Raw genomic sequence first — 57,671 nt, forward strand, 5'->3', positions numbered from 1 at the left:
GGTGCGGCGCGGCGGGGGTGCGGCGCGCGCGGGGGTGCGGCGCGCGCGGCGGGTGGGTGCAGGGCGCGCGGCGGGGGGTGCGCGGGTGCAGGGCGCGGCAGGGTGCGGGGGGCGGGGTGCGCGGCAGGGGCGTGGGGCCAGCGGCAGGTGGGCGCGGGGCACGGCGTGCGCGGCGGAGAGTGGGGGAGCCGGCTGCAGGGCGCGGGGGCGCGGCCGGGGAGTGCGGGGGCGCGGCCGGGGCGCGGGGTGCTGGGTGCAGGGCGCGGTGCGCGGGCGGAGGCGCGAACGGAGGGCGCGGGCTGCGCCGCGCCCTCCGTTCGCGTGGTCAGCAGGGGCCGTTGTCGGCCCAGACGTCCCATTGGCCGCTGTGGGTGGCTGGGGACTCGTTTTGCGTCCACCACTTCGCGGTGTATTTGTGCCCGTTTTGACTTACCTGGTTGCCCCCGGTGTACACGGCTGTCGCGCTCCACGCGGGCACCGTGCAGGCGCCGCTCGTGGGGGGCGTCGTGGGCGTGGTGGTCGGGGTTGTGGTGGGCGGGGTCGCGCCGGCGAAGCGGGCCGTGAACTTCGTGAACTCCCAGGGGGTTTGGGGCACGCTGCTGCACGTACCGGATGTGGTGCTTTGGTTGGGGTCTGAACATTGGCGGTCGCGATTGACTGACCAATACGTGTAGCGCGCCAGTTTGTGACTGGTCGCGTAGTCGAGCGTGGTCTGGAAGTCGGCCTGCCGGAAGTACTCGCCGGCGTCGCTGCGGCCGTTCATCTGCGAGACGCCCTCGTGCGCGTACGCGGTGGCGCTGTCCCAGCCGAAGGTGTTCATCAGGAGCGTGTGGAACTGCTCGAGCGCGGCCACCTGCGAGCTCGCGCCGTTGAAGCCGCCGTCGAACGGCATGATCGAGTAGTTGGCGGGCGTGAAGCCCTGCGACTTCGCCTCCAGCAGCATCTGCGTGCCGAACCAGCCGGTGCCGGCCGCCGTGCCCGCCGTCGTGATCGACACGTACAGGCCGGGGTTGTTCCGCTGGAGGATCCGGGCGGCGCCGACCTCGTTGTGCACGGCCGCGGTGTTCTCGTACTCGGGCTCCTCCAGGTCGAAGTCGATCGCCTTGAGCCCGTACTTCGTGACGACCTGCTGGTACTCGGCCGCGGTCGCCTCCGGGGAGCCGCAGGTCTGGCCGAGCTTCGTGCCGCCGTACCCGCCGATCGAGACGCTGACGTCGCCGCCGTTGGCCCGGATCCGGCTGATCATCGCGGCCGCGTCGGTGTCGCCGGAGACCGCCCGGGTGCCGTCCCAGGTCGGGCTGCACCCGCCGCCGTTCGGCGCCAGGATGAACGCCAGCTGGAACGCCTTCTGCCCGGTCGCGTTCATGACCTCGACGGGGTCGGGCGGGCTGTTGTCGAACGGCATCAGGTACGGGGCGGACGCGTACCAGTTGCTGGTGAGGGTCGCGGCGTCGGCCTGAGTGGCCACGGCGACACCGGCGGCGGCGAGCGCGAGCGCGCCGGCCCCGGCGATGAGCAGCCTCTTCATGAGACCTCCAGGGGGATGGGGGAGACCGGAGGAAAACCTTTAACAAAGTTTCATAATCTTCTCGCCCCGGCACCCATGACAAATGTCATGGGTGAGAGATCCCCGTCGATCGATCGGGCGGCGGATGTATCCACCGGGCTCGACGCGGCCCTTGAGGGAGTGTCATCGAAAGGAACTGCCATGCGAACCCGTCACTCGCTCACCGCCGCCGTCATCGCCCTCATTGCCATCGTCGTGGGCATCGTCATCACCCTGCTGATGGGGAGCGGGCCCAACGCGCATGCGGACGAGCCCGGAGCGGCGCCCAGCATCGTCGAGCCCTCGCCGCCGACCGCCCGGGAACCGGCGCCCGGGACGAGCGGCCGAAAGGCAAGCGCCGGCCCGGCGCGCACGCATCAGAAAGCGAGCACGAAAGCCAGCACGAAAGCCAGCACGAAAGCCAGCACCAAAGCCAGCACGAAAGCCAGCACGAAAGCCAGCACCAAAGCCAGCACGAAAGCCGGCACGAAAGCCGGCACGGGGCCGTCGAAGGCCGTCGTCACGACGGTTCCGGTTGCGGCACCGCCCCAAGCGCCGAGGCTCGGGCCGGCCACGGTGCCGGCCGGTGCCGAGTATGCCCTCTCCGCCGACGGGCAGGCGTTCACCATGACGCAGAGCTCGCTCGAGTCCGGCACCGACGTCGGCTGGCTCAGCCGCAGCCGGACGACCACGATTCCGGTCTCCGGCGACGCCAGTCTCGTGCTCGCTGTCCAGGGCTACGCGTTCGCCGACACCGGCGCCACGGCCGTGCTCACGGTCACCGTGAACGACCACTCCTGGACCCGGAGTTTCCGCGCCGGCACCGACCGGACGTACACCGAAGGCATCGACGTGCCCCTCCGCAATGTGCACTCGTGCCGCATCACGCTGAAGGTCGAGGTGTTGGGCGGCGATGGATATCTGAACGTCAGCGTGATCGATGGTCAGCTCAGTTGATCTGAGGGATGGTGCTGGACACAAAATCGGTGCAGACTCCCATGCCAAGATCGGCCCCCGGCGATGTCTCGCTGCGGGCCGGTCTTTCCTGAGGGGAGGCAGCCCGAGTGGGCGGAGAAAGGTTCAACAGACGGTTCACGGCGATTGCCGGGATCGGTGTCCTTCTTGGTGCGATGGGCGTGGTGAGCGCCTCATCCGGAGCGGTGGCCGCCCCGAGCGCGCGGCAGGACTTCGCGCCGGTGCCGGCCGGTTCGAAGATCACGCAGGTGCCGCTGGGCATGCGGAACAAGCCGGTGACCGTGATGGTGCAGCTCGCCGACCAGCCGGTCGCCGCGGCCGACGCGGCGGCCGCGCAGCCGCTCACGGCCACGCAGAAGAACCAGCGGCGCGACAAGCTGCGGCAGGAGCAGGCGCCGGTCGAGCAGAGGGCGCGCCAGCTCGGCGGCACCGTGCTCGGCACGTACCAGCACGCGTACAACGGCATCAAGGTGCGGGTCAACGCCGGCCAGCTGGACGCGCTCGCCGCGGCCCCGGGCGTGGTCAGCGTGCACGCGCTGCAGACCGTCAAACCGGACAACACCAAGGGCGTGCCGATGATCGGCGCCCCGACCGTGTGGAACACGCCGGACAAGTACCGCGGTGAGGGCATCAAGGTCGCCGTCATCGACACCGGCATCGACTACACGCACGCCGACTTCGGCGGGCCGGGCACCACCGCCGCCTACGAGACCGCGCACGCCGCCGAGACCGCCCCGGCCGACAAGTCCCTGTTCGGGCCGAAGGCGCCCAAGGTCAAGGGCGGCATCGACCTGGTCGGCGACAGCTACAACTCCGACCCGAACAGCGCGGACTACCAGCCGGTGCCGCACCCCGACTCGAACCCGCTGGACTGCAACGGTCACGGCTCGCACGTCGGCGGCACGATCGCCGGCTACGGCGTGCTGGCCAACGGTAAGACCTACACCGGCTCGTACGGTAAGACCACGGTCAGCGGCAACTCCTGGCTCGTCGGCCCGGGCGTCGCGCCGAAGGCCGACCTGTACGCGGTGCGCGTCTTCGGCTGCGAGGGCTCGACCGACATGACGGTGGACGCCATCGAGTGGGCCGTCGCCAACGACATGGACGTCATCAACATGTCGCTGGGCTCGCCGTTCGGCACCGCCGACGCGCCCGAGTCGGTCGCCGCGGACAACGCCGCCAAGGACGGTGTCATCGTGGTCGCCTCGGCCGGCAACTCCGGCGCCGCCCCGTACATCGTCGGCAGCCCCTCCACGGCGACCAGCACGATCAGCGTCGCCGCCAACGACCCGACCCCGTCCTTCCCGGGCGCCCACCTCTCGATCGGCGTCGACGCGGTCAACGCCAACGGCGCCACCTTCGCCGACGGCACCTCGCTGCCGCTCAAGGTGGTCGGCAACGGCGCCGGCGGCATCTCGCTCGGCTGCAGCACCGCCGACTTCACCGCGGCCGGCGTGCAGGGCGCGATCGCCGTCGTGGCCCGTGGCACCTGTGCCCGGGTGGCCAAGGCGATCTACGGCCAGGCGGCCGGCGCCGCCGCGGTCATCCAGGTCAACTCCGACGGCACCTACCCGCCGTTCGAGGGCGCGATCACCAGCAACCCGGACACCGGCGAGCCGGCGAACGTCACCATCCCGTTCCTCGGCGTGCCGAACACCTCGGCCGCGGCGCTGGTCGCGGCAAATGGCCAGACCATCACGCTGACCAACGCACCGCTCACCAACCCGAGCTACACCGCCACCGCCAGCTTCTCCTCCGGCGGCGCGCGGGTCGGGGACAGCTGGCTCAAGCCGGACGTCACCGCGCCCGGCGTGAGCATCTCCTCGGTCGGCGTGGGCTCCGGCACCGGCGCGGTGGTGGAGTCCGGCACGTCGATGGCCGCGCCGCACACCGCCGGTGAGGCCGCGCTGGTCAAGCAGGCACACCGGGACTGGCGGAAGGTCTCGTACTGGAAGGCCGCGATCGTCAACACCGCCAACCCGGGCGGGGTCGCCGGTTACAGCACGCGGCTCGACGGCTCCGGCCTCATCCAGGCGCCGGGCGCGGTCGACACCCAGGTCATCGCTCTCGGCGACGGCGGGACGGCGACGCTCAACTACGGCTTCGCCGAGCTCGACCGCGACTACACCAAGACCAAGGTCATCAAGGTCAAGAACTTCGCGCGTACGAGTCAGACCTTCAGCATTTCCGTTGGTCAGACCGCCGGCAGCCCGCACAAGGCCAAACTTTCCCGTACGCGGGTGACGGTGCCCGGCCGCGGCGAGGCTCAGGTGGCGGTCACCCTGTCGGTGCCGGCGGCGACGGCCGGCGACTCCGCACAGTTCCAGGACGTCTCCGGCCTGGTGACGTTCACGCCGGTCTCTCGTTCCGGCGTCGCTCTGCGCGTTCCGTACTACCTCGTGCCGCAGTCGGTTTCGAACATCGACGCGTACGTGGACACGAACGCGCTGCGCTGGAAGGGCTCGGCCACCGCGACGGTCACCAACCGGCACGGCATCGTCCCCGGCCTGGCCGACTGGTACGCGTGGGGCCTGTCCGACGGCCGGGACGCGGCAACCGGCGCGGCCGACCTGCGGGCCGTCGGCGTGCAGAGCCTCCCGGCCGACGGCGCGATCGCGTTCGCGGTCAGCACGCACAACCGTTTGTCCAATGCCGCCCGCAATGAGTTCGACATCTACGTCGACGTCAACGGGGACGGCACGGACGACTACGACGTCGTGGGCGTCGACTACGGCCTGCTCACCACCGGCGACCTCACCGGTCAGCTGGTCACGGCGGTGTTCGACCTGCGCACCGGCGACGGCACGCTGGAGTTCTTCGCCGACGCGCCGTACGACAGCAGCACGCTCGTGCTGCCGGTGCTGACCTCCCAGCTGTGCGCCGAGGGGTCGCCCTGCCTGTCGGCGGACAACCCGCGGCTGACCTACCACGCGGCCAGCTTCGGCGTCATCGACGGCAACAACGACGAGATCGCGGGCACGGCGTCCTTCAACGCCTTCACCCCGTCCCTCACCACCGGCTTCGCCGGCGAGGTGGCCCCCAACAAGGCGGTCTCCGAGAAGGTGTCGCTCGACAAGGCCGAGTTCGCGAAGACCCCGGCCAAGGGTTGGATGGTCGTCAGCCACGGCAACGCGAGCCGCGACGAGGCGCAGCTCATATCGGTCAGCTCACACTGACCCTTTGATGGGGAGAGAGCTACGGTTCGGATCATGCCTGTAGCTCTCTCCCTGCTCGATCTAGCGCCCATGCGGCGCGGCCAGTCCGCGCGGGACAGCTTCGCGGCCTCGGTCGAGCTGGCCCGCGCGGCCGAACGCGCCGGATTCCACCGCGTCTGGTACGCCGAGCACCACAACATGCCGACGATCGCCTCCTCGGCGACCAGCGTGCTCATCGGCCACATCGCCGACCGGACCGACTCGATCCGGCTCGGCGCCGGCGGCGTCATGCTGCCCAACCACTCGCCGCTGGTGATCGCCGAGCAGTTCGGCACGCTCGCGGCGCTGCACCCCGGCCGCATCGACCTCGGCCTCGGCCGCGCGCCCGGCAGCGACCAGAACACGATGCTCGCGCTACGCCGCAACCCCGCGTCCGCCGACACCTTCCCCGACGACGTGCTCGAGCTGCAGGGCTACCTGACCGGGCACACCCGGGTGCCGGGCGTGCAGGCGGTCCCGCGCGCCGACGAGGACGTCCCGCTCTACATCCTCGGCTCCTCGCTGTTCGGCGCCCAGCTCGCCGCCCGGCTCGGCCTGCCCTACGCCTTCGCCTCGCACTTCGCGCCCGACGCCCTGCATCAGGCGACGGAGATCTACCGCGAAACCTTCCGGCCATCCGGGCAGCTTTCCCAGCCGTACGTGATAGCGGGTGTGAATGTTTTTGCGGCCGACGACCACGACCGTGCCGCCGAGCAGATGAAGGTCGCCTACCGCTCCCGCACCCGCGCCTTCCTGACCCGCGGCCCGCTGGGCGGCAACTTCACCGACGCCGAGATCGACGAGTTCCTGGCCTCCCCGAACGGCTCCCAGCTGGCCTCGATGACCCGCTACACCGCGGCCGGCACCCCGGACGAGGTGCGCGACTACCTGACCGCCTTCGCCGCCGGCTGCCGGGCCGACGAGCTCATCACCACCCACCAGGCCCTCGACCCGGCCGACCGCATTCACTCGATCGAGCTCACCGGCAAGACGATGGCGGACGGCTAGCGGCCGGCTCGACCCACGAGCCGGGTCACGACGTTCACCAGAGCCTCCCCGGACGGCAGCGGACGACCGTCCGGACGGCCGGCCGCGTATTCGGCGAGCGCCTCGGCGATCAGGTCGCTCGCCGACTGCCGGTCGCCGTCGGCGGAGGCCAGCACCGCCGGCGTGACCGAACAGTTGGCCGCGCCCGGCAGATCGTCCGCGGCGCGGTAGGTCGCTCGCAACGCCCGCATGTCCGCGCGGACGGCCGCGGGCGCCGGACGGCCACCGAGCAGCGCGGCCAGGGCCCGCAGCAGTGCTCGATGTTGCCGGACGAGGGCGCGCCGATTCCCGTTGCGAACCAGTCGCTCGGCCCTGCCACCCGCCCCGGCGGCCGCGCGACAGAGCGGCACGATCGCCGGCCAGAGGGCGCGCGGTGAGACCGAGGCGAGCTGCTCGAGGATCCGGAGGGAGGTCTGCTGCAGAAGCCGGTAGGCGTCTCCGCCTTCCTCCGGCTGACGACGCCCGCCGCGGGTGGCGATCAACACCTGGAGCGAACGGGTGTACGCCTCGGAGAGATCACGCACGACGCGGCCGGTGCCGTTGCGCCGGACAGCACGTCCACGTGCCAGATCACCCAGCCGCAGCAAGCAATGCAGCCGGGTCGAGGCATCGTCCGCCGCGTTCCCCACCGCGCGGAAGATGCGGGCGGCCCGATCCCGGTCGTCGCCGCGGGCACGGCTGTAGAGCAGCTCCGCGAGCCGAAGCCGTGCATCCGGGAGCTTCTCCGTCATCGCGATGGCGGTGTCGAGGTCACCGAGGTCGGCCAGCAGCCACGCCCACGACTCGGCGAGGTGTGCGGGCGAATGCCGCGAACGCAGGCGCTTCTCCCATGCGGCGAAGCGTTCCCGGAAACCGTCGCCGCCGAGAGCGGCCGACGGCCAGGGCGGCGGACCGGGCGAACCCAGGAGCTGGCGCAGCGCCGGAACGGCGACGCCCTCCACCACGGCGATGTCGTGGTCGCGGACCTCGTCGGGAATCAGGGCCGGACAGCACCACGTCGCCGTGGTCCGGGCGGCCGCCGCCAGCAGCGGCCGGTAGACGTCGGGGTCGCCGTCCGAGTATCCGGTGATCAGCAGCTCGGTCGCGGCTCCCAGCCCTTCGACGGCGGCGGCACGCTCGGCGGTCAGCTGGCCGAGCTCCTCGATGTCGACCACGACTACGTCGGCAAGAGTCGCCTGCTCGCGGTCGAGCCCGCCGTGGACCTTGAGCAGGGCGGCCGGACGGCCCTCGCGGAGCCAGACCGTGAACTCCTCCTGGCTGGACACCGTGCGCAGCTCCGGCGCGCCGGCCGGGCAGAGCGCTCGCCAAGCCGGCAAGGCGTCGTGATACGCCTTCGGTGCGCCGGCCGGCACGTCCACGGTTCCGCGGATCAGGTCGTACGCGAGCTCGACACCGATATCGAAGTTGACCGTCACGTGGGTGCCCCCGCGCAGCAGGTGCAGGGCCGACAGGAGGTGGGCTTCGTTGGGCACCTCGATCCGCAGGGCGAAGACACAATCCAGGGCGTCCGGCCCGATCGTCCCCCAGAGGCGGCCGAGAACCACCTCGAGCTTGTACGCCTCGCCGCGCAGCCGATCGAGCTGGTCGTCCGTGACCAAGGGCCCCAGCGCGTCCCGCGCCGCCGAGTGCATGGTCTGCAGCACAGCGTCGCGGAGAGCGAAGCCGCGTGGCAGTGCCGCCGGTTCGTCACCGCTGATTCCCGCCCCGGTGAAGACCGCGGAGGCCGCGGCGGTCACACCGGTGGTTCGGAGGCGGCGCGCCAGATTTCCTCGAACTGGTCCAGCCAGTAGAAGTACCAGGCGCCATCCTCCTTCGTCAGGTGGATGTGCATGCGGGAGCGGATGGCGTCGTTGCGGAAGCCGTGGAACTCGACGTTCGCGTACCCGCCGGCGCTGTGTGGGTTGACCGCGACGATGCTGAAGCCGGGGTTGACGGCCAGGTCGTGCCAGGCGTAGGTGCCGTTGACCTGCCAGTTTTCCATGGCCTTGAGGCGGTTTCTCGTCTCGCGGAGCGAGTCGGCGGCGGCCTGGACGGGGTAGTCGAGCAGGGCGTCCAGCTGCTCGGAGATGGCGTCGCCGGGCTCGAACTGCTTGAGGACCACGATGCGGACGTTGCCGGTGGCCTTCGACAGCGGGCCGCTGCGCAGGACGCCGCAGCGCTCCTCGTTGAGGAAGTTCGATCCGACCGGGGCGAAGATCCAGACGTCCTTGGCGTTGCGCAGGTCCTCGGTGACCGGGTTGCGGTCGTAGTCGCTGCGGTCGAGGAAGCGGTCCTCACGGTGGTAGGCGAACGCGGCCCGCAACAGCAGGAACCCCAGGCCGGCGAAGAGCAGCGACCACCGTAGGCTCTGGGGCAGGTCGGCGCCCACGAGCAGCAGGATGGCAAAGACCAGCGCGACCGCGGTGGTCGCGTAAAGGTCGATGTAACGCCCGCGCTGGAGGTCCTGTTTTATTTGTCTGAGACGTCGCCGCACGCGCCCACTATGCCGTCCACAGCGGAGTTACGCTACGTACTCTTTCCGGGACGCCACCACCTGCTGACCCGCTTCCAGGCCGAACACCTGCGCCGGATTGCCGGGAACGCCACGATCGTGTGGGCGGTCACCTCGGCCAACCACGAGAACACCCGGCGCAACCCGGTCCCGTACCACCGCCGGGAGGCCGCGATCGAGCGGCTCAGCGCGACGACCGGCCTGCGCTCGCTGGTCGTGCCGGTCTTCGACACCGCGCCGACGGACGCCTTCGCCGAGGTCACCCTCAAGACGATCGCGGTCGCCACCGGCCTCGACCTCACCCCGGCCGACACGCTGCTCGCCTGCTCGACCCCGCAGGTCGCGAAACTCTACGAGCGGCTGGGCTTCGCCGTGGACGAGGTCGAGGCCGCGTACGAGCCGCCGCCCGAGCGGCCCTGGGACGTACTCCTGCGGCTGGCCGCGGGCGACGAGACGTGGCGCGAGCTTGCCCACCCGGCCACGATCGACGTGTTCGAGCGGTACGGCCTGGTCGAGTCGGTGCGTGCGGTCGTCAACGATCCGCTGATCGGCGACGAGGGCGGCCTCACCACCACCCGCGACTACCGCACGTACGTGGAGGCGTTCGCGGAAGCCGCCGAGCGTAAGTGGGCCGCGGTCCGGCGGTACGTCGAGCCGGGCCGGATCGTCGACATCGGCTGCGGCGCCGGCTCGCTGCTGGAGCTGGCCGACCGGGAACCGGGCCTGCACGAGAGCGACCTGATCGGCGTCGAGGCGGCGCGCCACCTCTACCAGGAGTGCCTGCACAAGAAGGACCAGGGCGTCTTCCGCAACGCCAACGTCTACTTCTACCGGCGCAACGTGCTGCTCGGCGCGATCTTCAAGGAGAGATCGGTCGACACCACGCTGACCTTCGCGCTGACCCACGAGATCTGGTCGTACGGCGACGGGCGCGCCGACGTGCTCAAGTTCGCCCGGCGCATCCACGATCACACCGTCCCCGGCGGCGTCTGGATCAACAGCGACGTCTGCGGCCCCGACGACCGCGAGCGCATGGTCCTGCTGAGCCTCACCGGCGACGACGGCGACAATCCGGCCGAGCCCCGGAGAGATCTCGCGGACAAAGAGCCGGCCGAGGTCAACGCGTACGTCGGAAGCCTGTCGACGAGGGCGCGGCTCGACCAGTTCGCGGCCGACTTTGCGTTCCCGTTCGCTCATCAGAGCGTCTCGAAAAACACGGTGCGCCTCTCGCTGGGCAACGCGATGGACTACCTGACCCGCAAGGACTACGTCGACAACTGGCTCTCCGAGACGAGGGAGCAGTTCTGCGGCCTGAGCTTCGCCGACTGGACCGCCCTGCTCACCGAGGGCGGGTTCGACCTCGACCCGGCCTCCACCCCGATCCGCAACGACTGGCTGATCGCCAATCGCATCGCCCCGGTCGCCACCCTCACCGACCTCGACGGCAACCCCCTCGACTGGCCGACCACCCACCTGCTCGCGGTCGCCCGACGTCCCAGGACCGTCAGAGTTTCCTTAGAGGAGTCTCAATTCAGCCGGGAACCATAGGGTTCGTCCCTACACTCCCTGCCTCGTGAATGTTGGTACCGCTCTCCTCGCGGCATCGGTCCTGATCGTCGCGTCTCCGGTGGCCGCGCACGCGCAGGACGCCGCCGCGAGCGCGACCGATCGCGACTTCGTGCGCCGCGTGCACCTGGCCGCTCTCGGGGTCACCCCGGCCAGCGCTCTCGCCCGCGACATGGGCGCGAGCGCCGCCGTCAAGACCCTCGCCGCCCAGGCCGGCGCTCAGGCCGCCGAGCTCGACAAGCTGGCCGGCACGACCGCGGCCGGGCTGAAGGTCGCGCTGTCCGGCCCGCTGCCCGCCGACGAGCAGTCCGCGCTGGCGACGCTGCAGAAGCACAGCGGCTCGGTGTTCGACGCGCAGTTCGTCGACTTTCTCTGGACGGTCGACAGCACGCTGCTGCCGATCGCGACGACCGTCCACGCGACCACCCGCAACACCGCCGTCCGCACGCTCGCCGAACGGGCCGACGCGGTGATCGCCGCCCAGCTGCCGCTGCTGGAGAAGTCGGGCCTGCTGCACATGCCGGTGATGCCGTCGGCGCCGGCCTCGGCCACCCCCCGCCTTCCCGGCGGGGTGCCCTTCAACCAGGGCCTGGTGGCTCAGACCCGCTACGGTGGTGGGTTCCTCTCCGCGAGTTTGCCCGTACGCCTCGGAGTGCTCGTGACCGCCGTCGGGGTGGCTACCGCGCTGACGTGGCGGCTACGAGCGCGGCCGGTGCGGTCGCGGCGGCGGCGCTCGGGCGCAGAGCGGGCACCCGCCGAAGCGCTGCCGCCAGCCCGCCGCTGAGCAGGACGAACACCGTGCCGAGCAGCACCACGGCCGGCCACGAACCCAGCGACCAGGCGGCGCCGGACAGGCTCCCGAAGATCGACGAGCCGGCGTAGTAGGCGAACAGGTAGAGCGACGCCGCCTGCCCGGCCGGGACCCCGCCCAGGTGGGCGCGCACCGGCACCCAGCCGCTGGCGAGGCCGTGCACGCAGAAGAATCCGGCGGTCAGCACGGCCATCCCGGCGATCACGAACGGCAGCCGGTCGGGGAGGGTGATGAGCAGGCCCGCCCCCATGAGCAGGCAGCCGAACGGCAGCACCCCGCGGCGGCCGTACCGGTCGGCGAGCCGCCCGGAGAGCGCGGAGCTGACCGTGCCGACCGGGTAGACCAGGAAGATCGCGCCGGCCGCCGCCGCTCCGAGCCCGAACGGCGCTCCGGTCAGCCGGAACCCGATGGCGTTCTGGACCGCGACGAACGCCCCCATCGCGCACGCTCCGATCCCGTACAGGATGAGAAGTGCGGGGTCGGTGAGCGCGCGGCGAGTCACCGCGGCCTGGGGCCGCGCCACGAAGTTGCGCGAGGTGGGCAGGAGGGCGGCCACGATGCCGGCGCAGGCCAGGCCGACCAGGGCGACCGCGGCCAGAGCCCACCGCCAACCGAACGCCTCGGCGACCGGGCCCGTGATCAGCCGACCGGCCATCCCGCCCAGCGCGGTGCCGCCGATGTAGAGCCCGGCGGCCCGGGCGTGCGTGCTCGCGTGAAGCTCCTCCCGCAGGTAGGCGGTGGCGACCGCCGGCAGCCCGGCGAGCGTGACGCCCTGCAGCAGGCGCAGGCCGAGCAGCGCGTGCCAGCCCGGCGCGACCGCGCAGGCGAGCCCGACCACCGCCGAGAGGGTGAGCGAGAGGTGGATCAGGCGGGTGCGGCCGGTGCGCTCGGAGAGCGGCCCGGTGATCAGCAGAGCCGCCCCGAGGCCGATCGTGGTCAGCGACAGCGACCAGGCGCTCTGCGCGGGCGTCACGCCGAACGCGGCGGAGAGCTCGGGCAGCAGCGCCTGGGTGCTGTAGAGCAGGGCGAACGTCGCGACACCCGCGGCGAACAGGGCGAGCACGACGCGGCGGTAGCCGGGCTCACCGGTGCGATATCCGGTCACCCCGGTGACGATCCGCGCGGGTCAGGCATGCGTCCAATGCATGCGGACCATGTTTCCGATACGCCGAGTGTATGATCGCAGGCGATGCAGATCGAGGATCTCCGGAGTTTGCTCGCGCTCGGTGAGCATCGCCACGTCACCGAGGCCGCGGCCGCGCTCGGCACGAGCCAGCCGACCCTGTCGCGGCTGCTGTCGCGGGTCGAGGCCGAGCTCGGCGCCCGGCTGTTCGAGCGCGACGCCAGGGGCGCTCATCCCAACCCCCTCGGCGAGGTGACGCTGGCCGCGGCCCGCGACATCGTCGACCGGTACGACCGGCTGCGGCGCGACCTGGCCGGTCTGCTCGATCCCGAGTCGGGCACGGTCCGGCTCGCCTTCCTCGACTCGATGGCCACCTCGCTGGTGCCGCGCATCCTGCACGACGTGCGGGCGCGGGCGCCGCACATGCGGATCGAGCTGCGCCAGGAGCCGACTCACGAGATGATGCGGGACCTGGCCTCCGGCGTGAGCGAGCTCGCGCTCATCCACGGGCCGCCGCCGGCCGGGGCGTACGGATGGATGGCCTTGCAAAGACAGGCGCTGGTGCTGATCGTCCCGCCCGGGCACCGGCTGGCTTCCCGGAGTCGCGCCCGGCTCGCCGACCTGGCGGGGGAGGACTTCGTGACGATCCCGCCGGGGTTCGGCTTCCGGGTGCTCGTCGACGACCTGTTCGCGGCGGCCGGGGTCGTGCCGCGCGTCGCCTTCGAGATCGGGGACCTCGCGACGGTCGAGGGCCTGGTCGGCGCCGGGCTGGGCGTGGCGCTGGTGCCCTCACAGTTCGCCGGCGCCTCCGGCACGATCGGGATACAGCTGACGGCGGCCGGGGCCGAGCGGGTGGTCGGCCTGACGTGGCGCACCGACCGCCCGCTCGGCCCGGCCGCTTCGCGCTTCCGAAGCTTCGTGGAGCTGGCGGGGCCTTACGACTAGCCCTTGATCCAGTTGATGATGTCCTCGTCGAGCTTGTCCTGGTAGTCGCCCTGGATGCCGTGCGGCGCGCCCTCGTACACCTTGAGGGTGCCGTCCTTGACCAGCTGGATCGACTTGTATGCGGAGTCGCCGATCGGCACGATCTGGTCGTCGTCGCCCTGCGCGATGAGGATCGGCACGGTCAGCGCCTTGAGGTCCTCGGTGAAGTCGGTCTCTGAGAACGCCTTCACGCAGTCGTACGCCGCGGCCAGGTTGACCAGCATGCCCTGGCGCCAGAAGTCGTCCTTGTCGCCCTGCGAGACGGCGCGGCCGTGGTTGGCGCCGAAGAAGCTCTCCGACAGGTCCTTCCAGAACTGCGAGCGGTCCTTGAGCACGCTCGCCCGGATGCCGTCGAACACCTCGATCGGCAGCCCGTCCGGGTTGGCGTCGGTCTTGAGCATGAGCGGCGGCACCGCGCCGGCCGTGACCACCCGGGACACCCGCTGCTGGTCCTGCCCGTACTGCGCCGCGTAGCGCACCACCTCGCCGCCGCCGGTCGAGTGTCCTACCAATACGACATCGCGCAGGTCCAACTCTTCGACCACCGCGGCCAGGTCCTTCGCGTACGTGTCCATGTCGTTGCCGTAGTACGTCTTCTCCGACCGCCCGTGCCCGCGCCGGTCGTGCGCGATGGCCCGGAACCCGGCGTCCGCGAACCTCTTGAGCTCGACCTGCCAGGCGTCCGAGCTGAGCGGCCACCCGTGGCTGAACACGACGGGCTGCCCCTGCCCCTGATCGGTGTAGTAGATCTGCACTCCGTCGGCTGTGGTGATGTACGGCATGGCTGTGTTCCCCCTTGCGCTGGTTTGCTGACAACAGCTGAGGTGCCCGGCCGCCGCCGCCCGCGAACCTGTTCGCGCCGCTCCTCACACTCTGCCCGGAACCCGTTTCGGCAGCTCACCCGTCGGGTCTTCCCCCACCCCTCCATGGACGCTACCCCCCATCCCCCGCCGCGCAGAACGTGACCGAGCCCACCACGCGCAACTTGCTGAAGAGGGTGCCGTTCCCTCCCACCGTCCGAGCGCGAGTAGCACGGCCACGAGGCGGTACAACGTTTGCGCGACGGCGCTGGTCTAACCTTCAAAGCCTCATATCGTACGATCCGACGAAGAGTCCCGTGGCGCCGCGAGCGACCTGATTGAATGGTCGCGCCTTTGCCGCCGGCGCCGGGCTGAGCTCGGCGGTCACCCACCCCCGAGGCACGCGCACCCGTGTTTTCGCCGCCGCCCCCGCGTGCCGCCGCCGCCCACCGCGCGCCCCGCGCGTCACCGCCCGCGTGCCGCCGGCTCCGCGTGCCGTCTCCGGGCCTCGCGCTAGGCGCTGCGTCGCGCGGGGAACACGTCACGCCTGGGGCTGCGGATGCCCACGGGTGACCTCGGCGAGGCGCTTTCCCGTGCCCGGGGGCCATCCCTCTGATTCATTCGGGTTTGCGGCGCAACCACCGATCTCAGCCCGGCGCGGGCGGCACAGGCGCGACCATGCACCAAGCTCGCTGACATGCCTCGTGGACTCGTCCCCGAGGCGTACGTTATAAGGCTTTTGTGATTGGCTCCTCCGCCGGGGTGGGCCGGCGGTCATCCCGAGCCGGACGCCTCAGCGGATTCGGATGGGCGCACTGACTCGGCCGAGCGTGCGGACTCGGCTGGGCGCACTGACTCGGCCCGACCGGGTGCCAGCACGATCAGGGCGACGCCTGCCGCGATCACCGCGGTGCCGGCGATCGTGCGGGCGTCCAGGCGTTCGCCGAGCAGCCACCAGCCGAGCAGGACGGCTACGACCGGGTTCACGAACGCGTAGGTGCCGGCGATCCGGGGCGCGACGTGGTCCAACAGCCAGGTGTATGCCGTGTAGGCCACTACGCTGCCGAAGACGATCAGGTAGCCGAGCGCGAGCAGCGAGCGTCCGGTCGCGTCGATCCGCCCGAGTTCGCCGGAGACGCCGGCCAGCAGACCGAGGATCGCGCCCGCGCTGACCATTTCGACGGCGCTCGCCAGCAGCGCGTGCGACGGGCGCGGTGCGTGCAGCGCGTAGACCGAGCCGAGACCCCAGCACATGGCGCCGCCGAGCGCGACGGCGATCGCCAGCGCGTCGCTCGCGCCTTCGGGCCGCACGAGGATCGCCACCCCGGCGATGCCGGCCACCAGCCCCGTCCCGATCGGCAGGGTGATTCGCTCGCGGTCGACCACCCGCCGGCCGATCACGATCCACAGCGGGATCGTGGCCAGGAACAGCGCCGTGGTTCCCGACGGCAGCGCCTGCTCGGCCCAGCAGGCGCCGCCCGTGCCCGCCGCCGGGAGCAGCAGCCCCTGGATCGCGCCGGCCCGCCATTCCCGGCCGTTCGGCATCCCCCAGCGGCGAGCGCGGCAGTAAGCGAACAGCAGTGCCCCGGCCACGAGGAACCGAACGGCGTTGAGCGTCAGCGGCGGCAGCCCCTCTAGTCCTACCTTCAGTCCTAAGTACGTCGAGCCCCAGACGACGTAGACGATCAGCAACGCTCCGATGGTCATACCAGTCTCTTTCCCCGCATCGCCCCTCCAATTCGTCGCGCCTGGTGACCGAGGCGACACGGCGGGGATGGGCGTTGAACGGGCGGGTGACTGTCCGCTGGGGAATGTTGTGGACCGGCCTCAGCTCATCCGTTGCCCCCACCGCAGATCGAAGGTGTCCCCGGCGCGGCGGGCCGCCATAGCATTTCGCAGCCGGGCCGCGAACTCCGGCGGAATGAACTCCCCGAGCGCGTCCTCGCTCTCGAAATGAACCGCCGATATCTCATCCCCATCGACGGTGATCTCGGCGATCCGCTCGGAGGTGAGCAAGCCCCCGTCAAAAATGAACGGCCACATCTCCATCCCGTCCGGATAAACGAGCCGATCCACGACAAGAAGCCGCCCCGCCTTGACGTCGAGCGAAATCTCCTCCCGAACCTCCCGCTCACAGGCCTCGCGCGGCGTCTCGCCCGCCTCCACCATCCCGCCCGGAATGTCGTGGCCGTCCTTATAGGTGGGCACGACGAGCAGAATGCGCTCCCGCTCATCGACAAAAAGCGCCCCCGCCGCCGCATAGGGACGAGCGACGTTCTCCAGCGACATCGTTTCCCCGCATTCGTCGTGCAAACCCACAAGATCAAAGGCCTTATAACGTACGCCTCGGGCACGAGTCCACGAGGCACGTCAGCGAGCTTGTTGCGTGGTCGCGCCCGTGCCGCCCGCGCCGGGCTGAGATCGGTGGTCGCGCTCCAAACCTGGATGAATCAGACCGATGTCCGATGAGGTAGCCCCCCGACTGCCGGTGCGCCCACGACGTAAGAGTGACGAGCTTCAGTGCGCCACGAACACTTTCCTCGCAAACTCGAGTAGGGCGCCGGCGACGAAGCGGAGTTTCTATGCGCCACGAACAGTTCCTCTTCAAGGTCCGCACGCGGCCGGATGCCGGCGGCACCGCATCGCCCGGGCACAGGGACCGGCGGTGTGCGGGGGCGGCGGTGTGCGGGGGCGGCGGTGCGCGAGGGCGGGGGTGCGCGAGGGCGGGGGTGCGCGAGGTGCGCGGGGGGCGGTGACGCGCGGAGGCGGTGACACGCGGACGGTGACGCGCGGGCACGGGCGGCGGCACGCGAGGGCTGGCGGTGAGGCCGGACGGTGACGCGCGGGCACGGGCGGCGGCACGCGAGGGCTGGCGGTGAGGCCGACGGTGACACGCGGGCACCGGCAGCGGCACGCGAGGGCTGGCGGTGAGGCCGGACGGTGACACGCGGGCAGCGACGCGCGGTGACACGCAGGGACGCGCGGTTGTTGGCGGCGGCAGGAGGGGCGGCGGCGAAACGCGGGTGCGGATGTTTCGGGGGTGGGTGACCACCGAGCTCAGCCCGGCGGGGGCGGCAAAGGCCGGACCGTGCACTCAGGTCGCTCGCGGCGCCACGGGACTCTTCGTCGAATCGTACGATATGAGGCTTTTGAGGGTGAAGCGCGAGTCAAGGAGACGACGGTGGGGGCGACGGGGGAAGGGGCGTGGATACGCTGGTCGCGGGGGTGGTTTTTGCGTATCCGGGTGCTTGGTGGGTTTGTTGTGGAGCGGGACGGGGTGCCTGTCCGCGACGGTGAGTGGCGGCTGCGTAAGGCTCGCACGGTGGTGAAGCTGCTGGCGTTGGCGGCTGATCAGCGGATGCACCGGGATGAAGTGCTGGAGTTGCTGTGGCCGGGGCGTGAGGTGACTTCGGCGGCCAACAACCTGCATCAGGTTTTGCATGTTGCTCGGCGGGTGCTGTCGGGGGACGGGGCGTCGGGTGAGTGGCTGAAGCTGCGGGACGACGTTGTGGTGTTGCACGCGGGCGGGCTCGTCGAGGTTGATGTGCTGGAGTTCGAGCGGCTGGCTCGGGAGGGGGACCTGGCGGGCGCCCTCGCGGTCTATGCCGGTGACCTGTTGCCCGAGGATCGGTTCGAGGAGTGGGCGGGGCGGCGACGGGAGGAGTTGCGGGCGACGTTCTGTGAGGTGCTTGTCGATCTCGCGGAGCGGGGCGAGCAGCCGGGTGATCTGCTGCAGCGGGCGTTGGCCATCGATTCGCGGCATGAGCGGGCCGTGCGGGGGCTGATGCGGCAGCTCGCGGCGGAGGGGCGGCGGACGGAGGCGCTGGCCCGTTATGAGCAGTTGCGCGATGACCTGCTCGGTGACTACGGGACCGATCCCGATCCGGAGACCCGGCGGCTCTATCGGGAGTTGCTCGCCGTGGAGAGGCCGGCCGAGAGCGCGCCGGCGCACAACCTCGGGGCGCCGCTGACCAGCTTTGTCGGGCGGGAGCGGGAGATCGCCGACGTGCATCGGCTGCTCGTGCGGGGTGGACTGCTGACGCTGACCGGCGTGGGCGGGGCGGGGAAGACGCGGCTGGCGGACGAGGCGGCGCGGCGGTTGATCGGGTCGGTGCTCGCCTATCCGGACGGGGTCTGGTTCGTCGATCTCGCGCGGGTGACCGATCCGCGGCTGGTCGCCGACACCGTGGCGGCGGCGCTCGGGCTCGAGCCGGCGGCCGGGTCCGATCCGGTGCGGACGCTGGTCGGACGGCTGGCCACCAGCACCGCGATGCTGATTCTCGACAACTGTGAGCACCTGCTGACGGCCTGCGCGGAGCTCGCGGTGGCGGTGCGGCGGGGGTGCCCGGGGGTGACGCTGCTGGCCACCAGCCGGGAGCCGCTGCACGTGCCGGGGGAGGTCACGTTCCGGGTGCCGTCGCTGGAGGTGCCGTTCGACACCGAGGGGCTGGCCCAGCTGTCGTCGGTGCGGCTGTTCGTGGACCGGGCGCGGGATGTGCGGCCCGACTTCGAGCTCGACGACGGCAACGCGGCCGCGGTCGCGGAGATCTGCCGGCGACTCGACGGGATTCCGCTCGCGCTGGAGCTGGCGGCGGCCCGGATGTCGCACCTGGAGCCGGCGGAGATCGCTTCGCGGCTCACCGAGGCGCTGTCGCTGCTGGGACGCCGGGGCGAGGTGACACGGCACGCGACGCTGCGGGCGGCGCTGGAGTGGAGTCACGAGCTGCTCTCCGACGACGAGCAGATTCTGCTGCGGCGGCTCTCCGTGTTCGCCGGGAGCTTCTCGCTGGCCGCAGCCGAGCAGGTCTGCGGGGAGCTGGACGTCCTCGACTGTCTCGGGCGGATCGTCGACAAGTCGCTCGTGCAGTTCGAGCGGGCCGGCGACAGCTCCCGCTACCGCCTGCTGGAGACGATCCGGCAGCTCGCGCGCGAGCGGCTGGTCGCGGCGGGGGAGGCCGACGAGTTCGAGGCCGAGCACTGCCGGCACTTCCTGCGGCTGGCCGTCGAGCAGGACCCGGACGGCACGCACGGCATCGTGGTGGAGCGGCCGCAGCTGCTCGACATCGACCACGACAACCTCCGCGCCGCCCTGACCTGGGCGGTGCGCCACGATCCGGAGCGGGCGCTGCTGCTCGGGGTGAGCCTGTGGCGGTACTGGCTCGCCCGCGGGCACTTCGTCGAGGGGACGGACTGGCTGGACCGGATCCTGGCGGTCGCGTCGCAGCCGTCGCCGGTGCGGGCGCGGGCGCTGTTCGCGCTGGCCGTGCTGCAGGGACGCCGGGGGACGGGGGAGCGGCTGCTCGCGCTGGGCGAGGCGGGGGTCGCGGACGCCGAGCGGTCGGGCACCCCGGCCGACCTGACCTGGGCGCGGCTCATGCAGGGGATGCTGCAGCTCGGCGTGGCGCCGGTCGACGAGATCGCGCTGTGGGGCCTGAAGGACGAGGACCCGCGCATCGCGGCCACCGCGCGCTGGCTGGCGGCGCTGGCCGCGTCGTTCCGCGAGGACGTGGGGCTGGCCCGGGAGTGGTTCGCCCGCTGCCTGGACTCGCTCCGCCTGGTCGATCCGAGCGCGGCGCCGTTCCTGCCCGCGGTGACGCTGTGCGTGCCGCTGGCGCCGGTCGCCGGGACGACGGTGCCGGTCTTCGAGGAGTCGTGGCTGCTGGGCCGGCGGGTGGGGGCGGTGCAGGGCCACGCGTACGCGTTGTCGGCCCTCGGCTACGTCCACCGGCTGGCGGGCGACCTCACCGACGCGCGCGAGACGGTGGAGAGCGCGGTCGAGGAGTTCGGGCGGATCGACGACGCCGCCGGGCTCGCCCACGCGCTCAACCACCTCGGCTGCGTCGAGCGGGACGCCGGCCTGTTCGAGGCGGCCGACAAGCACCTGCGGGAGGGCCTGCGCCTGCGCGAGCAGCTCGGCGACCGGCGCGCCGAGAACCTGAGCCTCGCCAACCTCGGCCTGCTCGCGGCCGCGGCCGGCGACGTCGCGGAGGGCCGCCGGTACGTGCGGACCGCCCTCGACCGCGGCCGGGCGGTCGACGACGGGCCGGGCGTCGGCGGCGCGCTGCTCAACCTCGCGGTGGTCGAGCTGTTCGCCGGCGACCGGCGCCGCGCGCAGGTCTTCGCGTCGCGGGCGGTCGAGGAGTTCGAGCCGCAGGGCTTCCTGCGGCTGGAGGCGTGGACGCGGCTGTTCGCGGTGTCGCTGGGCAGCCCGGGCGCCGAGGCCGCGCACGACCTGTTCCGCCGTCTTGGCTGCCGGATCGGGCTGGCCCGTGCTGAGGCGTTGCTAAGCGCTGCTAAGCCGGTGCGAAGGAGCCGTTCCTAGCGTCGGTGTCATGAATTCTTTTGGCGACGCCACACTCGGCGAACTGTCCCAGGCCCTGCGAGGCGAGCTGATCCGCCCGGACGACCCGCGTTACGACGAGGCACGGTCCATCTGGAACGCCGCCCACGACCGGAGGCCGGCCCTGATCGTCCGCTGTCGCGGGGTGGCCGACGTGCTCAAGACGGTCGAGTTCGCGCGCAGCGAGGGGCTGCCGCTGGCGGTCCGCGGCGGCGGGCACAGCATTCCGGGCTTCTCGACCGTGGACGGCGGCATCGTGCTCGACCTGTCCCCGATGAACGGCATCCGGGTCGACCCGGTCAACCGCACCGCGGTCTGCCAGGGCGGGAGCCTGTGGAGCGACGTCGACGCCGAGACTCAGGCGTTCGGCCTGGCGCTGACCGGCGGCCTGGTCTCCACGACCGGCATCGGCGGCTTCACGCTCGGCGGCGGCATCGGCTGGCTGGTCCGCCGGTGCGGCCTGACCTGCGACAACCTCATCGCCGCCGACATCGTGACCGCGGACGGCCAGTACCTGCACACCAGCGAGGACGAGCGGCCCGAGCTGCTGTGGGCGCTGCGCGGCGGCGGCGGCAACTTCGGCGTGGTCACCTCGATGGAGTTCCGCCTGCACGAGGTCGGCCCGACCATCTTCGGCGGGCTGGTCTTCTACCCCGGCGAGTACGCCGAGCAGGTGCTGCACGGGTACCGCAAGGCCACCTCCGGCATTCCCGACGAGCTGACCACGCTGGTCAACATGACCACGGCCCCGCCCGCGCCGTTCCTGCCCGAGGAGGTGCACGGCAAGCCGATCGTGGCGGTCGGCGGCATGTGGTCGGGCCGGCCCGAGGACGGTGACGCCGCGACCCGGCCGTTCCGCGAGCTGGCGCCGGTGATCACCGATCTGTTCGGGCCGATGCCGTACGCCGCGCAGCAGCAGTTGCTCGACCCGCTGTACCCGCGCGGGATCTTCAACTACTTCCGCTCGGCGTTCTTCTCCGACCTCGACGAGGCGGCCGCCGCGCTCGCGCGGGAGCACGCCCGGGTACCCAACGCCATGTCCGAGGTGCACGTTCACCACTTGGGCGGGGCCATGGGGCGGGTCCCCGCCGACGCGACCGCGTTCGGCACCCGCGACCGCGAGTTCATTCTCAACATCGTCGCCCGTACGCCCGATGCCAACGGATACCCGGAGGTCGTCGCCTGGGCGAAGGGCGCGACCGACGCCCTCGGCGCGGACGCCGCGACCTACGTGAACTTCACCGGGGAGGGTAGCGAGGACCGCGTGCGGGCCGCGTACCCGAGGGGCACGTACGAGCGGCTCGTGACGATCAAGGACAAGTACGACCCGACCAATTTGTTCCGTCTCAACCAGAACATTCCGCCGTCGGCGGGCTGACACTGAGGACGGGCCGGCCGCCCGGTCGGCCCGCCACCTCCGCGAGTTGGCGGCGTTTTTACGTATATGCCCGATTGCCACTCTCGCCCGTCGTTCGGATACAGCCGCGCTCTCGACGGTATCCGCGCCCTCGCCGTGACCGCGGTCGTCCTGTTCCACGCGGGCGTCGGCGGCCTGGCCGGGGGATTCCTCGGTGTCGACTCGTTCTTCGTCCTCTCCGGGTTCCTGATCACCTCGCTGCTGCTGGCCGAGCGGGCCCGCACCGGGCGGATCGATCTCGGCGCGTTCTGGCTGCGACGGGCCCGCCGGCTGCTGCCCGCGCTGCTGGCGATGCTGCTCGCCACCGTGCTGGCCGGCCGGTACCTGCTGGCGGGGGACACCGACGCGCTGGGGCTGCTGCGCACCGACGCGTTCGCCGCCCTCGCCTACGTAGCCAACTGGCGGATGATCTTCCGTGGCACCGGGTACGCGGCGGCGACCGCGACCGCCTCGCCACTGCAACACACCTGGTCGCTCGGCATCGAGGAGCAGTTCTATCTGCTCTGGCCGCTGCTCGTGGCGGGACTGCTCGCCTGGCTGGCGGCGCGGCGGGCCCGGGCGGCGCTGCTGGGCTTCTGCCTGGTGGGTGCGGTGATCTCGGAGGTCCTTTGTGTGGTTCTGTTCCGGCCGGACTCCATCGGGCGGGCCTACTACGGGACGGACACCCGGGCGCAGGCGCTGCTGATCGGAGCAGCGCTCGCGGTGGTGATCGGCGCGCGCCGCGCGCTTGGGATAGCGGCCTTCGCCGCGGCGGCGATCACTCTCTGGATGTGGCATGCCGCGTCCGACCAGGCGGGGTGGATGTATCACGGCGGGCTGACGCTGGCGGCGCTGGCCACCGCGGTGATCGTCGCGCACGTGGTCACCTCGCCGGGCGCCGTTCTGGCCCGGGCGCTGAGCGTGCCGCCGCTGGTCGGGCTGGGCCGGATCTCGTACGGGGTCTATCTGTGGCACTGGCCGCTGTTCACCTTCGTCACCGCGGACAGCACGGGTCTTTCCCGCTGGCCCCTGCTGGCCGTGCGGCTGGTTGGGACGCTCGGGGTCGCGGTGCTCAGCTACTACCTGATCGAGCAGCCGATCCGCCGCGGCGTGCTGGCCCGGCGGCTGCCCCGGCGGCTGCCCGCCGCGATCACCGCGGGCGTGCTCGCCGCCGTGATCGCCGTGGTCGCCGTCGGCACCGCCCCACCGCCCGCCCCTCGTCCTGCCGCCGCGCCGGTGATCGTCACGGTTCCGCGGGCCGCACCGTCCGGGAAGGCGTCGCGAACGAAGCCGGCGCACGAGCCGCGGGTGACCTTCTTCGGCGACTCGGTCGCCTGGGTGATCGGCACCTACCTGCCCGCGCACCCCGGCATGTGGACCAGCGTGCGCGCCATCCAGGGCTGCGGGATCGCCACGCTCCCCGACATTCTCGAACTGGGCACCCCACACACCAACTACCCCGGGTGTACGTCGTGGGAGCAGCGCTGGCAGCGCGGCGTCGACCGGGACAACCCGGACGTCTCGGTCATCGAGCTGAACCGCTGGGAGCTGATGGACCGCCGCTACCAGGGCACCTACCAGCACGTCGGCGATCCGGCCTATGACGAGTACCTCGGCGAGCAGCTGGACACCGCGATCGGCATCGCCGGCTCGCGCGGCGCGGCCGTGGTGCTGCTGACCGCCGCCTACACCCACCGCTCGGAGAAGCCGGACGGCAGCCTCTACTCCGAGGACGACCCGTCCCGGGTGGACGCCTGGAACAGCCTGCTGCGGGTGGTCGCGGCCCGGCACCCCGGCAAGGTCACCGTCCTCGACATCGACCCCCTGGTCTGCCCGGACGGCCGCTTCACCTGGTCGATCGACGGCATGCGGGTCCGCAGCGACGGCCTGCACTACACGCCGGCCGCGGTCCAGAAGATCATCGCGCCCTGGCTGCTGCCCCGGCTCGCCGACATCGCGGAAGGACAGTGACCCGTAACCCTCGCGGCCATCGGCTCGTTGAGTGTTGCGGTGTACTCGTTTTTGACCCCTCGCAGTAGGCGGGCGAACCCGATGCCGGGCAGATCGGTGTTGTTTGTCTCGTGTGCGCTGGTCGCGGTGACGGCGCTGTTCATCCTGCTCCCGCCGGCCGCGGCCGCGGGTGCTCTGGTCGCGTGCTCGGCCGCCTTCGCCGTCGCGATGATCCGGGCGGCCTGGGGCGGCCCGGGCTTCCGCGCGCCGGCCCTGGCCGCCGGCATCCTGATCACCGCGCTGGCGGGCGCGGCCAGCGCCGTTGCCGCCCTCGTGGCACCGGATGCGCTTCTGGCCGGCGTGCCGCTGCCGGCCGAGATCCCGCTGATCAGCCTGTTCTTCGTGGCCGGCGCGTACCTGCCGGCGATCCTCCGGCCGCACCAGCGCCGCGACCCGCTCGCGCGGGCACGGCTGGCGCTCGACGCGCTGGGGCTCGCCGCCTGCTTGATCTTCCTACCCTGGCTTCTGCTGTACGACCACCGCGGCGGCTCGACCACCGCGCTGCTGTTCGGCGGGGGCGTCGCCGCGACGCTGGCGGTCGCCGGCGTCCACGCGATCCGGCACCGGGCCGCGCTGCAGTGGTGTGCGCCGGGCGCGGCCCTTTCCGTGGTCGGTCTCTCCGCCCTGACGATCGGCATGGACCACCCGTCCGAGCCGAACGCCGTGATCGCCGCCGTCGCCGCGGCTCTCGCGATCAACGCGGCCGCCGCTCTGATGTGGCACGGCGCGGTGCGGGTGCGGCCCGACGCGCGGCCGCTACCGCCCGCCGGCAGCGAGCCGTCGGCCGGATTCCCGCTGCTCACGCTTCCGGTGCTCGGGTCGGCGCTGGTCACCGTCTACCACCTGCTCAACGGCGGCAGCCTGGACTCGATGGCGATCGTCCTCGGCGTCACCGCGATCGTCGCCGTCGGCATCCGCGAGTGGGTGTCGGCGATCACGCTGCGCCGGCACGCCGCCCATCTCACCGTGCAGGGCAATCGGCTGCGCAGCCTGGTCTTCGGCGCCGTCGACGTGGCGATGGTCCTCGACGCGGACCTGGCCGTGCGCTGGCAGTCACCGGCGGCCGCGCGCCAGTTCGGGCTGTCCGACCAGGACGTGCTCGGCCGGGCCGCGACCGACCTGGTGCACCCGGTGCAGGCGGACGTGGTGCACGCGTACCTGGCGTCGCGGATGGCCGGCCGGCCGGCGGGGGAGAGCATGCCGGTCCGGCTCCGCGACGGCTTCGGCGCGTGGCGGGAGACGGAGTGGACGACCAGCGGCCTCGACCCGGCCGAGCCCGGACACAGCCTGGTCGTGCACGTGCGGGACGTCAGCAACCTGCGCGGACTCGAGCGGGCGCTGCGCGAGGCGACCCACCGCGATCCGCAGACCAGCCTGGCCAACCGGGAGGGCCTGCGGCGGGCGAGCGAGCTGATCCCCGACGCCGGCGCGATGGTCGTCATCGAGCTGGGCGGCCTCACCGCGATCGGCGACGTGCACGGCCCCGACCTGGCCGAGCTGGTGGTGATCGAGGCCGCGAGCCGCCTGCGTACCCGGGTGGCCGGCGGGGACGTGCCGGCTCGGCTGGGCGACTTCCGCTTCGCGGTGCTGACCCGCTGCGGTGCCGTCCGCGCCCACCTGCTGGCCGGCCGGCTGGTCAACGCCCTGACCGCCCCCTACGACGCGGCCGGAACGGTGGCTCACCTCTCGGCCTGGGCGGGCCTGGCCGACGCGGTGCCCGGCGCCGACATCGACGAGGTCGTCCGCCGCGCCACGCTGGCGTTGCGCTCGGTCCGCTCCGAACCGCCCGGCGCCGTCGACTGGTACGACGAGCAGATGGAGTCCCGCCTCCTGCGCCGCTCCACGCTGGAGCAGGATCTGCCCGGCGCCGTCTCGCGGGGCGAGCTGGAGACGGCCTACCAGCCCATCGTCGACCTCGCCCGCGGCCGTCCGGCCGGGGTACAGGCCCTGCCCGTGTGGCGGCACCCCACGCTGGGCCCGGTGCCGCCGGCCGAACTGCTGGCCCTGGCCGAGGACCTGGGACTGCTCGCCGAGATCGCCCACGGCCTGCTGCATCGCTCCTGCCGTCTGCTGGCGGGGTGGCGCGGTCAGCAGGAGTCGCTGTGGCTGGCCCTGACCGTCCGCCCGCGTACCCTCTCGGATCCCGCCTTCCAGGCGAGCCTGCAGACGGCGCTGGAGCTGTGCCGGATCCCGCCCGCGGCCATCGTCCTCGAGGTGGCCGAGGAGGACCTGCACGAGGACCTGGCCGCCGAGCTGGGCCGCCTGCGCGCCGAGGGCATCCGCACCGCGATCGCCGATTTCGGGGCCGGCCCCACCTCCCTGAGCCGCCTGCGTACCCTGCCGATCGACGTCCTGAAGATCGACCAGGAGCTGTTCGCGCAGGCCGATGCGGTCATGGACGTCACGATGACCCTCGGCCGCCGGCTGGGCCTCGAGGTGATCGCCCACGGCCTGCGGACCCCGGCCGACCTCGAGACGGTCCGGGCCGCGGGCTGCCAGCTCGGCCAAGGCGATCTGCTGGGAACGCCACTCCCGGCCGAACACCTGGAGGCACTCCTGGAGCAGCACCGCGACGCCCACCGTCCCTAGGGCTGTCCCGGGCGGCGTCCCCATGCCGAGATCAGCGGGGCGAGGGTGAGGTCGAGCTCGCCGGCATCGATGGCGGCCAAGTGCGCGTCGATCTCGGTGTCGTCGGCCAGTCCCGCGGCGAGCAGCTCGGCGCGGACCATGCGTACCGTCGCGGCCTCCAGCCGGTCGCAGGCTGTCCCGCCGACCGGGAAGTAGCCGGACGCCGTGACATCGACCAGGCCGGCCGCGCGCAAGGCCCGCGGCAGCGTACGGCCGAAGCGCATGTCAGCGCCGCGGCGGGTCATCAACTCCCGGACGGCACGCCGCAGCCGGTTGGCGCGCTCCTGTGCCGGGCCGACCTCATCGAGGCAGGCCAGTGGCTGCAGCTCGGTGTCGGCGTCCTCGATCACCAGCCGGCCGCCGGGCCGCAGCGCCGCCACCATCGTCGCCAGCGCCCGCGCGCGATCGGGCACGTGGACGAGCACGAGCCGGGCGTGCACCAGGTCGAACGTGCCCGGCTGCGGCGGCGGATCCCCGACGATGTCGTGCCGGCGCACCTCGTAGCCGCCGTGCGGGTCCAACCAGGACGGATCGATGTCCGTGGCCAGCACGTACCCGGTTGGCCCGACGGCCGTGGCCAGTGCCGCGGGAATGCTGGGACCTCCGGCGCCGACTTCCCAGCAGCGCCCGCCCGCCGTCACGCCGAGCCGGTCGAAGTGCCCTCGCGTGACACCGTCGAACAGCTCGGCCAGCCAGGTGAACCGCTCGCCCGCCTCCACCCGGGCGTTGTCGAGCAGGTAGCGGTGATCCGGGGCAGAAGACCCCTCGGACCCGGGGCCGGCGACAGACTGCGATGAACTCATGGCTACATCCTCACGACTGACCGCGTCCTGTGTCAGCGCGACACGGGACCGGGGACGTTTGCGGAGCAGCGGGGTGCGGGAATCGTGGGCGGGACGAACGGAGGTCGCGGTGAGTGCCCAGGATTATGTGGCGGCGGTGGTGTTCGGGGCGGTTGTCGGGGTGGTGGCCCGGATTCTGTTGCCCGGCCGGCAACGGATCGGGGTGATCCTGACCGTCCTGATCGGGATGGGGGCGGCGGTCGCGGGGACGTGGGCGGCCGATCGGTGGGATCTGCGCAGCGGGAAGCTGTTCACGGTGTGGCACCACCACTACGACTGGGAGGTGGTGGCCGCCCAGGTGGTGATCGCCATCGCGGGTGTGGCCATCGCCGCGCTGCTGGCCAGGGCGTTCTCGACCGAGCGCGCGGATCGTCGGTGACCGAGGGCTCGGCTTCTCGTCACGCCGGGGGCCGGCCGTCGGCCTCGGCTGCGACTTCCTCGTTGGTGCGGCCGCTGACGACCGATCGCGGGTGCTCCTCCGGGTCCCAGCCGTCCACGGCGTACTCGTCGCGCTTGTGCAGCAGGAGCCACTCGGGCTTGCCGTCCCGCCCGGTGCGGGTGCGTAACAGGACGAAGCGGCCGCGGAGCTTTCTCCCGTACACGTCGAAATGAAGCTCGCCGGCCTCGAGAGCCGCGGCCGGATCGCCTGGCTCGGCCGGCACCCAGGTCCCGTTGTCCCAGATGATCACGTCGCCGCGACCGAGCGCGCCCTCGAAGTCGCCGTGCTCGAGCGTGTGGTCCTCGACCTGGAAGGCCGCCCGGCGCACCGCCGGATCGAGGGTCGGACCCTTCGGCACCGCCCAGCTCGCCAGTACGCCGCCGACCTCCAGGCGCAGGTCGTAGTGCAACCGGCGGGCCCGGTGACGCTGCACGACAAAGATCGCCATAAGGCCGGTATACCCGGTCAGCCGGCCAGCGGCACCGGGACCCGCGCGCGTAGTTCGTCGAGGGTGATGCCGAACGTCTCCCGCACCTCGATCCCGGACGGGGTGATGAGGAAGGTGGCGAGGTCGGTGTAGACGCGGTCGACGCAGCCGACGCCGGTGAGCGGGTAGGTGCACTCGGGCACGAGCTTCGACGAGCCGTCCTTGGCGAACAGGGTCATCATCACGTAGACGCTCTTGGCGCCGATCGCGAGGTCCATGGCGCCGCCGACGGCCGGGATCGCGTCGGGCTCGCCGGTGTGCCAGTTGGCGAGGTCGCCGCCGGCCGAGACCTGGAACGCGCCGAGCACGCAGACGTCCAGGTGGCCGCCGCGCATCATCGCGAACGAGTCGGCGTGGTGGAAGTAGGAGGTACCGGGCAGCTCGGTCACCGGGATCTTGCCGGCGTTGATGAGATCGGGGTCGACGTCGTCGCCCTTGGCGGCCGGGCCCATGTTGAGCATGCCGTTCTCGGTGTGCAGCACCACGCCCGAGTCGGCCGGCAGGTGGTCGGCGACGAGCGTGGGCCGGCCGATTCCGAGATTCACGTACGCGCCGTGCGGGATGTCCCGGGCGATGAGCGCGGCCATCTGGTGTTTGTCGAGACTCATGCCGTCACCACCCGGTCCACGTAGATGCTCGGCGTGACGACCGCTTCGGGGTCGAGGTCACCGGTCTCGACGATCTCGCTGACCTGGACGATCACCAGCCGGGCCGCGGTCGCCATGACCGGGCCGAAGTTGCGGGCGGTCTTGCGGTAGACGAGGTTGCCCATCCGGTCCGCGCGGTGCGCCCCGATCAGCGCCACGTCTCCCTTGATCGGATATTCGAGGACGTACGTGCGGCCGTCGATCATGCGGGTCTCCTTGCCCTCGGCCAGCGGGGTGCCGACGCCCGTGGGGCAGTAGAAGGCTCCGATTCCGGCGCCCGCCGCGCGCATCCGCTCGGCGAGGTTGCCCTGCGGCACGACCTCGAGCTCGATCTTCCCGGCCCGGTACAGCCCGTCGAAGACCCACGAGTCGACCTGCCGGGGAAATGAACAAACCACTTTGCGTACGCGTCCCTTGGCGAGCAATGCGGCGAGGCCGGTGTCACCGTTGCCGGCGTTGTTCGACACCACCGTGAGATCGGCGGCGCCCTGGTCGATGAGCGCGTCGACGAGCTGGACGGGCATGCCGGCCATCCCGAATCCGCCGATGAGAACGGTGGAGCCGTCCTCGATGCCGGCGACCGCGTCGGCCGCCGTCTCATAGATCTTGGCGCTCATCCTGTGCCTTCTCCCGGTCGGCCCCCGCCCGCGGTTCTTCCGGCGTTCCCCGGCCGGCCCTCGCCCACGGTGCCGGCGGTCATGCCACGTTCTCCAATACGACCGCCAGGGCCTGGCCGACGCCGATGCAGATGGCGGCGACGCCCCAGCGCTCGCCCGAGGTGCGCAGGCGGGCGGCGAGCGTGCCGAGGACGCGGCCGCCGGACGCGCCCAACGGGTGGCCGATGGCGATCGCGCCGCCCTTGGCGTTGACGATCGCGGGATCGATGCCCCAGGCGTCGACGCAGGCGATCGACTGGACGGCGAACGCCTCGTTGAGCTCGACCGCGGCCACCTCGGCCCAGGTGATGCCGGCCCGGCGCAGGGCGCGATCGGCCGCCTCGACCGGGGCGTAGCCGAACATCGGCGGCTCGACGGCGGAGACCCCACGGCCGGCGACCCGGGCGATCGGCGCGCTGCCGATCCGCTCGGCGGCGGCCTCGGAGCCGAGCAGCACGGCCGAGGCGCCGTCGTTGAGCGGGGACGCGTTGCCGGCGGTGATCGTGCCGTCCTTGCGGAACGACGGCTTGAGCGCGGCCAGCTTCTCGGGCGTCGACCCGGGGCGGATTCCCTCGTCGCGGGCCAACTCGACCCCGGGAACCGGGACCACCAGCTCGTCGTAGAAGCCGGCCGTCCACGCGGCGTCCGCCAGGTTGTGCGACCGCGCCGCGAACTCGTCCTGGCGTACGCGGGAAATGCCGAACTTGTCACCCAGCAGCTCGTTGGCCTCGCCGAGCGAGACCGTCCATTCCTTGGGCATGTTGTCGTTGACCAGGCGCCAGCCCAGCGTCGTCGACACCGCGGTCACGTTCCCGGCGGGGAAGGCCCGGGACGGTTTCGGCAGCACCCACGGCGCCCGGGTCATCGACTCGACGCCGCCGGCCACCACGACGTCGGCGTCACCGGTCTCGATCGTGCGTGAGGCCATCATCGCGGCGTCGAGCGACGAGCCGCAGAGCCGGTTCACGGTCGTCGCCGGCACCTCGACGGGCAGCCCCGCGAGCAGTACGGCCATCCGGCCGACGTTGCGGTTGTCCTCGCCGGCCTGGTTGGCGCACCCCCACACGACGTCACCGATCGCCGCCGGATCGAGGCCGGGCGTCTTGCCCAGCACTCCGGTCAGAGCGATCGCGGCGAGATCGTCCGGGCGCATCTCGGCGAGGGCACCTCCGAACCGGCCGAACGGCGTGCGGGCGGCGGCGTACAGGAAGGCGGAGTTCACGCTTCTCACCCTACTTTTCTTGTACTGATTGGCACCAATACTGAATATCTCCCGATTGATAAGGTGCGATTATGGATCTGCGCCACCTGCGCTCGTTCGCCACCCTGGCCGAGGAGCGACATTTCGGCCGCGCCGCCGAGCGGCTGCACATCGCCCAGCCGGCCCTGTCCCAGCAGGTCAAGCAGTTGGAACGCGAGTTCGGCGTCGAGCTGGTCACCCGTACGACCCGCCGCGTCGAGCTGACCGAGGCCGGCCACCGCTTCGCCGACCACTGCCGCACGGTGCTCGGCTCGGTCGACCGCGCCGCGACGGACATGGCGCTGGTCGCCGCGGGCCGGGCCGGGCGGGTCTCGCTGGGTTTCATCGGCACCGCCACGTACGACCTGCTGCCGCTCGCGGCCCGCGAGATCCGCGACGCCCTCCCCGGCATGCGCCTCGACCTGCACGGCGAGCTGCTGAGCCCCGCCCTGCTCGACGGCCTGCTGGACGGCGCGTACGACCTGGTGGTCCTCCGCCCCGACGGCGTGCCGCGCCCCGAGCTGGACGTCCGAATCCTGCGCACCGAACGCCTCGTGGCGGTCCTGCCCGACCGTCATCCGCTGGCCGGCCGCCGCTCGATCGACCTGGCCCTGCTGGCCGGCGAGCCGTTCGTCATGCACTTCTCCGGCCACCGCTCGTCGATGCACGAGCGGGTGCTTGCCGCGTGCGCGTCGGCCGGCTTCCGCCCGCCGTCCACGATCGAGGTGGGCGAAACCGCGACGCTGGTCGTCTTCGTGGCGGCTGGGCTGGGGGTGGCGCTGGTCCCCGAGCCGGTTCGCAGCCTGGCCCTCGACGGGGTCGCCTACGTGTCGCTGAACGCTCCCGCCACTGTCGAACTGGCCCTCGCCACCCGGTCCGCCGAGACGTCCCCCGCAATCCGCCGCGTCGCCGAGATAGTCGCCGGACTCGCCGCGGGGTAGCCGGGCTTAGCCCGGTCAGGTTCGGTGCAGATCAGGCGCTGCTGGTCGGCTGGCTTGGGATGCCTGGGGTGATGCGGCCCGACTCGTAGGCCCACATGGCCAGCTCGACGCGGTTGCGGGCGCCGAGCTTGGCCATCAGGCTCGCGAGGTGGGTCTTCACCGTGCTGAGGCTGACCCGCAGGGTGTCTGCGACCTCGGCGTTGGTGAGCCCTCGTGCGACGGTGAGCAGCACATCCTCCTCTCGTGGGGTGAGCGGGTCGATCGGCGGTTTCGCCGGCCGCCCGGTCGGCACGGTCGCGAAGGCCCGCAACAACCGCACGGTCACGCTCGGCGCGATGAGCGCTTCCCCGTCGGCGGCGGCCCGCATGGCCTGCGCGAGCAGATCGGGCCCAGCGTCCTTGAGCAGAAACCCGCGAGCACCGACCCGCAACGCCCCGTAGACGTACTCGTCGAGGTCAAAGGTCGTAATCACGACGACCGCCATCGGATCGTCCACGCCCGGCCCGGCGAGCTGCCGGGTCGCCTCCAGACCGTCCAGCTCCGGCATGCGAATGTCGAACAGGCACACATCCGGCCGCAACTCCCGCGCCAGCCGCACCGCCTCCCGCCCGTCGCCCGCCTCGCCGACCACCTCGATGTCCGGCTGCGCATTCAGCATGATTCGCAGGCCGGTGCGGATGATCGCCTGGTCGTCGGCGACGAGCACGCGGATGGTCATCCCGTCCCCGTCCCCGTCCCCGTCGGCGCGGCCGTTCGTGTCGCCGTCGCCGTCGGCGCGGCCGTCCGTGTCGCCGTTTCCGTCCGCGTCGCCGTTCGCATCGCGGTAGCCCGTTGTCTCATGGCGGCGGCGCCTGGATGGGCTGGTGTGGGGGCGATGCGTCGTCTCGGTGTGGCGGCAGCTTGATGGGCCGCCGTGGCGGTAGCACGTCGCCGGGCTGTCGCGGCAGTTCCGCCTCTACGCGCCAGCCGTCGGCGCATGGGCCGGCCACCAGGTTTCCGCCCAGGATGCTGGCCCGCTCGCGGAGGCCGGTGAGGCCATACCCGGTGCCGCTGGGGCCGGGGGTCTTGCCGTCGTCCAGAACGATGATGTGGATGCGGTCGGGCTCGGCGACAACCCGGACCTGGATGGCGGTCGCGCCGACCGCGTGCCGGGTCGCGTTGGTCACCGACTCTTGCACTATGCGGAAGACGCCGGTGTCCACGAGGGGCGGCAGGCGGCAGATGGCGTCGTCGATCCGCAGGTCGACGGGGACCCCTCCGCGCCGGGTGGCGACCAGGCGGGGGAGGTCGGCGATGCCGGGCAGCGGGCTCAACTCGGCGCCGGCGTCCTCCTCGCGGAGAGCCATGACCATGGCGCGCATCGCCTCCAGGGTGCGTGCGCCCTCCTCCTCGACGCCCGCGAGGGTCTCGGCGGCAGTCTCCGGATCGATGTCGGCCAGCACGCGGCCGGCCTGGGCCTGGACGACGATGGCGGAAACGTGGTGGGCCACGGTGTCGTGTAGTTCCCGGGCGATGTTCTCCCTCTCGCGGGCCCGCATGCGTTCCAGCTCGCGGCGGCGGGCGGTCGACCAGAGGCGCACGGAGGCCCCGAGCGCGACGGGGAAGGCCAGGAACACGAAACCGCCGAGGATGTCGCCCGCCGGCCCGCCGTCGATGAACGACGACACCACGAAGGCGGCGAGCATGACGGCCGAGCCGAGCACGATGTCGCGACCGGAACCCCACCGCGTGAGCGCATACGCCAGCACGACGATGATCGCGCCTGTGTAGAGCCCGATCGAGCTCTCGTGGCCCGCGGCCAGGTCGACGAGGGTGAGCGCGATCGCGGTGCCGAAGGCGAACACCACCATCGCCAGCGGATGGGTGCGGCGCCACAGCGTGGTGAGCGCCAGCCCGGCGGTGGCGAGGATGGAGACCGGCCACCAGACGACGTCGGTGCGCAACACTGCCTCGAGCACGATGCCGATCAATGCGGCGGCGAGCAGCAGCCAGTCTCGCCCGACCCGCACCGGCGGGTCGGGGACGCGGGGCTCGGCCCACAGCGCTCGCAGCTCGTCTCGCATCACGAACTCAGCCTATGCAGCGGCCGCCTGAGCACATCGGTCAAAAGAACTAGGACTTTCCCGGCCGCGGGAACGAGGAACAAGGTCGCTGCGCGGCCGATGCCACGGCGGTCCCGCGCGACGAGGCTCATGGGCATGCCATCCACGACAGTCACACGCCTGGTGGGCGTTCTGTTCATCCTCGCGTCGGCCACCGCCATCGCCGGTGGCTCGTTACTCCTGCCTCTTCGGGAGGCCTATCCGCCCGCGTCGACGGCGCCACTTGTCACCGGCGCCCTGCTCGAGCTCACCCTCGCTGTCTTCGTCGTCGCCATCGCCGCTCTGCTGGCGCCCGTGCTGCGTCAGGCGAGCGAAGGTTTGGCCTTTCTCTATGTGGCGATGCGTTCGCTGGAGGCGGCGCTCATTCTCGTCGGGGCGATTTGCGCCCTTGTGCTGACTACCCTCGCCGGCTCCGCCGCACGGTCGGCGCTGCTGACTGGCCGGGAGTGGGCCTATCACATAGGGACCGTGCTGGTGTTCGGCGCCGGCGCGGTCGTGCTGAACGCCGTGCTCCTGCGGGGACGGCTCGTCCCGCGGTGGCTGGCCTGGTGGGGCCTCCTCGGCGGTGGGCTGCTGCTCGCCCGAGGGGTGGTCGAGCTCTATGCGTTCCCGCTGCCGGGCGCGGTCCAGGCGATCTGTGCGGCGCCGATCGGGCTCGAGGAGATGGTCTTCGCGGGCTGGCTGATCGTGAAGGGCCGGTTGAGTCCGCGGGCTCAGTTCTTACCGAGGATGAGCAGGCCGGCCAGGGCGACCTGAAGCGCGCGGCTGAGTCGCGCGCCGAAGTCGACCCGGGAGCCCGCGAGCCGGGGATCCTGGACGGCCTCGGCCACGGGCGGAGCCGGGTTGGCGAACGGCCAGAGGCCGGCGACCAGCAGGATCGTCAGGGCGACGAACTCTCGTGCCGCCGCGTTGGTCAGGGCGGGGATGCGTTCGGTGAGCAGATCGGCAAGCTGTTGTTGCAGGGCGCCGTTGGCGAGCTTGAAGTCGCGGACAGCCTCGGCCGAGATGTTGCGCTCGAGCTCGGTGCCCAGCGCGCTCCACAGCTCGCAGACCAGCGGGCGCCGGGCGAGCGACCGGGCCAGCGCGTCCACCACCGCCGCGGCGTCACCGTCCGTCGCATTCTCCGTCGCCTCGTCCGGCGCCGTCTGCGTTGCTTCGTCCGGCGCCTTGTTGGCTGCTTCCTCTGGCGCCTTGTTGGCCGTCTCTTCCGGCGACTCGTTCGGCAGCTCGCCGGGCAAGTCGTTGAGCCAGTCGGCTATCGACTGGTTGAGGAGGGCGAAGAAGACGGCCTCGCGTGATTCGAAGTAGCGGACGACGTTGGTCTTCGACAGGCCGACGCGACGGGCCAGCTCGCGGAGGCTGATCTCGCTCAGCGGGGTTTCGGCGAGCAGGTCAGCCGCCACGCCGAGGATGGCGCGGCGGCGGGCCTCCCGCTGCTCGGGGCTGCGGGCGCGCTGGAAATCCAGCCCGGCGCCACCGGCGCGCGCAGCGTCAGGCGCGGGATCGGGGGTGTGCGCTGAGTGGGGCGCGGGATCGGGGGTGTGCGCTGAGTGGGGCGCGGGATCGGGGGTGTGCGCTGAGTGGGGCGCNCGGGGGTGTGCGCTGAGTGGGGCGCGGGATCGGGGGTGTGCGCTGAGTGGGGCGCGGGATCGGGGGTGTGCGCTGAGTGGGGCGCGGGATCGGGGTTGCGCGCGGAGTCGGGCGCCTGACCGGGGGCGTGCGGGGGATCGGGGGTGCGCGTGGAGTGGGGCGCGGGATCGGCGGCGGGCTCGGAGTTGGGCGCTGGGCTGGCGGCACGCCCGGACCTCCGCTTGGGGGTGCGGGCGCGCTCGGAGTCCAGCTCGGGGTTCATCGGGGGTCAGGCTACCGGGGCGTAGGCGATGGATTCGGTTATCGTGCGCCATTTGGCGTCGGAGGCTGACAGGGCGTCTGCGTGGGCCTTGGCTACGGCGAAGGCGTCGGCGCCTAGCAGGAGGTGCACGGGGGGCTCGGGGTTGGCGGTCAGGTCGATCAGGACCTGGGCTACTCGGGACGGGTCGCCGGGTTGGGTGCCGTTGGCGGCGGTCATGCGGGCCACTACCGGCTCGATCACGGGGCGGTAGGCGTCGGTGATCGGGTGGGTGGTCATTGAGGAGCCGGCCCAGTCGGTTCGCAGGCCGCCTGGCTCGGCGATGGTGACCTTGATGCCCAGGGCGGCGACCTCCTTGGCGAGGACCTCGGAGAAGCCGCCCACGGCCCACTTCGAGGCCTGGTAGGCGCTCAGGCCGGGACCGCCTGCGCGGCCGCCGACCGAGGAGATCTGGATGATGTGACCGGCGCCTTGGGCGCGCATGACGGGGAGCGCGGCTCGGGTGACGTTGACTACGCCGAAGAAGTTGGCGTCCACCTGGGCTCGGAATTCGTCCTCGGGCATGTCCTCGATGGAGGCTACGTCGGCGTAACCGGCGTTGTTGACGAGGACGTCCAGGCGGCCGAAGGCGTTCACGGCCAGGGCGACGGCCGCGCGCGCCGCCTCCGGGTCGGTCACGTCCAGTGCGGTTGTGCGCACCCGGTCGCCGTACGCGTCGATGAGGCTTTTGATCTGCTCGGGGCGGCGGGCGGTGGCCACCACGCGGTCGCCGTGGGCCAGCACCGACTCGGCGAGTTGGTGACCCAGGCCGCGTGAGGTGCCCGTGATCAGCCAAACCTTGCTCATGGAGAGCTTCCTTCTACAAGAGGCCAGTGGAACCTTATGACTCGACAATAAGAGTCCAGTGGCCTCTTGTCATGGCTTTGCGACCCGGATCACGGACGCGCGGACGGGGCCGGGCGTCACCTCATCGAGCGAGCGCCTGCTCCAGCTGCGCCTTGGTCATCGACGAGCGGCCTTGGATGTTGCGCTGCTTGGCCTCGTTGTAGAGCTGTTCCTTGGTGCGGCCCTGGGCGCCGGTGTGGGAGCGCTTGCCGCCTCGGTGGCCGGAGGACACGTCCTTCAGCGAGGAGCGGCTGGCGGTCCTCGACTCGCCGGCTCGCGCGCGCTCCTTGTTCACCGTGCGTGCGGCGATCTCCTCGGCGCGCTTGGTCGAGCCGCCGCGGCTTTTCACGCTGTCCTTGATGTGCTCGTACTGCCGTTCGCGCTTGGGGCTGGAACCTGCCGGCATGGCGGCCTCCCGATTGTCGTAGGTCAAACAATCAGGAATTTCCCCCGCATGCGGCGGGCTCAAACCGGGCGTTACGCGGCGGCCTTGAGGGCGTCGGTGACCAGGCCGGTGACGGCGGCCGGGTTGGTGAGCGCGGTGACGTTGGCCTGGTCTTTCGCGGCGCCGACCACGACGAAACGGAGCTTGGGGTACGCCGCGGCGTTGGCGTCGACGGCGGCGGCGGGAGCGGGGCCGGCGGCGAGGATCAGGTTGCAGTTGCCGAGGGCGAGGGTGGCCAGATACGTCGCGGCGTTCGCGGGAGTCTGGTCGCCGATCACCGCCAGGTAGCGGACCTTGCCGTGGGTCGCCAGCGACGCCTTCTGCATGCCGTCCCAGACCGGTACGGCGTCACGGTCGGTGACGCCGGCAGCGGGGGTGAGCAGACACGCGGTGGCGGCCGTGTACTGCCGGGCGCGGGGCTCCGGATCGTCGCGGGTCACGAGCACCACGGTGAGGACGATCGCCACGACCGCGACCGCCGCACCGCCGATCAGCCACGTCTTGCGGCTCAGTCGTCCTGCCAGCACGGCGGGGAGCGTACACGAACCGGGCTCTCAGGGAACTCCCAAGATCTCTCAGGAAGTCATCAGCTTTCGTGGCTTGTTCGTAACCTGATCATCACTTGACGCGCCGAAGAGATCTACGTCAGTCTCTCGGCGGGCGATGTGAGTAACGGGGAGCGGTGTCGGTAATGAATGCTTGGTGGCGCCGCTGTGCGCTTTTCACATTGCTGGTTTTCCTTCTGTCGACGGCGATGCCGGCCGAAAATGTCCAAGGTGGACATTTCCCGCTGGGCTGGCTGACGGGGCTGCTCGACGTGCGGTGGGCGTCCGCGTCGCCGATCACCGGGCTGCCCGATCAGAAGCAGGGCAGCCGGCCGCAGCACGGCGGCTACGTCCCGACGGCCGCGACCGCCGCGAACGGCGGTGCGGGCCGCGCGCCCGACAAGGCGCGCAAGGGCGGCCTCGACCCGTACGTGCCGTACGACCCGTCGACGAAGCCGGTCAAGGCCGACGGCCGGGCGCGCGGCTACGACGCCAGGACGAGCAAGCGCGACGCCGCGAAGTCGGCGGCCGGCATGGACCAGTTCACGAACGCGGACGGGACCACGACCCGGGTCTTCAAGCCGGGCGCGAGCAACTTCAAGTCGGGCGACTCGTGGCAGAAGATCGACCCGACCCTGGTCAGGGACGGCGCGAGCCGCTGGAAGATGAAGGCCAGCGGCCTGCGGGTCTCGCTGGCAGGCAAGACCGGCGAGGCGGCGACCGCCACTCCCGGCGCGACGCCCACCACCGGCGCGACGCCCACCACCGAGACCCCAGCCGCCGACCCGGTCGCGAGCGTGACCCTGCCGGGCGGGCAGTCGATCGGCTACGACCTCGCCGACGCCGCGCCGAGCACCGCAACGGTGGCCGGCTCGACGGCGACCTACGGCGACGTCCTGCCCGGCACCGACCTGCAGCTGCAGACGATCACGAGCGGCGTCAAGGAGACCCTGGTCCTCGACTCTCCGTCGGCCCCGAACGAGTGGGTCTTCCCGCTGCACCTCGACGGCCTGACCCCGCGGATGACGGCGGGCGGCTCGGTGGAGCTGGTCGACGCGGCCGGCAAGGTTCAGGCGTGGTTCCCGCACGGCTCGATGAGCGACTCGAAGTTCGACAAGCGGTCCGGCGACTTCGCCCACTCGGCCGCGGTGACGATGAGCCTCACCACCACGTCGGAGGGCGCGCCCGCGCTGAAGGTTGTCGCCGACCGTGCCTGGCTCGACGACCCGGCCCGCGTCTACCCGGTCAAGGTCGACCCCACGCTGACCACGGTGGACACCGGCAGCGCGTACGTCGACAACGACTCCGGCACGGACGCCGGTGACCAGGCCGGCAACAACCTGGCCATCGGCACCTACGACGGCGGCACCACCAAGGCCCGCTCGTACATCAACTTCGGGTACTTCGACGACCAGATCAACGGCGCCAAGGTCACCGCGGCGAGCCTCAAGCTCTATCTGACCTGGCAGTACTCCTGCACCGAGGACCGGATCTTCTACGTCTACCCGCCGACCGCCGCCTGGTCGGCCACGACGCTGGCGACCACCGCGTATCCGGGCCCGGCGCTGCAGGCCGACTCGATCGGCTCGCTGACCGTCACCGACCCGGGCGCCGCCTGCACGAACACCGGCGCCGACCGGTCGATCGGCAAGTGGGTCACCGTGCCGCTGAGCGTCGGCGCCCTGAACGCCTGGACCACGTCGAAGGTGCTGACCGGTCTCGCGCTGACCTCGTCGGTCACCGATTCGAACGCCTGGAAGCGGTTCACCTCCGAGCGATTCAATTCCGGGGCGTACGCGCCGCAGCTGTCGCTGACCTACACGTCGGACGTGGTGCCGCAGGTCGACACCCGGTACCCGGCGAACAACGCGACCGTGGAGACGCTGACCCCGCAGCTGGTGACCCGGGCCCACGACCCGGATGCCTGGCCGAACCAGGGCCTCAGCTACGCGTACACGGTCTACAACAGCTCGGCCGTCGCGGTCGCGAGCTCCGGCACGATCACCACCTCGACCTGGCAGGTCCCGGCCGGGAAGCTGGCCTGGAATCAGACCTATTACTACTCGGTGACGGTGGGGGACAAGCTCCATACCGCGGCCGCGTCCTCCCTGTACGCCTTCAGCACCCCAGTGCCGCAACCGAGGCTGACATCCGACCTGGCGCAAAACCCAGGAGTGGGTTTCGACCCGAACAACGGCAACTACACGACCTCGGTCACCGACGCCTCGGTGGCCGGTGTCGGCCCGACGCTCGAAGTCTCCCGCAGTTACAACAGCCTCGACACGCGCCGCACGGGAGCGTTCGGCCAGGGCTGGTCGAGCATCTTCGACACGAAGGCGACCCAGAAGCTGGACGCCGCCGGGGCCGTGCAGACCGTGGTGGTGACGTACCCCAACGGCTCGGAGGTGGCGTTCGGCCGCAACGCCGACGGCACATTCACCCCACCATCCGGCCGGTACGCGGTCTTCACCGCGCAGACCTCGGGCAGCACGGTCACCGGCTACACGCTCACCGACAAGGACGCGACCCAGTACGTCTTCGGCCGCTCGGCGGGAAGCGGCGTCTTCAAGGTCACGCAGATCATCGACGCGAATGGTCGGGCCCTTACGTTTGCGTACGACGCAAATGGTCTGATCTCGACGGTGACCAATGCGTCGGGCCGGAAGCTGACGCTGGGCTGGACCACCGCCCCGGCCCCGTCGCTGACCGTGAGTCACGTGGCGACGGTGACCACCGACGCGCCGGCCGCGGGCGGCTCCGGCTACGTCTGGACCTACAGCTACACGACCAACGACCGGCTGCTGAGTGTCTGCCCGCCGGGGACGACGACGGCGTGTACGACCTTCAACTGGGGCAACTGGAATAACCAATACCCCAACGCGACGCTCAACCTGAACCCGTACTCGTACTGGCGGCTCGGCGAGGCGACCGGCACCTCCGCGGCCAGTTCCGTGCTGACCAACGCCGGCACCGACAACGGCATCTACAAGAACGTGACGCTGGGCGGGGCGGCCGGCCTCGGCTCGACGACGGCGACGACGGCTGGGTTCAACGGCACCAACTCCTACGTCCAGCTGCCGGGCAAGTTGATCGCGGACGGCTCGTACCAGTCGCTGAGCATGTGGTTCAAGACCAGCACGCCGGGTGGGGTGCTGTTCAGTTACAGCGCGTCGGCGATCACCGCCGGGACCACGTCCAGTAACTTCACCCCGGCACTGTACGTGGACAAGAACGGCTATCTGCGCGGCGAGTTCTGGAACGGCGCCGCCACCCCGATCAAGTCCAACAGCACGGTGACCAACGGCGCGTGGCATCACGTCGTGCTCTCCGGCGCCGGCAACACCCAGACCATGTACCTGGACGGCGTCGCCCAGGCCACGCCGCTGGCCGGCACGATCGCCATGTACGGCTCGACCGGCTCGTCGTACGAGTACATCGGGGCCGGGTTCGTCGGCTACGGCTGGCCCGACCACGCCAACACCGGGTTGACCGGCACCGCGACCTACTTCAACGGCTCGATCTCCGACGTCGCCTTCTACAACAAGGCGATCACCAGCTCCGAGGTCACCGACCTCTACTGGGTCGCGAAGAACTACAGCTCCATCCTCTGGGGGGTCTACACCCCGTCCGGCAAGCAGCAGGCCCGGATCGACGTCGACCCGGTCACCGGCCTGGTCACCAAGGTGACCGACGAGAACCGCGGCGCGTGGACGATGGGCACGCCGACGATCACCGGCAGCAGCGACGTGTACGAGGCGTCCGTACTCGGCGCGAAACCCATCAACTACTGGCGACTGGGCGAGATCGACTCCGATGTCACCGACGCGGTCAACGAGGTAGCCGGCGACACCGCCTCCTACAGTTCGGTCACCCTCGGCGCGACCGGACCGTTCAACGACGCGACCGCCACCCAATTCGACGGCGCCACCTCGAACGTCGCCATGCCCGGCTCCGTGGCCTCCACCGGGGCGAACTCGGTCGGCGTCTGGTTCAACACCACCGGCACCGGCAAGGTCATCTACGGCGCCCAAGCCGGCGCGCTCGGCGAGACCACCGCACCCGGCCTGCCCTCGATGTGGATCAGCGCCGACGGGAAGCTGCGGGCGTTGTCGCCGTCGACCACCCCGACCGGCCCGCTCCGGCTCGGCCTGCCCGGCAAGTGCCTGGACGACTTCAACGCGAACACGACCGACAAGAACAAGGTCGAGATCTGGACCTGTAACAACAGCCAGGCGCAGAACTGGACGATGTACGGCGACGGCACCATCCGGGCGATGGGCAAGTGCCTGGACGCGAACGGCTCCGGCACCGCCAACGGCACCCTGATCCAGCTGTACACCTGCAACAACGGGGTCGCGCAGAAGTGGGAGTCGTACAACGGCTCGTTCCGTAACCCCAACTCGGGCAAGTGCCTGGCCGACCCGGGCGCCTCGACCACCGACGGCACCCAGCTGATCCTGTGGACCTGCAACGGCGGCGCCGAGCAGGCCTGGACCATGTCGCTGATCTCCCCGACCGCGGTCAACGACGGCAAGTGGCACAACGCGGTGCTCACCACCTCCGGCACCAAGCAGACCCTCTACGTGGACGGCGCCGCGGTGACCGCGAGCACCGGCGCGGTCGCGCTCACCCCCGGCTCGCAGGCGCATGCCTACCTCGGCGCCGGCCTCACCGGCACCGGCTGGTCCGGCCTACCCGCCAACACCACCTCGTACTTCTCCGGCAAACTCGCCGAAGCAGCGTTCTACGACTCGGAGCTGACCGCCGACCAGGTCTCGGCGCAGTGGGCGGCCAGCAAGCAGGCAGTCCCGGTCGCCGTGACCACCGTCGACAACACGATCAAGACGATCACGATGCCGGTCAAGACGGTCACGGTCACCGATCCGGGCGGCAAGGTCCAGTCGTACAGCTATGACCTGGTCAACAACCGCGAGGTCGCCGAGACCGACACGCTCGGCAACACGACGCGGTACGGCTACGACACCGGCGGCTTCTCCAGCCTGGTGTACGACCCGACGGGCGTGTGGACGCAGGCGGTCCAGGACGCGCGGGGCAACACGATCCAGCGGATCACCTGCCAGGACCAGTCCATCAGCAAGTGCTCGACGTCGTACTTCGAGTACTACCTGAACTCGGCGAGCGCGGTCGATCCGCGCAACGACGTGATGACCGCCAGCCGGGACGGGCGGTCGGCAAGCGCCACCGACAACACCTACAAGACCAGCTACGCGTTCGACGCCAAGGGCAACCCGCTCAGCACGACGGATCCGCTGGGACGGGTGACCGCGACCAGCTTCACCGACGGCACGACGATCGCGGCTGCCGACTCCGGGTTCGCGCCGCCGGGCCTGCCGTACCAGGTGGTCAACGCGGCGGGCAACAAGCAGACGATCACCTACAACGCCAACGGCGACATCGCGAGGGTCGTCTCGCCGGCCGGCAAGATCACCAGCTTCACGTACGACAAGCTCGGTCGCAAAATCAGTGAGACGGTGACGACCTCGACGTTCGCCGCCGGCCGTACCTCGACGTTCACCTATGACGACCAGGACCGGGTGGTCAGCGAGACCGACCCGGCGGTCACCAACCGGGTCACCGGCGCGGTGCACACCGGCGTCACCACCAACGTGTACGACGTCGACGGCAACATGACGTCGCAGACGACCGCGGACGCGACCGGCGGCGATGTGGCCCGCACCGAGACGGTGTCGTTCAACGCGTACGGGCAGAAGGAGTCGCAGACCGACGCGGTCGGCAAATCCACGGCCTTCACCTACAACGCGTACGGCCAGGTTGTCGCGGAAACCGACTCGGACGGCGGCGTGACCGCGTACGAGGTCGATGCCGAAGGCAATGTGCTGACCGAGACGATGAAGGGCTGGACCGGGGATCCGAACAACCCGTCCGACCCGGTCGATCTGGTCACCGAGACCAACAGGTACGACCCGAACGGGCGGCTCGCGAGCACGACCGACGCGCAGGGCTGGACGACGGCGTACAAGTACACCGACGACGGACTCACCGCGCAGGTGATCCGTACCGACAAGCCTTTGAAGGATGATGGGTCGCCGGCCGACGGCGCGTCGGTGTTCGTCCAGGAGACCGACACCTACGACGCGGCCGGGAACCTGACGACGCAGGTCACCGACAACGGCGCGACCACGACGAACTTCCACTACGACGCGGCGAGCCGGCAGGACGTCACCACGCTCGACCCGAGCGGCCTGAACCGGGTGACGACGAACGTCTATTCGCCGGACGACAACGTCGTGAGCACGACGCAGGCGGTCGGCTCGGGCAGTGCGCTGTCGGTGACCGATCACCAGTACGACGCCGAGGGCCGGATCCGGTCCGAGATCGGCTACAACGGCGACCCGGCGACCACGCCGATCGCCCGCTGGAAGCTCGACGAGACGTCCGGGACGACCGCGGCGGACAGCGCCGGCGGCAGCCCGGCCGCCGCGACCGGCAGCTCCTGGTCCACGGCGGCGCCGCCCGGTCACACCGGCAGCGCGGTCTTCACGGACAGCGGCAACTCCCGGATGACCACGGACACCGCGGTGCTGGACACCAGCCGTGCCTACACAGTGTCGGCGTGGGTCTACCTGACCGGCAACACCGGCAACCGGGCCGCCGTCTCCCAGGACGGTGATGTGCAGAGCGCGTTCCTGCTCGGCTACGCCGGCAACACCACCAACCGGTGGCGGATGCTGATCAGCAAGGACGGCACGAACACCGTAGGGGTCACCTCCACCGCCGTGCCGGCCCTGAACACGTGGACCCATCTGGCCGCCGCGTTCGACGGCACGAAGGTCACGCTCTACGTCAACGGCGCCCCGCAGGGCAGCGCCAGCACGACGTCCATCAACACCAACGGGCCCATGATCATCGGCGGCGGCAAGTGGGCCGGCGGCAAGTCCGACGCCTGGCCCGGGCAGGTCTCCGACGTCCAGGTCTACCAGCGTTCGCTGTCGGACACGCAGGTCGCGGCGATCTACGGCGGCACGGCTCCGGCGGCCGGTGCGGGCGTGACCCGTTCGTCGACCAAGATGGACGAGGGTGGCCTGGCGCTGCGGTCCGTGGACGCGCGCGGCAATGCCACCGACGTCTCGTACGACGAGGCGGACCGGCCCGCCGTCGCTTCCGGGGCGGCGGTCACCGCCGAGACGGCCGCCGGAGCGGTCGTGGCCCGGCCGGTGACCTACACCGGGTACGACACGTTCGGTGACGCGACCGAGTCGGTCGACAGCAACGGCAACCAGACGACGTACGTGTACGACCGCGCGGGGCGGGCCTACGAGACGCACGCGCCGTCCTACACCACGCCGGGCGGGACGACGATCAACCCGGTGAGCTCGGTCGTCTACGACACGCTCGGGCAGGCCACTTCCAGCACGGACGAGCTGGGCAACGTCACCCGGTACAGCTATGACCAGCTCGGCCGGGTCGCCAAGACGACCGCGCCGAACGACGGCGTCACCACCATGGCGTACGACCTGGGCGGCAACCCGACGTCGGTGACCGGGCCGACCGGGGCGACGGCGCAGACGACGTACGACTACCTCGGGCGCAGGGTCACCTCGACGCAGGTGGTCCGGCAGACGAGCGAGGCGTACACCACGACGTACGCGTACGACCCGGCCGGGCGCCTGAAGTCGGAGGCCTCGCCGAACGGGGTGTCGCAGAGCTACACGTACAACGCGGCGGGGGAGCAGGTCACCAGCGTCGACGGTGCCGGGCAGACCACGAGGACCGACTACGACGGTCTGGGCCGGCCGACGCGGGTCACGCAGCCGAGCGGCGCCTACCAGAACACGGCGTACGACATGCTGTCGCGGGCGTACTCGACCGCGTCGTACGAGGCGAACGGCACGCAGCTGACCAAGTCGTCGCAGTCGTTCGACGCGGCCGGCAACGTGCTGACCAGCACCGACGGCCGGAACACGGCCACCACGTTCACGTACGACCCGACGGGTCTGCTGTTGTCGGAGAAGCAGCCGACCAGCGCGACGACCTCGATCTCGACGTCGTTCGGGTACGACCTGAACGGCAGCCGGACGCGGTACACCGACGGGCGCGGAAACGCGTTCTGGACGACGTACAACTCGCTGAACGCCGCCGAGTCCACGATCGAGCCGGTCACCAACTCGTACTCGGCGACGTCGGACCGGACGTGGACCAGGACGTATGACGCGGCCGGGCAGCTGACCGGGGTCACCGCCCCCGGTGGGGTGAGGCAGACCTACGCGTACGACTCGATGGGGAACTTGACCTCCGAGGCCGGCGCCGGGGCCGAGGCCGCGACGGCGACCCGGACGTTCGGGTACGACCAGGCGGGCCGGATGACGTCGTTCTCGGCGCCGACCGGCACGAACACGATCAGCTACGACGACCGTTCGCTGCCGACGTCGATCAGCGGGCCGTCGGGCAACTCGTCCTTCAGCTACACGCGGGACGGACTGGTCAAGACGCGGACTGATGCGTCCGGCACGGCCCTGTTCACCTATGACACGGCCGACCGCTTGTCGAACCTGACGAACGCGACGACGGCCACCAACCTCACGTATGCCTACGACGCCGACTCGGACGTCTCGAAGATCACCTACGGGGGGACGGGCAACACCCGGAACCTCACGTACGACGGTCTGAAGCGGCCGACGGTCGACGAGTTGAAGACGGCGTCGGGTACGTCGATCGCGAAGATCGCGTACGGGTGGGATGCGAACAGCAACGAGACGTCGAAGACGACCACGAACTTCGGTGGTACGACCAAGACGAACACGTATGGGTATGACCTCGCAGACCGGCTGACGTCGTGGAGTGATGGCACGACGACGACGGCGTACACGTATGACGCGTCGGGCAACCGGACCGGGAATGGTTCGACCACCTATACGTATGACCAGCGCAACCGGCTGGTGGGTGACTCGACCGGGTCGGGCTACACCTACTCGCCGCGGGGGACGATGACCGCGGTGGCCAAGGGCACCAGCACGGACACGACGGTGTCGGACGCGTTCGATCAGGTGTTGTCGCAGTCGGGTGCGGGTGGGACGGCGTCCTATACGTACGACGCTCTCGGGCGCGCGTTGAAGACCGGGTTCTCGTACACCGGCACGGGCAATGATCTGGCCGCGGACGCGAATGCCACGTACGTGCGGGATGCCGACAACGATGTGGTCGGCACGTCCTCGGGTGGTAACAACCGGGATGTCTGGACCGACGTGCACGACGACGTGGTCGGCCAGTTCACGGACACGGGGACGACGCTGTCCGGTTCGACGATCTTCGATCCGCTGGGTGCGATCAAGACGACCGCCGGGATCATCGGTAATTTGGGCTATCAGTCGGAATGGACTGATGCGCTGACCAGCCGGGTGAACATGGCGGCCCGCTGGTACAACACCGGCACCGGTCAGTTCGATTCGCGGGACACGGCTTCGAACAGCCCGGTTCCGGACTCGGTGAACGCGAACCAGTACGCGTACGCCAACGACAACCCGCTGATCGGCACCGACCCGTCCGGCCACGGCTTCGGCAGCTGGCTCAAGTCCAAGGTCAAGAGCGTCGTCAACTCCAACCCGGTGACCTCGTGGGCCGGCAGCTGGATCTCGGCCGGCTATCACCAGGCGTCGTCGTACTACTACCAGGCGAAGGCGTGGACGCTCGGCAAGGTCGCGGTCGTGGCCGACCACTACGGCTACCACAAGCTGGCGCGGAAGGCCGATGCCGGCCGGAAGAAGGCGACCAAGAGGGCCCGGCAGGAGCACAAGAAGGCGGAGAAGGCCCACCGAGACGCCGAACGTAAGGGCAATGCCCTCAAACAGCGGGCGAACCGCGCCTACCACAAGGTCACCAAGAAGATCAGCGACGCCAAGAAGGCGACGGTCAAGTTCTACAACGAACACAAGAAGGCGATCATCACGATCGCCGCGGTGGCCCTGACCGTAGTCGCGACGGTCGCCTTGGGCCCGGTCGGCGGCATCCTGGTCGGCGCCGCCATCAACGTGGCCAAGGACGCCGCGCTGGGCGAGATCCACAGCCTGAAGGACCTGGCCGCCTCCGCCGCGATGGGCGCCGTGACCGGCGTGATCGGCGCCGCGACCGGCGGCCTGGGCGGCGTGATCGGCGGCAAGATCGCCGGCATGGCCGCGGCCAAGCTCGGCTGCGGCATCCTCGGCAAGACCCTGTCGGGTGCGATATCCGGCGGCGTCGAGGGCGGCATCAGCGGCGGCATGGGCGACGTCGCCGACCAGCTGATGACCACCGGCCACGTCAACATGAAGCAGGCCTTCCAGGCCGCGGCGACCGGGGCCTTGATCGGCGCGGCAACCGGCGGTGCCATGGGCGGCAAGACGCCGTGCCACAGCTTCGACCCGGCCACCAAGGTCGTCATGGCCGACGGCGACACCAAGCCGATCGCCGACGTCAAGCTGGGCGACAAGGTCCTCTCCACCGACCCGTCCACGGGCAAGACCGAGGCCAAGACGGTAAGCGTCCTGCATCATCACGACGACACCGAGCTGGCCGACGTCACGGTGAAGGACGGCAAGACCGGCAAGGCGAGCGTCCTGCACACCACCCAGAACCACCCGTTCTGGAACGCCGACAAGCAAGAGTGGACCGACGCCAAGGACCTGAAGGCCGGCGACAAGCTCCGCAGCCCCGACGGCGAGACCACCCAGACCGTCGCGGCGGTCAAGGTCTGGACCGGCCTCAAATGGATGGACGACCTCACGGTCAACGACATCCACACGTACTACGTCGTTGCCGGATCGACGCCAGTCCTCGTACACAACAACAATCGGTGCGAGATCGGCAAGCAGGTCGACTATGACTCCGACGACGCTCTGGTCAACGCGACCAAGAGCAGGCGGTTGGACGATGGGCGAGACCTGGGTGGACCCGGGAAGGGAAATTACGGCGCGGCACGCTTGCACGATGGAACAGTCATTACCGGGCGCTCGAAGGGTAAGCTGCACGCCGAGGATGACCTCATCGAGCAGGCGGGCGGCATCCACAACATCAAGGATCTCTATTCGGAGCGGGCGCCGTGCGCTTTCAAGTGCCAGCCGAACCTCACGGACGATGGCGGGAACCCGCTGGTGAACGTTACTTGGTCGTTCCGATGGAACGGCAGGAACGCGGCGGAGACCAAGGCAATCCGAGCGGAAACCACTGATCGTTTGAAGGCGGCCGTAAAGAAGCTGTGGGGGTAGTGAGGTGACGGAACTACCAGGTTACCGTTTGCTTCGGTTGTCGATTCGGGACGAAGACGTGCCGGAGGAGATTCGCCGGGAGTTCGAGCAGGTTGGTCTGCCGGATCAGTTGATCGGGTTCGAGTATGTGGTGCGACGCGATCCCGTAGTGGTTTCGGCCCAGAACGACCGCGACCTGTGGTTCGCGGATTGCGGTCCGCACGTTGGGATGTACGTGGAGCTATCCTCCGGCCGGGTCGTGACGATGCGAAGGAAGGGTCCGCCGAACCGGCTTCTGGTGAATTCGAGCGTGCAGTTGTTCAGGGCATGTGTGGAGCAGGTCTCGAGTCGGTATCCGTTTTATGAGGACGACGCGGAGATCGAACAGATCGAGGCCGCCACTGACCGCATTGAACAGCTGCTCACGCGCATCGACGAAACTGCGTTGAGTGATGACGGATTCTGGCTCGAATATGTCTCTGACATGAGAATTGGAGATTATGCGCCCGGACTTATCTCCAGCGCAGCAGAACACTAGCGTCGCCTCGCCACCGGCTTGATTACTCGGGCTCGTCACAACCGGGCGGTCTGTGCGGTCATACCTGGTGTCGGGAGTGGGATGTCCAGCGGGAAGCGAGGCTGTCATGGCCGTCATCAGCAGGGAGCACGCGCTCAACGTAGTCCGGCGGGTCTACGGGCCCGAGCACGCCGAGCGCGTCGCGCCCGAACTGCCGGAGCGGATCGACCTCGAGAACCCGGCGGACACCAACCTGCTCTACAAGCTCGGGCTGACGCCGGACGGCCTCTACAACGCTCTCGGGAGCTCCCTCTAGACAAACGGATCGTGACCTCGTCCGGCCTGCCCGAGGAGGTCGCCGGCCTGATCCGCAGGTTCGCCGGTCACCGGCCGCCGAGCTCGCGTTCGGCGGCATGGCCGGGGGACAGCACCACCGGTCCGACCCAGCCGCGGGCCACGGCGCGGACCTGGCTGCGCAGCGGCCACGCCGGGTGCACGTCCCGGCCGCGCGCCCAGCTCTCAAGCAAAGCCCGGGTGGTGGTCAGGGCGGTGGTCACCAGGGTGTGAGCGCGGGCATTGTGGTCCCAGCAGTACCAGAGCGCCCAGCCGTCCGGGCGCGGGTCGACGCCGAGGCGCGCGCAGCCGGTGCGGTAGTTGTCGCGGCTCGCGTCGCCGGTGCCCGGGCCGATCAGCGCCGCGCCGCCGAGCCGCATCAGGGGGCGGTCGTCCTCGACGCAGCCGTCGCCCTCGAAGTGCTGGTGCCGCAGCCGGCAGGCCAGCGCGTTGACGGCACGCTGCAGAGCGGTCTCCCCGGGCGGGTCTGCGTCGTTGCCGATCCGGCCCTCGCCGCGCGCGGCGTCGACCACGTCGAGGGCGAGCAGCTCGATCTGCCGCAGGTAGTCCTGCTCACTCAGTTCCGGCTCCGGCACCGGGCAAGTGTGCCGAGCGGGCCACGCGGCTGTCGCGCGATTTCCGGCGGGGGTGGCGGCCGGACGTCGCGTGGGCTGACCGTCAGCCATTGCTCTGGCGGTCAGCCCACGCAGTCAGCTCGGGCCCGGCTCAGCTGGGTGCGATGCCGAATTTCCGGACGTCCCAGAACTGGTCCTTGTAGGAGTTCTTACAGTCGTACTGGATTGCCTGTACGCCGTTGGCCTTGTTGCCGTTGGGGATGCCCAGGCACTTCTGGCTGTTCCAATTCCGGATGGTGTAGTAGCCCGGATAGGCGTTCGACGCCTCGATCCGCCACTGCTGGTCGTAGAGGCCGGGGACGTAGTCCCATTGGATCGCGCCGGTCCCGTTGGCCGTGTTGTTGTTGGGGATCGCCATGACCCGGCCGGAGTTCCAGTTCGTCAGGATGAAGGTGACGCCGCCGTCGGAGGTGGACATGTACCAGGTCTGGTCGTTGATGGGCCAGGTGTCCGGCTTCCGGATCTCGTCGTACTGAATGATCTTGGCGCCGTTCTGCATCTGGCCGCCGTTCACGGCGAGGACCTTCCCGGTGACCATGTTCTGGAAGAAGTACCACGAACCTGCGACGGGAACGTCGGCCCGGGCCGGCGCCTGGACGGCGAGGGTGACGAGGAGAGCGAGGACGGAGCTCACGCCGAGCATGCGTCTGATGCGCATTTAACCTCCATTATGGACTCGCGGTACGTGAAGCCATCTAACGGCTGATAACCGTCAAGAGTCAAGCCGTGCGGCCTGCCGGGTGCTGGGGGAGGCCGAGGAGGTGGTGCGGGGGGCGGTCGATGCGGCGGCGGCCCGGCTGATGCTGGAGCGGCTGACGCCGGCCGAGCGCGGGCCCCTATGCTCCGCAAGGCTGGTGCTCCGGGCCCGGGCCGGCATCGCGGCCGGGCGGCGGCACGGAGTGGGAATCTGGCGGAGCTCGAGGACCTGCTCGCGCGGGACTGTCACAAATCGCGCGGCTGCCCGGTCTTGGAGAGCGAAGCCGGCACGCACGAACGGAGAACGGACATGACCGACATCGCGAAGTTCGCCACGCTGCTTGACGACCCCGAGGTGCGCGACCTCGTCTTCGGGCTGGCGCACACCAGGAAGCCGGCGGAGCTCACGCGGCTGGCGGACACCCCGGACGGCGAGCCGGGCGCCGGTCGGCTGCGGGCGATCGTGCTCGATCTCGCCGTGACCACCACCTCCGAGCAGTACCGGAGCTGGCTCGACGACAACGAGCACAATCAAAAGATGACCACCGATCAGGTACGCCTGACAATCGGCGACGGGGTGCTCGGTGACCTCGCCGACTACGCCAGCAGCACGCCGGCCGCGGTCGCCTGGCAGCTGTCGGAGGTCCTCCCCGACCTCGTGGACGCGGTGAGCCCGGGCGGCCGGGTGGTCGACACCAGCCTGCTGGCGGCCGAGATGGCGGCGGCGACCCGCGAGGACGACCTCGAGACGGGCGTCTTCGGAAACTGACGGCGACGCAGCGGGAAACTTTGCGGTTGGTGGGGCGGAAGCGATCCTGGGGTCAGGGGCCGGTCAGTGACTCCACGTGCCCGATGCCGAAGTAGTAGACGGCATGGCCCCCGTTGCCGGCCATCAGGGTGCTGATACCGACCCGGTCCGGGTACGACGCCGGCACGACGATCATCGACTCGCCCTTGCGCAGGCCTTCGTCCCATAGCTTGATGATCTCGTCCTGGTAGCCCCAGCTCTCGAAGAACCTGAGCACCCGTTGCCCGATCCCGTGCGGCTCCGGGTCGAGAATGCGCAGGCCGTCGGCGCCGTGCAGGACGCCGACCACGTCCGTCTCGATGCCCAGCCCGGGCAGTGCCGCGATGATCGGTATGCAGTGCCGGCCGGCGGGGACGAGCCCCGCGACCGCCTCCACCGGGCGAAGCCCGAAAATCTTGACGTTCTCCTGTGGCCCGGTCATGACCCTCCCTTAGTTGGACTCCAGAGTCCATCATGCCTCGGGGGTGGCCTGCCCGTCGACTGGACGAGCGGCATGGTTGGACCTTATAGTCCTGTTGTGCTCGCCTCGAACGTCTTGACGTGCGCCAGTGCCATGTCCAAGGCCACCCGCATGGGCTCGGCGTTGTGCGCTGTCTGAGCCAGCAGATAGCCGCCCTGAACGGCGGCCATCACCGCTACGGACAGGGTGGCCGGGTCGGTGTCGGGGCGCAACGTGCCGTTGTCGCGCATCCTGCGGAAGGCGTCGGCGAGCAACTGTTCCCAGGTCGCGAAATGGCCGGCCAGTGCCTCGCGGGCGGCCTCGTCGGTGTCGGACAGCTCGGCCGCGAGGGTGCCGATGTCGCATCCGTACGCGCCGCTGCGCAGCACGTTGCGTTGCAGCACGGCGTCGCGCCATCGGCGCAGCCCGGCGAACGAGTTGACGCCGCGCAGCAACTGGTTCTGACGCTCCAGCACGACGCCGGCCTGATGCGTGATGACCTCGTGGACCAGCTCTTCCTTGGCCGCGAAGTGGTGGTAGAGCTGGGACTTGCTGGTGCCGCTCGCGACCCGGACGTCGTCGAGGGTGGTGGCGGCGACACCCTTGGCCGCCATCAGCTCGGCGGCGGCCAGCACGATGCGTTCCCGGGTGGCCGCGCCGCGCGCCGTCAGCCGGGTGCCCACGCTCCTGACCGGCGGGTCGACCACGGCCGCCAGGCTACCCGAACGCCGGGGCTCGCCGAGCAGGAGAGACACGACAAATGACCGGGGAGACAAGTCAGATGAAGGCGATCGTGGTGGCGGATCAGGCCGCGGGAACCGCCGGGATGACGGTGGTAGAGCGGCCCGAGCCGGTAGCGGCGGTGAACGACGTCGTCGTTCAGGTCTACGCGTCGGGATTCACCCCGGGCGAGCTGACCTGGCCGGGGACCTGGACCGATCGGCTCGGCCGTGACCGGACGCCGTCGGTACCCGGGCACGAGGTGGCCGGGGTGGTCACGGCTCTCGGGTACGGCACGAGGGGGCTGTCGGTGGGACAGCGGGTGTTCGGCCTCACGGACTGGACTCGCGACGGCACGTTGGCGGAGTACGTGGCCGTCGAGGCCCGCAACCTCGCGCCGCTGCCGGGTGACGTCGACTTCACGGTGGGCGCGAGCCTGCCGATCTCGGGCCTGACCGCGTGGCAGGGACTGTTCGTGTACGGCCGCTTCGAGACGGGGCAGAGCGTCCTCGTGCACGGTGCGGCCGGTGGAGTCGGCTCGATGGCGACCCAGCTCGCACGAGAGGCCGGCGCCTACGTCATCGGCACCGGGCGCGCCGCCGACCGGCAGGCAGCGCTCGACTTCGGCGCGCAGGAGTTCGTCGATCTCGGCCACGACGCGCTGGAGGACATCGGCAGGGTCGATGTGGTCTTCGACGTGATCGGCGGCGAGATCGGGAAGCGGTCCGCTGGCCTGGTTCGTGCCGGCGGAACGCTGGTGACCATCGCCGGGCCGCCCGAGGCCCGGCCCGCCGACGGCCTGGGGGTCGACTTCGTCGTCGAGGCCGATCGCGCCCACCTGGGTGAGATCGTCCAGCGGGTGCGCGACGGGCGACTGCGGACGAACATCGGCACCGTCGCGACACTCGACGATGCCGTCGCCGCCTTCAACCCGACCGATCGGCTCAAGGGGAAGACGATCATTCGCGTTCGTCCGTGAGGGCGGTGGGTGTCAGGCCGCGAGACGGGCGGCGATCGCGTCGCGGATCTCTTTGTCGCCGGGCAATCTGTGCTCTCGCTCGTCGGCCATCCGGCGCAGCGATGTCATCGTGACCCCCTCCAGCCGGCACGCGGTGAACCGGTCGTAGACGCTCAGGTCGGGATCCACGTTCAGAGCGAAACCGTGACTGGTCACCCCGCCCCGGATCCGCATGCCGATCGACACGAGCTTGTGGTGCTCCGGCGTCCAGATCCCGACCAGGCTGTTCTCGCCTTTCGGGGTGTCACGCCGGACGGTGGGGAATCCCAGGTCGCCGAGCGCCGCGATCAGGCCGTTCTCCAGCCACCGCACCACGTCGCCGGGCCCGCCCCGGTGCAGATCCATGATCAGGTAGCCGACCAGCTGCCCGGGTCCGTGGTACGTGGCGTGGCCGCCCCGGTCGACCGCCACGGTCTCCAGGCCGTCCTCGGCCCGGGGGAGATCGGTCGGTGGTGTGTGCTTGCCGTACGTGACGACCCCCGGATGGCTCAGCAGGAAGAGCCGATCGGGTGCCGTGCCCGCCCGCCGCTCCTCGACCCAGCCGGCCATCAGGCCGAGCGCCTCGCGGTACGGGACCTCACCGAGATCGATCCGCGTCAGGCGGTGGCCGAGCTCAATCCCCACCTCACCGATCATGCCACCCGTCGGATCCGGGACCGATCAGCTGGGCGACGAGGAACTTCGGGGCCATCTCGCAGTAGCTGTCGGTGATCAGTTCGGCGATCTCGGTCCAGTCCGTGTGCTCGCCGAGAACGGCGGCGGCGACGTTGCGGCCCCACGGAGCGCGGAAGTACGGGAAGCCGCGGGCGGTCAGGCCGAGCAGGTCGTCGATGGGTACGCGGAACGTCATGACGGTCGGTGCCTCGCCGGCGACCAGATACCGGGCGTACACCGGAAATCGGTCCGGGTCCGGGGTGTAGACGTGGGCGACCGTCCGCGCGCGGATCCGCCAGCGAATGCCGATCCAGGCCGGTTCCTCGTACGCGTCGGGCAGCCCCCGGCAGATCGGTCGCAGCCGGTCCAGGATCTCAGGTGGTACGTCGCCAGGCCCGGACATAGGCCGACAGTAGCGGGGGCACATCCGCAGTGGAAGTGGATCTACCCTCTTGTAGGTCGAACACATTGACCACGGAGGTACGACTTGGCGGCCGTCACTGCGATCGTTCTGGTCCCGCTGACCTACCTCGCCCTAGTCGTCGCCGGCGTCGAAAGTGGCGCGGCCACGCTGTGGGCGCCGGGGTTCGCGGCAGTTCTCCTCGCCGTCGCGCTGGCAAGGGACGCGCGTACCCCGGCGACGCCGGCCGACGTCAACCGGCGCCCGCTTCTCTGGCGAGGCGCCGTGATGGTGGTCCTCGTCCTGCTCTTCGAGTCGATCGCGGCGGGCGTGATCGGCGTCTACGCCCCGGTCGCCGCCACGGACGGCCCGCACAGCCACCCGGTTCAGCTGCACGACGCCCTGATCACGATGCTCGGCCTGCCCATCGTCATGTTTCTGATCTTCCGGCTGGGAGTCTGGTCATCGCGATGGTTGGCCGGACCGCATCCCTTGGTGTGGCTCGCGGCCATTGCTCTCAGCAGCCGAGCGATCCGGGTGTTGTTGTCCTGGCCGGCCGCGACCTACGCCGAGCCACGAAACCTCGTGATTTACGGACTTGGATATACGCTGGTCCGCAACGCGATACTCGCCGTCCTGATCTTCTGCCTGCTCGCACTGGGCAACCGCCACGGCCATCGCCGAACGGCGCGCTGAACCTTCCCCACCCCCAAGGAGAGACACCGAAGCGAAGAGACTGTCAGCCGCCGCGTCCGTGCTCGCCCTCTCCATCGGAATCGCTGGTGTCTCGAGCGCGCCCGCTTACGCCGCTACGGACCGGAGCGGGGCGGAACGGCTGAACATCCCGAACAGCAGTGTTTGCCGGGCCGGCCGGGTGGTCGACACCAGCCTGCTGGCGGCCGAGATGGCGGCGGCGACCCGCGAGGACGACCTCGAGACGGGCGTCTTCGGAAACTGACGGCGACGCAGCGGGAAACTATGCGGTTGGTGGGGCGGAAGCGATCCTGGGGCCAGGGCCCGGCCTTGATTGCCACGCAGGGCAGCCAATCCGCGTTTCCGAGTGACGACGTGACGATCGTGCACCTGAACGCCGACGGATCTGTCGGCGCAAGCCAGACAGTCCATCTGCCGATTGGCAACATCAGTGGCTTCTGCTTCAGCGCGACGGCGGCCGGCGGAGCCGGAATGTATGCCGCCCGGCGGCTGAACAGCCTGTGGAAAGCGACATCGGAATTCCGGGGAACAACCTGACCGACGAGATCGAAGACATCACCCACGTCGGGAGTGACTTCTTCGTCGCCGTCAACCGGAACGGCGGGAGCGCCGACTCCGTGAAGGTGTTCACCGAGTAGGCTTCACGGAACGCCGCAGTCGCAGCTTGCAGATCGCAGGTGATCCCCGTGAATGTCGCTGCCGCCGACGGTGAAAGCGTGGAGCGAGAGCCCGTCGCGGATGCCTCGCCGGAACCCATCCAGACCTCCAAGCGGAGGCGCGGCAACCCGCACCGGTGGGCCGACGAGGCGCTCGCGAGCTGGCTCTCCGCGTTGCGGGGGCGCGAGGGTATAACCATCAGCGAGCTCGCCAAGCGCGTCCGGATGCCGGTGTCAACGGTGGGTTCCTACTTGTCCGGCGCGCGCTATCCGGGGACGCGCGAGACGCTGGAGCGGCTGCTCGAGGGCCTCAATGCGGACGCCCGAGAGGGTCACTATGCCGTCGGCTGCTGGTATGACCATCAGATAGGCATGGCGCCCGCTTCGCCGCCGAGGATCGCGCCGCGGATCGATGAGCCGATCGACACGCGGACGAGCTGGACGACGGGCCGGCCTCAATAGACGGTGCGCTTGTGCTTATCTTCTGGCATGGCGCATCCCATCATGTTCGACGAGGCGGACCCGATCCTGGGCCGGCTTCGGGCACTTGCCCTCGCCTTCCCGGACGCGGCGGAGAAGATTTCGCACGGGCACCCGGCCTTCTTCACCACCAAGATCTTCGCGTACTACGGGGGCTCGGTGAAGGTCGACGGCGCCTACCGGCAGCACGAGCATTCGGTGCTCGTGCTGATCGATGCGGCGGAGCGGGAGGCGCTGCTCGAGGAAGAACGCTGCTACGTGCCGGCGTACCTCGGGGCGTACGGATGGATCGGGGTGGACCTCGACCACGACGTCGATTGGGCGGAAGTCAACGAAATCCTCGATGCCAGCTACCGGCGCACGGCCGGGCCGCGAAGGGTGGCCGTGCTCGACTCCCGAGGGTCCTGAGCGTCA

At 70.5% G+C, this 57,671-nt stretch carries 47 protein-coding genes; 23 read left to right on the plus strand and 24 right to left on the minus strand.

What is annotated here, in order from left to right:
- Positions 1-325 precede the first annotated feature (325 nt).
- On the minus strand, positions 326-1,528 hold the full coding sequence (locus A3CQ_RS64210) for a chitinase (protein WP_020510678.1): 1,203 nt from the start codon (positions 1,526-1,528) through the stop codon (positions 326-328).
- A gap of 87 nt (positions 1,529-1,615) precedes the next feature.
- Between A3CQ_RS64210 and A3CQ_RS60605 the strand changes: the two genes are divergently transcribed.
- The 3 genes from A3CQ_RS60605 (at position 1,616) to A3CQ_RS0109430 (ending at position 6,723) form a co-directional block, all read left to right on the plus strand.
- Positions 1,616-2,503, plus strand: a complete 888-nt coding sequence (locus A3CQ_RS60605; protein ID WP_157295589.1) for a hypothetical protein — start codon at positions 1,616-1,618, stop codon at positions 2,501-2,503.
- Positions 2,504-2,685: 182 nt separating this feature from the next.
- Positions 2,686-5,697, plus strand: coding sequence for a S8 family serine peptidase (locus A3CQ_RS52150; protein WP_169516267.1), 3,012 nt, complete (start codon positions 2,686-2,688; stop codon positions 5,695-5,697).
- A gap of 33 nt (positions 5,698-5,730) precedes the next feature.
- Positions 5,731-6,723, plus strand: coding sequence for an LLM class flavin-dependent oxidoreductase (locus A3CQ_RS0109430; protein ID WP_026205491.1), 993 nt, complete (start codon positions 5,731-5,733; stop codon positions 6,721-6,723).
- On the opposite strand, the gene A3CQ_RS0109435 is transcribed toward A3CQ_RS0109430, so the two are convergent.
- A complete protein-coding gene (locus tag A3CQ_RS0109435; RefSeq protein ID WP_020510684.1) occupies positions 6,720-8,498 on the minus strand; it encodes a hypothetical protein in 1,779 nt (592 codons plus the stop codon). The genes A3CQ_RS0109430 and A3CQ_RS0109435 overlap by 4 nt on opposite strands.
- On the minus strand, positions 8,495-9,235 hold the full coding sequence (locus A3CQ_RS0109440; protein ID WP_020510685.1) for a hypothetical protein: 741 nt from the start codon (positions 9,233-9,235) through the stop codon (positions 8,495-8,497). The genes A3CQ_RS0109435 and A3CQ_RS0109440 overlap by 4 nt, the downstream gene beginning before the upstream one ends.
- A gap of 9 nt (positions 9,236-9,244) precedes the next feature.
- Between A3CQ_RS0109440 and A3CQ_RS0109445 the strand changes: the two genes are divergently transcribed.
- Both A3CQ_RS0109445 and A3CQ_RS0109450 read left to right on the plus strand, forming a co-directional pair.
- Positions 9,245-10,801 carry a class I SAM-dependent methyltransferase gene (locus A3CQ_RS0109445; RefSeq protein ID WP_020510686.1) on the plus strand — a complete coding sequence of 519 codons (1,557 nt, stop codon included), beginning with the start codon at positions 9,245-9,247 and terminating at the stop codon, positions 10,799-10,801.
- Positions 10,802-10,826: 25 nt separating this feature from the next.
- Entirely contained in the window at positions 10,827-11,603 is a 777-nt protein-coding gene (locus A3CQ_RS0109450; RefSeq protein WP_084698996.1) for a DUF4142 domain-containing protein, read from the plus strand.
- On the opposite strand, the gene A3CQ_RS0109455 is transcribed toward A3CQ_RS0109450, so the two are convergent.
- Positions 11,497-12,735, minus strand: coding sequence for an MFS transporter (locus A3CQ_RS0109455; protein WP_020510688.1), 1,239 nt, complete (start codon positions 12,733-12,735; stop codon positions 11,497-11,499). The genes A3CQ_RS0109450 and A3CQ_RS0109455 overlap by 107 nt on opposite strands.
- Positions 12,736-12,819: 84 nt before the next feature.
- Between A3CQ_RS0109455 and A3CQ_RS0109460 the strand changes: the two genes are divergently transcribed.
- Complete coding sequence (locus A3CQ_RS0109460) at positions 12,820-13,698, plus strand: LysR family transcriptional regulator (protein ID WP_020510689.1); 879 nt, start codon at positions 12,820-12,822, stop codon at positions 13,696-13,698.
- Here the strand turns inward: A3CQ_RS0109460 and A3CQ_RS0109465 are convergent.
- The 3 genes from A3CQ_RS0109465 to A3CQ_RS0109475 all read right to left on the minus strand — a co-directional run bounded on the left by A3CQ_RS0109465 (position 13,695) and on the right by A3CQ_RS0109475 (position 16,826).
- Positions 13,695-14,519, minus strand: coding sequence for an alpha/beta fold hydrolase (locus A3CQ_RS0109465; protein ID WP_020510690.1), 825 nt, complete (start codon positions 14,517-14,519; stop codon positions 13,695-13,697). The genes A3CQ_RS0109460 and A3CQ_RS0109465 overlap by 4 nt on opposite strands.
- Positions 14,520-15,311: 792 nt before the next feature.
- Positions 15,312-16,244 (minus strand): EamA family transporter, encoded by a 933-nt coding sequence (locus A3CQ_RS52155; RefSeq protein ID WP_020510691.1) that lies wholly within the window; start codon positions 16,242-16,244, stop codon positions 15,312-15,314.
- A gap of 120 nt (positions 16,245-16,364) precedes the next feature.
- The gene (locus A3CQ_RS0109475; protein WP_020510692.1) at positions 16,365-16,826 is read right to left on the minus strand and encodes an NUDIX domain-containing protein; all 462 of its coding nucleotides are present in this window, start codon (positions 16,824-16,826) and stop codon (positions 16,365-16,367) included.
- A 988-nt stretch (positions 16,827-17,814) separates the two neighbouring features.
- Between A3CQ_RS0109475 and A3CQ_RS57210 the strand changes: the two genes are divergently transcribed.
- From A3CQ_RS57210 to A3CQ_RS52165, 4 genes are all read left to right on the plus strand, one after another.
- Positions 17,815-20,859: an ATP-binding protein gene (locus tag A3CQ_RS57210; RefSeq protein ID WP_157295591.1), complete on the plus strand. Its 3,045-nt coding sequence runs from the start codon at positions 17,815-17,817 to the stop codon at positions 20,857-20,859.
- Positions 20,860-20,869: 10 nt separating this feature from the next.
- Positions 20,870-22,255, plus strand: a complete 1,386-nt coding sequence (locus A3CQ_RS0109485; RefSeq protein WP_020510693.1) for an FAD-binding oxidoreductase — start codon at positions 20,870-20,872, stop codon at positions 22,253-22,255.
- Between the two features lie 66 nt (positions 22,256-22,321).
- Positions 22,322-24,244 carry an acyltransferase family protein gene (locus A3CQ_RS0109490; RefSeq protein WP_026205492.1) on the plus strand — a complete coding sequence of 641 codons (1,923 nt, stop codon included), beginning with the start codon at positions 22,322-22,324 and terminating at the stop codon, positions 24,242-24,244.
- A gap of 81 nt (positions 24,245-24,325) precedes the next feature.
- Complete coding sequence (locus A3CQ_RS52165) at positions 24,326-26,872, plus strand: EAL domain-containing protein (RefSeq protein WP_020510695.1); 2,547 nt, start codon at positions 24,326-24,328, stop codon at positions 26,870-26,872.
- On the opposite strand, the gene A3CQ_RS0109500 is transcribed toward A3CQ_RS52165, so the two are convergent.
- The gene (locus A3CQ_RS0109500) at positions 26,869-27,714 is read right to left on the minus strand and encodes a methyltransferase domain-containing protein (protein WP_051115206.1); all 846 of its coding nucleotides are present in this window, start codon (positions 27,712-27,714) and stop codon (positions 26,869-26,871) included. The two genes, A3CQ_RS52165 and A3CQ_RS0109500, sit on opposite strands and share 4 nt — an antisense overlap.
- 109 nt (positions 27,715-27,823) lie before the next feature.
- On the opposite strand from A3CQ_RS0109500, the gene A3CQ_RS0109505 reads away from it, so the two are divergent.
- Positions 27,824-28,132: a hypothetical protein gene (locus A3CQ_RS0109505; RefSeq protein WP_026205494.1), complete on the plus strand. Its 309-nt coding sequence runs from the start codon at positions 27,824-27,826 to the stop codon at positions 28,130-28,132.
- 19 nt (positions 28,133-28,151) lie between these two features.
- Here A3CQ_RS0109505 and A3CQ_RS52170 read toward each other — a convergent pair whose 3' ends face one another.
- The 4 genes from A3CQ_RS52170 to A3CQ_RS0109525 all read right to left on the minus strand — a co-directional run bounded on the left by A3CQ_RS52170 (position 28,152) and on the right by A3CQ_RS0109525 (position 31,204).
- Complete coding sequence (locus A3CQ_RS52170) at positions 28,152-28,640, minus strand: DNA polymerase ligase N-terminal domain-containing protein (protein ID WP_020510698.1); 489 nt, start codon at positions 28,638-28,640, stop codon at positions 28,152-28,154.
- 17 nt (positions 28,641-28,657) lie between these two features.
- Positions 28,658-29,287 (minus strand): 3-oxoacid CoA-transferase subunit B, encoded by a 630-nt coding sequence (locus A3CQ_RS0109515; protein ID WP_020510699.1) that lies wholly within the window; start codon positions 29,285-29,287, stop codon positions 28,658-28,660.
- A complete protein-coding gene (locus A3CQ_RS0109520) occupies positions 29,284-29,943 on the minus strand; it encodes a 3-oxoacid CoA-transferase subunit A (RefSeq protein ID WP_020510700.1) in 660 nt (219 codons plus the stop codon). Before A3CQ_RS0109520 ends, A3CQ_RS0109515 begins: the two co-directional genes overlap by 4 nt.
- A 79-nt stretch (positions 29,944-30,022) precedes the next feature.
- Positions 30,023-31,204, minus strand: a complete 1,182-nt coding sequence (locus tag A3CQ_RS0109525; RefSeq protein ID WP_020510701.1) for a thiolase family protein — start codon at positions 31,202-31,204, stop codon at positions 30,023-30,025.
- 71 nt (positions 31,205-31,275) lie between these two features.
- Here A3CQ_RS0109525 and A3CQ_RS0109530 point away from each other — a divergent pair, with 71 nt between their 5' ends.
- On the plus strand, positions 31,276-32,163 hold the full coding sequence (locus A3CQ_RS0109530; protein ID WP_020510702.1) for a LysR family transcriptional regulator: 888 nt from the start codon (positions 31,276-31,278) through the stop codon (positions 32,161-32,163).
- A gap of 31 nt (positions 32,164-32,194) precedes the next feature.
- Here A3CQ_RS0109530 and A3CQ_RS0109535 read toward each other — a convergent pair whose 3' ends face one another.
- Positions 32,195-32,881, minus strand: a complete 687-nt coding sequence (locus A3CQ_RS0109535) for a response regulator (protein WP_020510703.1) — start codon at positions 32,879-32,881, stop codon at positions 32,195-32,197.
- A 118-nt stretch (positions 32,882-32,999) separates the two neighbouring features.
- On the minus strand, positions 33,000-34,226 hold the full coding sequence (locus tag A3CQ_RS0109540) for a histidine kinase (RefSeq protein WP_245577161.1): 1,227 nt from the start codon (positions 34,224-34,226) through the stop codon (positions 33,000-33,002).
- Between the two features lie 129 nt (positions 34,227-34,355).
- Here A3CQ_RS0109540 and A3CQ_RS52175 point away from each other — a divergent pair, with 129 nt between their 5' ends.
- Positions 34,356-35,021, plus strand: a complete 666-nt coding sequence (locus tag A3CQ_RS52175; protein WP_157295594.1) for a DUF4386 domain-containing protein — start codon at positions 34,356-34,358, stop codon at positions 35,019-35,021.
- On the opposite strand, the gene A3CQ_RS62635 is transcribed toward A3CQ_RS52175, so the two are convergent.
- From A3CQ_RS62635 to A3CQ_RS57215, 4 genes are all read right to left on the minus strand, one after another.
- Positions 34,979-35,668 carry a TetR/AcrR family transcriptional regulator gene (locus A3CQ_RS62635; RefSeq protein WP_020510707.1) on the minus strand — a complete coding sequence of 230 codons (690 nt, stop codon included), beginning with the start codon at positions 35,666-35,668 and terminating at the stop codon, positions 34,979-34,981. The two genes, A3CQ_RS52175 and A3CQ_RS62635, sit on opposite strands and share 43 nt — an antisense overlap.
- Before the next feature lie 455 nt (positions 35,669-36,123).
- Positions 36,124-36,960 (minus strand): oxidoreductase, encoded by an 837-nt coding sequence (locus A3CQ_RS0109560; protein WP_020510708.1) that lies wholly within the window; start codon positions 36,958-36,960, stop codon positions 36,124-36,126.
- A gap of 121 nt (positions 36,961-37,081) precedes the next feature.
- Positions 37,082-37,405 (minus strand): hypothetical protein, encoded by a 324-nt coding sequence (locus A3CQ_RS0109565; RefSeq protein ID WP_026205496.1) that lies wholly within the window; start codon positions 37,403-37,405, stop codon positions 37,082-37,084.
- Positions 37,406-37,476: 71 nt separating this feature from the next.
- Entirely contained in the window at positions 37,477-37,971 is a 495-nt protein-coding gene (locus A3CQ_RS57215) for a type 1 periplasmic-binding domain-containing protein (RefSeq protein ID WP_020510710.1), read from the minus strand.
- A gap of 200 nt (positions 37,972-38,171) precedes the next feature.
- Here A3CQ_RS57215 and A3CQ_RS52185 point away from each other — a divergent pair, with 200 nt between their 5' ends.
- The 3 genes from A3CQ_RS52185 to A3CQ_RS0109585 all read left to right on the plus strand — a co-directional run bounded on the left by A3CQ_RS52185 (position 38,172) and on the right by A3CQ_RS0109585 (position 50,020).
- Entirely contained in the window at positions 38,172-49,208 is an 11,037-nt protein-coding gene (locus A3CQ_RS52185; RefSeq protein ID WP_051115208.1) for a LamG-like jellyroll fold domain-containing protein, read from the plus strand.
- A 4-nt stretch (positions 49,209-49,212) separates the two neighbouring features.
- The gene (locus tag A3CQ_RS0109580; RefSeq protein ID WP_084698998.1) at positions 49,213-49,725 is read left to right on the plus strand and encodes an SUKH-4 family immunity protein; all 513 of its coding nucleotides are present in this window, start codon (positions 49,213-49,215) and stop codon (positions 49,723-49,725) included.
- Positions 49,726-49,831: 106 nt separating this feature from the next.
- Complete coding sequence (locus tag A3CQ_RS0109585) at positions 49,832-50,020, plus strand: hypothetical protein (RefSeq protein WP_020510712.1); 189 nt, start codon at positions 49,832-49,834, stop codon at positions 50,018-50,020.
- Positions 50,021-50,087: 67 nt separating this feature from the next.
- On the opposite strand, the gene A3CQ_RS0109590 is transcribed toward A3CQ_RS0109585, so the two are convergent.
- Positions 50,088-50,633: a hypothetical protein gene (locus A3CQ_RS0109590; protein ID WP_020510713.1), complete on the minus strand. Its 546-nt coding sequence runs from the start codon at positions 50,631-50,633 to the stop codon at positions 50,088-50,090.
- A 130-nt stretch (positions 50,634-50,763) separates the two neighbouring features.
- Complete coding sequence (locus A3CQ_RS0109595) at positions 50,764-51,330, minus strand: RICIN domain-containing protein (RefSeq protein ID WP_020510714.1); 567 nt, start codon at positions 51,328-51,330, stop codon at positions 50,764-50,766.
- A 348-nt stretch (positions 51,331-51,678) separates the two neighbouring features.
- Here A3CQ_RS0109595 and A3CQ_RS0109600 point away from each other — a divergent pair, with 348 nt between their 5' ends.
- A complete protein-coding gene (locus tag A3CQ_RS0109600; RefSeq protein WP_020510715.1) occupies positions 51,679-52,137 on the plus strand; it encodes a YidB family protein in 459 nt (152 codons plus the stop codon).
- 52 nt (positions 52,138-52,189) lie between these two features.
- On the opposite strand, the gene A3CQ_RS0109605 is transcribed toward A3CQ_RS0109600, so the two are convergent.
- Both A3CQ_RS0109605 and A3CQ_RS0109610 read right to left on the minus strand, forming a co-directional pair.
- Complete coding sequence (locus A3CQ_RS0109605; RefSeq protein WP_020510716.1) at positions 52,190-52,597, minus strand: hypothetical protein; 408 nt, start codon at positions 52,595-52,597, stop codon at positions 52,190-52,192.
- Positions 52,598-52,680: 83 nt separating this feature from the next.
- Positions 52,681-53,322, minus strand: a complete 642-nt coding sequence (locus A3CQ_RS0109610; RefSeq protein ID WP_245577147.1) for a TetR/AcrR family transcriptional regulator — start codon at positions 53,320-53,322, stop codon at positions 52,681-52,683.
- Positions 53,323-53,396: 74 nt separating this feature from the next.
- Between A3CQ_RS0109610 and A3CQ_RS0109615 the strand changes: the two genes are divergently transcribed.
- Positions 53,397-54,314, plus strand: coding sequence for an alcohol dehydrogenase catalytic domain-containing protein (locus A3CQ_RS0109615; protein WP_020510718.1), 918 nt, complete (start codon positions 53,397-53,399; stop codon positions 54,312-54,314).
- 12 nt (positions 54,315-54,326) lie between these two features.
- Here A3CQ_RS0109615 and lipB read toward each other — a convergent pair whose 3' ends face one another.
- Positions 54,327-54,977 carry a lipoyl(octanoyl) transferase LipB gene (gene lipB, locus A3CQ_RS0109620; protein WP_245577151.1) on the minus strand — a complete coding sequence of 217 codons (651 nt, stop codon included), beginning with the start codon at positions 54,975-54,977 and terminating at the stop codon, positions 54,327-54,329.
- Between the two features lies 1 nt (position 54,978).
- The gene (locus A3CQ_RS0109625) at positions 54,979-55,410 is read right to left on the minus strand and encodes an MmcQ/YjbR family DNA-binding protein (protein WP_020510720.1); all 432 of its coding nucleotides are present in this window, start codon (positions 55,408-55,410) and stop codon (positions 54,979-54,981) included.
- 84 nt (positions 55,411-55,494) lie between these two features.
- Between A3CQ_RS0109625 and A3CQ_RS0109630 the strand changes: the two genes are divergently transcribed.
- The 5 genes from A3CQ_RS0109630 to A3CQ_RS0109650 all read left to right on the plus strand — a co-directional run bounded on the left by A3CQ_RS0109630 (position 55,495) and on the right by A3CQ_RS0109650 (position 57,665).
- Positions 55,495-56,103, plus strand: a complete 609-nt coding sequence (locus A3CQ_RS0109630) for a hypothetical protein (RefSeq protein ID WP_020510721.1) — start codon at positions 55,495-55,497, stop codon at positions 56,101-56,103.
- A 58-nt stretch (positions 56,104-56,161) separates the two neighbouring features.
- Entirely contained in the window at positions 56,162-56,365 is a 204-nt protein-coding gene (locus tag A3CQ_RS60610; protein ID WP_026205497.1) for a hypothetical protein, read from the plus strand.
- A gap of 256 nt (positions 56,366-56,621) precedes the next feature.
- The gene (locus tag A3CQ_RS60615; RefSeq protein ID WP_020510722.1) at positions 56,622-56,759 is read left to right on the plus strand and encodes a hypothetical protein; all 138 of its coding nucleotides are present in this window, start codon (positions 56,622-56,624) and stop codon (positions 56,757-56,759) included.
- A 48-nt stretch (positions 56,760-56,807) separates the two neighbouring features.
- On the plus strand, positions 56,808-57,239 hold the full coding sequence (locus tag A3CQ_RS0109645; protein ID WP_157295596.1) for a helix-turn-helix domain-containing protein: 432 nt from the start codon (positions 56,808-56,810) through the stop codon (positions 57,237-57,239).
- 27 nt (positions 57,240-57,266) lie between these two features.
- Positions 57,267-57,665 (plus strand): MmcQ/YjbR family DNA-binding protein, encoded by a 399-nt coding sequence (locus A3CQ_RS0109650; protein WP_020510724.1) that lies wholly within the window; start codon positions 57,267-57,269, stop codon positions 57,663-57,665.
- Positions 57,666-57,671: the final 6 nt, after the last annotated feature.

The sequence above is a fragment of the Paractinoplanes globisporus DSM 43857 genome (genome assembly GCF_000379645.1).
Classification (GTDB): Bacteria; Actinomycetota; Actinomycetes; order Mycobacteriales; family Micromonosporaceae; genus Actinoplanes; species Actinoplanes globisporus.

What these genes read in the sequence shown, in the direction of transcription:
- A3CQ_RS64210 (WP_020510678.1), bottom strand. Translation starts at nt 1,528, where the DNA reads ATGAAGAGGCTGCTCATCGCCGGGGCCGGCGCGCTCGCGCTCGCCGCC.
- A3CQ_RS60605 (WP_157295589.1), top strand. Translation starts at nt 1,616, where the DNA reads ATGGGTGAGAGATCCCCGTCGATCGATCGGGCGGCGGATGTATCCACC.
- A3CQ_RS0109430 (WP_026205491.1), top strand. Translation starts at nt 5,731, where the DNA reads ATGCCTGTAGCTCTCTCCCTGCTCGATCTAGCGCCCATGCGGCGCGGC.
- A3CQ_RS0109445 (WP_020510686.1), top strand. Translation starts at nt 9,245, where the DNA reads ATGCCGTCCACAGCGGAGTTACGCTACGTACTCTTTCCGGGACGCCAC.
- A3CQ_RS0109460 (WP_020510689.1), top strand. Translation starts at nt 12,820, where the DNA reads ATGCAGATCGAGGATCTCCGGAGTTTGCTCGCGCTCGGTGAGCATCGC.
- A3CQ_RS0109465 (WP_020510690.1), bottom strand. Translation starts at nt 14,519, where the DNA reads ATGCCGTACATCACCACAGCCGACGGAGTGCAGATCTACTACACCGAT.
- A3CQ_RS52155 (WP_020510691.1), bottom strand. Translation starts at nt 16,244, where the DNA reads ATGACCATCGGAGCGTTGCTGATCGTCTACGTCGTCTGGGGCTCGACG.
- A3CQ_RS0109475 (WP_020510692.1), bottom strand. Translation starts at nt 16,826, where the DNA reads ATGTCGCTGGAGAACGTCGCTCGTCCCTATGCGGCGGCGGGGGCGCTT.
- A3CQ_RS0109485 (WP_020510693.1), top strand. Translation starts at nt 20,870, where the DNA reads ATGAATTCTTTTGGCGACGCCACACTCGGCGAACTGTCCCAGGCCCTG.
- A3CQ_RS0109490 (WP_026205492.1), top strand. Translation starts at nt 22,322, where the DNA reads ATGCCCGATTGCCACTCTCGCCCGTCGTTCGGATACAGCCGCGCTCTC.
- A3CQ_RS52165 (WP_020510695.1), top strand. Translation starts at nt 24,326, where the DNA reads ATGCCGGGCAGATCGGTGTTGTTTGTCTCGTGTGCGCTGGTCGCGGTG.
- A3CQ_RS0109500 (WP_051115206.1), bottom strand. Translation starts at nt 27,714, where the DNA reads ATGAGTTCATCGCAGTCTGTCGCCGGCCCCGGGTCCGAGGGGTCTTCT.
- A3CQ_RS52170 (WP_020510698.1), bottom strand. Translation starts at nt 28,640, where the DNA reads ATGGCGATCTTTGTCGTGCAGCGTCACCGGGCCCGCCGGTTGCACTAC.
- A3CQ_RS0109515 (WP_020510699.1), bottom strand. Translation starts at nt 29,287, where the DNA reads ATGAGTCTCGACAAACACCAGATGGCCGCGCTCATCGCCCGGGACATC.
- A3CQ_RS0109520 (WP_020510700.1), bottom strand. Translation starts at nt 29,943, where the DNA reads ATGAGCGCCAAGATCTATGAGACGGCGGCCGACGCGGTCGCCGGCATC.
- A3CQ_RS0109530 (WP_020510702.1), top strand. Translation starts at nt 31,276, where the DNA reads ATGGATCTGCGCCACCTGCGCTCGTTCGCCACCCTGGCCGAGGAGCGA.
- A3CQ_RS0109535 (WP_020510703.1), bottom strand. Translation starts at nt 32,881, where the DNA reads ATGACCATCCGCGTGCTCGTCGCCGACGACCAGGCGATCATCCGCACC.
- A3CQ_RS0109540 (WP_245577161.1), bottom strand. Translation starts at nt 34,226, where the DNA reads ATGCGAGACGAGCTGCGAGCGCTGTGGGCCGAGCCCCGCGTCCCCGAC.
- A3CQ_RS52175 (WP_157295594.1), top strand. Translation starts at nt 34,356, where the DNA reads ATGGGCATGCCATCCACGACAGTCACACGCCTGGTGGGCGTTCTGTTC.
- A3CQ_RS0109560 (WP_020510708.1), bottom strand. Translation starts at nt 36,960, where the DNA reads ATGAGCAAGGTTTGGCTGATCACGGGCACCTCACGCGGCCTGGGTCAC.
- A3CQ_RS0109565 (WP_026205496.1), bottom strand. Translation starts at nt 37,405, where the DNA reads ATGCCGGCAGGTTCCAGCCCCAAGCGCGAACGGCAGTACGAGCACATC.
- A3CQ_RS0109585 (WP_020510712.1), top strand. Translation starts at nt 49,832, where the DNA reads ATGGCCGTCATCAGCAGGGAGCACGCGCTCAACGTAGTCCGGCGGGTC.
- A3CQ_RS0109595 (WP_020510714.1), bottom strand. Translation starts at nt 51,330, where the DNA reads ATGCGCATCAGACGCATGCTCGGCGTGAGCTCCGTCCTCGCTCTCCTC.
- A3CQ_RS0109600 (WP_020510715.1), top strand. Translation starts at nt 51,679, where the DNA reads ATGACCGACATCGCGAAGTTCGCCACGCTGCTTGACGACCCCGAGGTG.
- A3CQ_RS0109605 (WP_020510716.1), bottom strand. Translation starts at nt 52,597, where the DNA reads ATGACCGGGCCACAGGAGAACGTCAAGATTTTCGGGCTTCGCCCGGTG.
- A3CQ_RS0109615 (WP_020510718.1), top strand. Translation starts at nt 53,397, where the DNA reads ATGAAGGCGATCGTGGTGGCGGATCAGGCCGCGGGAACCGCCGGGATG.
- A3CQ_RS0109625 (WP_020510720.1), bottom strand. Translation starts at nt 55,410, where the DNA reads ATGTCCGGGCCTGGCGACGTACCACCTGAGATCCTGGACCGGCTGCGA.
- A3CQ_RS0109650 (WP_020510724.1), top strand. Translation starts at nt 57,267, where the DNA reads ATGGCGCATCCCATCATGTTCGACGAGGCGGACCCGATCCTGGGCCGG.